Source organism: Spirillospora sp. NPDC048819 (genome assembly GCF_040650055.1).
In the GTDB taxonomy this organism is placed as follows: Bacteria; Actinomycetota; Actinomycetes; order Streptosporangiales; family Streptosporangiaceae; genus Spirillospora.
Window position 1 is genome coordinate 57,002 of record NZ_JBEZGN010000031.1, and the last position, 55,690, is coordinate 112,691.

The 55,690-nt window shown below is 71.2% G+C and carries 59 protein-coding genes (2 of these 59 cut by a window edge); 38 read left to right on the plus strand and 21 right to left on the minus strand.

The window, feature by feature from the left end:
- Positions 1–133 carry the final stretch of an NAD(P)-dependent oxidoreductase gene (locus AB0C35_RS32650; protein WP_358464683.1) on the plus strand. The gene continues 758 nt to the left of window position 1, outside the view, so 133 of the gene's 891 nt are visible here — the last part of the coding sequence; the start codon falls outside the window, past its left edge; it ends in the stop codon at positions 131–133.
- Between the two features lie 27 nt (positions 134–160).
- On the opposite strand, the gene AB0C35_RS32655 is transcribed toward AB0C35_RS32650, so the two are convergent.
- The 4 genes from AB0C35_RS32655 to AB0C35_RS32670 form a co-directional block, all read right to left on the minus strand.
- Entirely contained in the window at positions 161–547 is a 387-nt protein-coding gene (locus AB0C35_RS32655; RefSeq protein WP_358464465.1) for an ankyrin repeat domain-containing protein, read from the minus strand.
- 74 nt (positions 548–621) lie between these two features.
- Complete coding sequence (locus AB0C35_RS32660) at positions 622–2,085, minus strand: catalase (protein WP_358464467.1); 1,464 nt, start codon at positions 2,083–2,085, stop codon at positions 622–624.
- Positions 2,086–2,116: 31 nt separating this feature from the next.
- Positions 2,117–2,542 (minus strand): Fur family transcriptional regulator, encoded by a 426-nt coding sequence (locus AB0C35_RS32665; protein WP_358464468.1) that lies wholly within the window; start codon positions 2,540–2,542, stop codon positions 2,117–2,119.
- Between the two features lie 60 nt (positions 2,543–2,602).
- Positions 2,603–3,748, minus strand: a complete 1,146-nt coding sequence (locus AB0C35_RS32670; RefSeq protein ID WP_358464470.1) for a thiolase family protein — start codon at positions 3,746–3,748, stop codon at positions 2,603–2,605.
- A 357-nt stretch (positions 3,749–4,105) separates the two neighbouring features.
- Here AB0C35_RS32670 and AB0C35_RS32675 point away from each other — a divergent pair, with 357 nt between their 5' ends.
- A complete protein-coding gene (locus tag AB0C35_RS32675) occupies positions 4,106–5,584 on the plus strand; it encodes an FCD domain-containing protein (protein WP_358464472.1) in 1,479 nt (492 codons plus the stop codon).
- A gap of 15 nt (positions 5,585–5,599) precedes the next feature.
- Here the strand turns inward: AB0C35_RS32675 and AB0C35_RS32680 are convergent, their stop codons facing one another.
- Both AB0C35_RS32680 and AB0C35_RS32685 read right to left on the minus strand, forming a co-directional pair.
- A complete protein-coding gene (locus tag AB0C35_RS32680; RefSeq protein WP_358464475.1) occupies positions 5,600–6,241 on the minus strand; it encodes an enoyl-CoA hydratase-related protein in 642 nt (213 codons plus the stop codon).
- A complete protein-coding gene (locus tag AB0C35_RS32685) occupies positions 6,241–7,380 on the minus strand; it encodes an acyl-CoA dehydrogenase family protein (RefSeq protein ID WP_358464478.1) in 1,140 nt (379 codons plus the stop codon). The genes AB0C35_RS32680 and AB0C35_RS32685 overlap by 1 nt, the downstream gene beginning before the upstream one ends.
- Positions 7,381–7,854: 474 nt before the next feature.
- On the opposite strand from AB0C35_RS32685, the gene AB0C35_RS32690 reads away from it, so the two are divergent.
- The 7 genes from AB0C35_RS32690 to AB0C35_RS32720 all read left to right on the plus strand — a co-directional run bounded on the left by AB0C35_RS32690 (position 7,855) and on the right by AB0C35_RS32720 (position 15,086).
- Positions 7,855–9,012, plus strand: a complete 1,158-nt coding sequence (locus AB0C35_RS32690) for an ABC transporter substrate-binding protein (RefSeq protein ID WP_358464481.1) — start codon at positions 7,855–7,857, stop codon at positions 9,010–9,012.
- Positions 9,013–9,087: 75 nt separating this feature from the next.
- Complete coding sequence (locus AB0C35_RS32695) at positions 9,088–9,957, plus strand: branched-chain amino acid ABC transporter permease (protein ID WP_358464484.1); 870 nt, start codon at positions 9,088–9,090, stop codon at positions 9,955–9,957.
- A complete protein-coding gene (locus tag AB0C35_RS32700; RefSeq protein WP_358464487.1) occupies positions 9,950–10,960 on the plus strand; it encodes a branched-chain amino acid ABC transporter permease in 1,011 nt (336 codons plus the stop codon). The genes AB0C35_RS32695 and AB0C35_RS32700 overlap by 8 nt, the downstream gene beginning before the upstream one ends.
- Complete coding sequence (locus AB0C35_RS32705; RefSeq protein WP_358464490.1) at positions 10,957–11,730, plus strand: ABC transporter ATP-binding protein; 774 nt, start codon at positions 10,957–10,959, stop codon at positions 11,728–11,730. The genes AB0C35_RS32700 and AB0C35_RS32705 overlap by 4 nt, the downstream gene beginning before the upstream one ends.
- Complete coding sequence (locus AB0C35_RS32710; RefSeq protein ID WP_358464493.1) at positions 11,730–12,464, plus strand: ABC transporter ATP-binding protein; 735 nt, start codon at positions 11,730–11,732, stop codon at positions 12,462–12,464. The genes AB0C35_RS32705 and AB0C35_RS32710 overlap by 1 nt, the downstream gene beginning before the upstream one ends.
- Entirely contained in the window at positions 12,464–13,924 is a 1,461-nt protein-coding gene (locus AB0C35_RS32715) for an amidase (RefSeq protein ID WP_358464496.1), read from the plus strand. The genes AB0C35_RS32710 and AB0C35_RS32715 overlap by 1 nt, the downstream gene beginning before the upstream one ends.
- A complete protein-coding gene (locus AB0C35_RS32720; RefSeq protein WP_358464499.1) occupies positions 13,914–15,086 on the plus strand; it encodes an acyl-CoA dehydrogenase family protein in 1,173 nt (390 codons plus the stop codon). Before AB0C35_RS32715 ends, AB0C35_RS32720 begins: the two co-directional genes overlap by 11 nt.
- A gap of 180 nt (positions 15,087–15,266) precedes the next feature.
- On the opposite strand, the gene AB0C35_RS32725 is transcribed toward AB0C35_RS32720, so the two are convergent.
- Both AB0C35_RS32725 and AB0C35_RS32730 read right to left on the minus strand, forming a co-directional pair.
- On the minus strand, positions 15,267–15,605 hold the full coding sequence (locus AB0C35_RS32725; RefSeq protein ID WP_358464686.1) for a zinc ribbon domain-containing protein: 339 nt from the start codon (positions 15,603–15,605) through the stop codon (positions 15,267–15,269).
- Entirely contained in the window at positions 15,559–16,560 is a 1,002-nt protein-coding gene (locus tag AB0C35_RS32730) for a transposase (RefSeq protein WP_358464502.1), read from the minus strand. The genes AB0C35_RS32725 and AB0C35_RS32730 overlap by 47 nt, the downstream gene beginning before the upstream one ends.
- A gap of 28 nt (positions 16,561–16,588) precedes the next feature.
- Between AB0C35_RS32730 and AB0C35_RS32735 the strand changes: the two genes are divergently transcribed.
- Positions 16,589–16,792, plus strand: a complete 204-nt coding sequence (locus AB0C35_RS32735; protein ID WP_358464505.1) for an Arc family DNA-binding protein — start codon at positions 16,589–16,591, stop codon at positions 16,790–16,792.
- Here the strand turns inward: AB0C35_RS32735 and AB0C35_RS32740 are convergent.
- Positions 16,789–17,712: a hypothetical protein gene (locus AB0C35_RS32740; protein WP_358464508.1), complete on the minus strand. Its 924-nt coding sequence runs from the start codon at positions 17,710–17,712 to the stop codon at positions 16,789–16,791. The two genes, AB0C35_RS32735 and AB0C35_RS32740, sit on opposite strands and share 4 nt — an antisense overlap.
- Positions 17,713–18,081: 369 nt before the next feature.
- On the opposite strand from AB0C35_RS32740, the gene AB0C35_RS32745 reads away from it, so the two are divergent.
- A complete protein-coding gene (locus tag AB0C35_RS32745) occupies positions 18,082–18,840 on the plus strand; it encodes a FadR/GntR family transcriptional regulator (protein ID WP_358464511.1) in 759 nt (252 codons plus the stop codon).
- 2 nt (positions 18,841–18,842) lie between these two features.
- On the opposite strand, the gene AB0C35_RS32750 is transcribed toward AB0C35_RS32745, so the two are convergent.
- The gene (locus AB0C35_RS32750) at positions 18,843–19,631 is read right to left on the minus strand and encodes an enoyl-CoA hydratase/isomerase family protein (protein WP_358464514.1); all 789 of its coding nucleotides are present in this window, start codon (positions 19,629–19,631) and stop codon (positions 18,843–18,845) included.
- 195 nt (positions 19,632–19,826) lie between these two features.
- Between AB0C35_RS32750 and AB0C35_RS32755 the strand changes: the two genes are divergently transcribed.
- The 16 genes from AB0C35_RS32755 to AB0C35_RS32830 all read left to right on the plus strand — a co-directional run bounded on the left by AB0C35_RS32755 (position 19,827) and on the right by AB0C35_RS32830 (position 34,046).
- Positions 19,827–20,048, plus strand: a complete 222-nt coding sequence (locus AB0C35_RS32755; RefSeq protein ID WP_358464517.1) for a hypothetical protein — start codon at positions 19,827–19,829, stop codon at positions 20,046–20,048.
- A gap of 197 nt (positions 20,049–20,245) precedes the next feature.
- Positions 20,246–20,782, plus strand: a complete 537-nt coding sequence (locus AB0C35_RS32760) for a MaoC family dehydratase (protein ID WP_358464520.1) — start codon at positions 20,246–20,248, stop codon at positions 20,780–20,782.
- Positions 20,779–21,813 (plus strand): LLM class flavin-dependent oxidoreductase, encoded by a 1,035-nt coding sequence (locus AB0C35_RS32765; RefSeq protein WP_358464522.1) that lies wholly within the window; start codon positions 20,779–20,781, stop codon positions 21,811–21,813. The genes AB0C35_RS32760 and AB0C35_RS32765 overlap by 4 nt, the downstream gene beginning before the upstream one ends.
- Entirely contained in the window at positions 21,810–23,069 is a 1,260-nt protein-coding gene (locus AB0C35_RS32770; RefSeq protein ID WP_358464525.1) for a CoA transferase, read from the plus strand. Before AB0C35_RS32765 ends, AB0C35_RS32770 begins: the two co-directional genes overlap by 4 nt.
- The gene (locus AB0C35_RS32775) at positions 23,066–24,457 is read left to right on the plus strand and encodes an MmgE/PrpD family protein (protein WP_358464528.1); all 1,392 of its coding nucleotides are present in this window, start codon (positions 23,066–23,068) and stop codon (positions 24,455–24,457) included. Before AB0C35_RS32770 ends, AB0C35_RS32775 begins: the two co-directional genes overlap by 4 nt.
- Entirely contained in the window at positions 24,454–25,701 is a 1,248-nt protein-coding gene (locus tag AB0C35_RS32780) for a RidA family protein (RefSeq protein WP_358464530.1), read from the plus strand. The genes AB0C35_RS32775 and AB0C35_RS32780 overlap by 4 nt, the downstream gene beginning before the upstream one ends.
- A complete protein-coding gene (locus AB0C35_RS32785; protein WP_358464533.1) occupies positions 25,698–26,198 on the plus strand; it encodes a MaoC family dehydratase N-terminal domain-containing protein in 501 nt (166 codons plus the stop codon). Before AB0C35_RS32780 ends, AB0C35_RS32785 begins: the two co-directional genes overlap by 4 nt.
- Positions 26,195–26,650, plus strand: coding sequence for a MaoC/PaaZ C-terminal domain-containing protein (locus tag AB0C35_RS32790; protein ID WP_358464536.1), 456 nt, complete (start codon positions 26,195–26,197; stop codon positions 26,648–26,650). The genes AB0C35_RS32785 and AB0C35_RS32790 overlap by 4 nt, the downstream gene beginning before the upstream one ends.
- Positions 26,647–27,795 carry an acetyl-CoA acetyltransferase gene (locus tag AB0C35_RS32795; RefSeq protein ID WP_358464539.1) on the plus strand — a complete coding sequence of 383 codons (1,149 nt, stop codon included), beginning with the start codon at positions 26,647–26,649 and terminating at the stop codon, positions 27,793–27,795. Before AB0C35_RS32790 ends, AB0C35_RS32795 begins: the two co-directional genes overlap by 4 nt.
- Positions 27,792–28,244 carry an OB-fold domain-containing protein gene (locus tag AB0C35_RS32800; RefSeq protein ID WP_358464542.1) on the plus strand — a complete coding sequence of 151 codons (453 nt, stop codon included), beginning with the start codon at positions 27,792–27,794 and terminating at the stop codon, positions 28,242–28,244. Before AB0C35_RS32795 ends, AB0C35_RS32800 begins: the two co-directional genes overlap by 4 nt.
- Positions 28,245–29,405, plus strand: coding sequence for an acyl-CoA dehydrogenase family protein (locus AB0C35_RS32805; RefSeq protein WP_358464544.1), 1,161 nt, complete (start codon positions 28,245–28,247; stop codon positions 29,403–29,405). It abuts the gene before it with no gap.
- Positions 29,402–30,277: a CoA ester lyase gene (locus tag AB0C35_RS32810; RefSeq protein WP_358464547.1), complete on the plus strand. Its 876-nt coding sequence runs from the start codon at positions 29,402–29,404 to the stop codon at positions 30,275–30,277. The genes AB0C35_RS32805 and AB0C35_RS32810 overlap by 4 nt, the downstream gene beginning before the upstream one ends.
- A gap of 118 nt (positions 30,278–30,395) precedes the next feature.
- Positions 30,396–31,913 carry an AMP-binding protein gene (locus tag AB0C35_RS32815; protein ID WP_358464549.1) on the plus strand — a complete coding sequence of 506 codons (1,518 nt, stop codon included), beginning with the start codon at positions 30,396–30,398 and terminating at the stop codon, positions 31,911–31,913.
- A 5-nt stretch (positions 31,914–31,918) separates the two neighbouring features.
- The gene (locus AB0C35_RS32820) at positions 31,919–32,398 is read left to right on the plus strand and encodes a MaoC/PaaZ C-terminal domain-containing protein (RefSeq protein WP_358464552.1); all 480 of its coding nucleotides are present in this window, start codon (positions 31,919–31,921) and stop codon (positions 32,396–32,398) included.
- Complete coding sequence (locus tag AB0C35_RS32825; protein ID WP_358464555.1) at positions 32,395–33,150, plus strand: enoyl-CoA hydratase/isomerase family protein; 756 nt, start codon at positions 32,395–32,397, stop codon at positions 33,148–33,150. The genes AB0C35_RS32820 and AB0C35_RS32825 overlap by 4 nt, the downstream gene beginning before the upstream one ends.
- Positions 33,147–34,046 (plus strand): TIGR03564 family F420-dependent LLM class oxidoreductase, encoded by a 900-nt coding sequence (locus tag AB0C35_RS32830; protein WP_358464558.1) that lies wholly within the window; start codon positions 33,147–33,149, stop codon positions 34,044–34,046. The genes AB0C35_RS32825 and AB0C35_RS32830 overlap by 4 nt, the downstream gene beginning before the upstream one ends.
- Positions 34,047–34,115: 69 nt before the next feature.
- On the opposite strand, the gene AB0C35_RS32835 is transcribed toward AB0C35_RS32830, so the two are convergent.
- From AB0C35_RS32835 to AB0C35_RS32845, 3 genes are all read right to left on the minus strand, one after another.
- Complete coding sequence (locus AB0C35_RS32835; RefSeq protein WP_358464561.1) at positions 34,116–34,970, minus strand: phosphotransferase; 855 nt, start codon at positions 34,968–34,970, stop codon at positions 34,116–34,118.
- Between the two features lie 635 nt (positions 34,971–35,605).
- Entirely contained in the window at positions 35,606–35,794 is a 189-nt protein-coding gene (locus AB0C35_RS32840) for a DUF397 domain-containing protein (protein WP_358464564.1), read from the minus strand.
- The gene (locus tag AB0C35_RS32845) at positions 35,785–36,594 is read right to left on the minus strand and encodes a helix-turn-helix transcriptional regulator (RefSeq protein ID WP_358464567.1); all 810 of its coding nucleotides are present in this window, start codon (positions 36,592–36,594) and stop codon (positions 35,785–35,787) included. The genes AB0C35_RS32840 and AB0C35_RS32845 overlap by 10 nt, the downstream gene beginning before the upstream one ends.
- A gap of 135 nt (positions 36,595–36,729) precedes the next feature.
- Here AB0C35_RS32845 and AB0C35_RS32850 point away from each other — a divergent pair, with 135 nt between their 5' ends.
- Positions 36,730–37,134, plus strand: coding sequence for an ATP-binding protein (locus AB0C35_RS32850; protein WP_358464570.1), 405 nt, complete (start codon positions 36,730–36,732; stop codon positions 37,132–37,134).
- Between the two features lie 54 nt (positions 37,135–37,188).
- Here AB0C35_RS32850 and AB0C35_RS32855 read toward each other — a convergent pair whose 3' ends face one another.
- The gene (locus AB0C35_RS32855) at positions 37,189–38,607 is read right to left on the minus strand and encodes an FAD-dependent oxidoreductase (protein WP_358464573.1); all 1,419 of its coding nucleotides are present in this window, start codon (positions 38,605–38,607) and stop codon (positions 37,189–37,191) included.
- A gap of 238 nt (positions 38,608–38,845) precedes the next feature.
- On the opposite strand from AB0C35_RS32855, the gene AB0C35_RS32860 reads away from it, so the two are divergent.
- Positions 38,846–40,027, plus strand: a complete 1,182-nt coding sequence (locus tag AB0C35_RS32860) for a hypothetical protein (protein ID WP_358464576.1) — start codon at positions 38,846–38,848, stop codon at positions 40,025–40,027.
- Between the two features lie 102 nt (positions 40,028–40,129).
- Here the strand turns inward: AB0C35_RS32860 and AB0C35_RS32865 are convergent, their stop codons facing one another.
- Positions 40,130–41,122, minus strand: a complete 993-nt coding sequence (locus AB0C35_RS32865) for a helix-turn-helix domain-containing protein (RefSeq protein WP_358464579.1) — start codon at positions 41,120–41,122, stop codon at positions 40,130–40,132.
- A gap of 140 nt (positions 41,123–41,262) precedes the next feature.
- On the opposite strand from AB0C35_RS32865, the gene AB0C35_RS32870 reads away from it, so the two are divergent.
- Positions 41,263–42,249 (plus strand): esterase family protein, encoded by a 987-nt coding sequence (locus AB0C35_RS32870; protein WP_358464582.1) that lies wholly within the window; start codon positions 41,263–41,265, stop codon positions 42,247–42,249.
- Between the two features lie 64 nt (positions 42,250–42,313).
- Here AB0C35_RS32870 and AB0C35_RS32875 read toward each other — a convergent pair whose 3' ends face one another.
- Together AB0C35_RS32875 and AB0C35_RS32880 are read right to left on the minus strand one after the other, a co-directional pair.
- Positions 42,314–42,916 (minus strand): isochorismatase family cysteine hydrolase, encoded by a 603-nt coding sequence (locus tag AB0C35_RS32875; protein WP_358464585.1) that lies wholly within the window; start codon positions 42,914–42,916, stop codon positions 42,314–42,316.
- 16 nt (positions 42,917–42,932) lie between these two features.
- Entirely contained in the window at positions 42,933–44,096 is a 1,164-nt protein-coding gene (locus AB0C35_RS32880; RefSeq protein ID WP_358464588.1) for an acyl-CoA dehydrogenase family protein, read from the minus strand.
- Between the two features lie 181 nt (positions 44,097–44,277).
- Here AB0C35_RS32880 and AB0C35_RS32885 point away from each other — a divergent pair, with 181 nt between their 5' ends.
- The 8 genes from AB0C35_RS32885 (at position 44,278) to AB0C35_RS32920 (ending at position 51,760) form a co-directional block, all read left to right on the plus strand.
- On the plus strand, positions 44,278–45,114 hold the full coding sequence (locus AB0C35_RS32885) for a hypothetical protein (RefSeq protein WP_358464591.1): 837 nt from the start codon (positions 44,278–44,280) through the stop codon (positions 45,112–45,114).
- Positions 45,111–45,926: an alpha/beta hydrolase gene (locus AB0C35_RS32890; RefSeq protein WP_358464594.1), complete on the plus strand. Its 816-nt coding sequence runs from the start codon at positions 45,111–45,113 to the stop codon at positions 45,924–45,926. The genes AB0C35_RS32885 and AB0C35_RS32890 overlap by 4 nt, the downstream gene beginning before the upstream one ends.
- Complete coding sequence (locus AB0C35_RS32895; RefSeq protein WP_358464597.1) at positions 45,923–46,708, plus strand: enoyl-CoA hydratase/isomerase family protein; 786 nt, start codon at positions 45,923–45,925, stop codon at positions 46,706–46,708. The genes AB0C35_RS32890 and AB0C35_RS32895 overlap by 4 nt, the downstream gene beginning before the upstream one ends.
- Positions 46,705–47,136 (plus strand): hypothetical protein, encoded by a 432-nt coding sequence (locus tag AB0C35_RS32900; protein ID WP_358464600.1) that lies wholly within the window; start codon positions 46,705–46,707, stop codon positions 47,134–47,136. The genes AB0C35_RS32895 and AB0C35_RS32900 overlap by 4 nt, the downstream gene beginning before the upstream one ends.
- 168 nt (positions 47,137–47,304) lie before the next feature.
- Positions 47,305–48,342: a nitrilase-related carbon-nitrogen hydrolase gene (locus AB0C35_RS32905; protein ID WP_358464603.1), complete on the plus strand. Its 1,038-nt coding sequence runs from the start codon at positions 47,305–47,307 to the stop codon at positions 48,340–48,342.
- Positions 48,343–48,396: 54 nt separating this feature from the next.
- Positions 48,397–48,849, plus strand: a complete 453-nt coding sequence (locus tag AB0C35_RS32910; RefSeq protein ID WP_358464606.1) for a DUF3598 family protein — start codon at positions 48,397–48,399, stop codon at positions 48,847–48,849.
- A 143-nt stretch (positions 48,850–48,992) separates the two neighbouring features.
- The gene (locus tag AB0C35_RS32915; RefSeq protein WP_358464609.1) at positions 48,993–50,486 is read left to right on the plus strand and encodes an AMP-binding protein; all 1,494 of its coding nucleotides are present in this window, start codon (positions 48,993–48,995) and stop codon (positions 50,484–50,486) included.
- A 35-nt stretch (positions 50,487–50,521) separates the two neighbouring features.
- Positions 50,522–51,760: a DUF4437 domain-containing protein gene (locus AB0C35_RS32920; protein ID WP_358464612.1), complete on the plus strand. Its 1,239-nt coding sequence runs from the start codon at positions 50,522–50,524 to the stop codon at positions 51,758–51,760.
- 156 nt (positions 51,761–51,916) lie between these two features.
- Here AB0C35_RS32920 and AB0C35_RS32925 read toward each other — a convergent pair whose 3' ends face one another.
- The 4 genes in view from AB0C35_RS32925 to AB0C35_RS32940 are tightly spaced (each overlapping or abutting the next) and all read right to left on the minus strand, a layout consistent with a single transcriptional unit that may run on beyond the window.
- Complete coding sequence (locus tag AB0C35_RS32925) at positions 51,917–52,648, minus strand: ABC transporter ATP-binding protein (protein ID WP_358464615.1); 732 nt, start codon at positions 52,646–52,648, stop codon at positions 51,917–51,919.
- Positions 52,645–54,474 (minus strand): branched-chain amino acid ABC transporter ATP-binding protein/permease, encoded by a 1,830-nt coding sequence (locus tag AB0C35_RS32930; RefSeq protein WP_358464618.1) that lies wholly within the window; start codon positions 54,472–54,474, stop codon positions 52,645–52,647. The genes AB0C35_RS32925 and AB0C35_RS32930 overlap by 4 nt, the downstream gene beginning before the upstream one ends.
- On the minus strand, positions 54,474–55,343 hold the full coding sequence (locus AB0C35_RS32935) for a branched-chain amino acid ABC transporter permease (RefSeq protein ID WP_358464621.1): 870 nt from the start codon (positions 55,341–55,343) through the stop codon (positions 54,474–54,476). The genes AB0C35_RS32930 and AB0C35_RS32935 overlap by 1 nt, the downstream gene beginning before the upstream one ends.
- Positions 55,340–55,690 carry the 3' end of an ABC transporter substrate-binding protein gene (locus AB0C35_RS32940; RefSeq protein WP_358464624.1) on the minus strand. The gene runs 840 nt beyond the window's last position, so the window shows 351 of its 1,191 coding nt (coding positions 841–1,191); the start codon falls outside the window, past its right edge — the gene reads right to left on this strand; it ends in the stop codon at positions 55,340–55,342. The genes AB0C35_RS32935 and AB0C35_RS32940 overlap by 4 nt, the downstream gene beginning before the upstream one ends.

Genomic DNA, 55,690 nt, shown 5'->3' on the forward strand with positions numbered 1-55,690 from the left:
CGCGGTCGCCTCACCGCTGCTGGACGTCTGCCACGCGCTCTACGGCGAAACGGTGGCGCTCGGGCACGGCCAGTCCGACATGGCGGCGGTGGTCCACGCGATCGAGAACCGGACGGGTGACGGCCGCGGGTGAGGGCTGAACTTCCTCTGCCGGAGGACGTCAGTCGGTCAGCAGGTGCTGCCGGCCGAACATGGCGGCGGTGTCCCGTGCGCTCGGGGTGCCCGCGTCGAGGTCCGCGCCGGCCTCGCGGAGGAGGGCCACGACGTCGTCGGCGCCCTTGAACATGGCACCGGCGATGGGGGACTGGTCGCGCGCGTTGCGCAGATCCGGGTTCGCGCCGCGGTCGAGGAGGGCGCGCACCGTCTCGGCGTGCCCGTGGTAGGCGGCGAGCATGAGCAGGGTGTTCGCGTTCGGGTCGGCCACGTCGACCGGGAGGCCGTGGTCGACGAACTCGGCCAGTTGCTCGGTGTCGCCTTCCCGGGCGAGGTCCATGGCGATCTCCATTATGCGCTCGGTCTGCTCGGGCGTCAGTCTGGCGTCGCTCATGAGTAACTCTTCCTGATCGCGTGAACCCCGCCCCCGGCGTGACCGTGCGTCACGCCGGGGGCGGGGTACGGGGCTCAGAGGTTGCCGGCCGCCAGCGCCTCGATCGCCTTGCGGACGCCCTCGCCGTAGGCGGGGTCGGCCTGGGTGCAGTTGGCGATGTGCCGCTCGACGGTCGCCTGCGAAGCGCCGTCGATCGCGCGGGCGGTGTTCTCGAAGAGCACCTGCTGCTGCTCGGGGCTCATGTTGCGGAACAGGATGCCGGGCTGCTCGAAGTAGTTGTCGTCGTCCTCGCGGAAGTTGAACCGGTCGGCGACGGCGCCCACGGCCTGGCTCGGCTCGCGGTAGGAGGGCTGCTCCTGCCAGCGGCCGTAGGAGTTCGGCTCGATGCCCGGGGTGGCGCCCTGGTTGCCGTCGACGCGCATGGCGCCGTCGCGGTGGTAGGAGTTCACCGGGTTCTTCGGCGCGTTGACCGGGATCTGGTGGTGGTTCACGCCGAGGCGGTACCGCTGGGCGTCACCGTAGGAGAACAGCCGGCCCTGCAGCATCTTGTCGGGCGAGAAACCGATGCCCGGAACCACGTTGGCGGGGGTGAAGGCGGCCTGCTCCACGTCCGCGAAGTAGTTGTCGGGGTTGCGGTTCAGCTCCCACTCGCCGACCTCGATCAGCGGGTAGTCCTTCTTCGACCAGACCTTGGTGAGGTCGAAGGGGTGGTACCGGTAGGTCTCGGCGTCGGCCTCCGGCATGATCTGGACGCACAGCTTCCACTTCGGGAAGTCGCCGTTCTCGATCGACTCGAAGAGGTCGCGCTGGTGGGACTCGCGGTCCTTGCCGATCAGCGCCTCGGCCTCGGCGTCGGTGAGGTTCTTGATGCCCTGCTGGGTGCGGTGGTGGAACTTCACCCAGAACCGCTCGCCCTCGGCGTTGACGAAGCTGTAGGTGTGCGAGCCGAAGCCGTGCATGTGGCGGAGCGACGCGGGGATGCCGCGGTCCGACATGACGATCGTGACCTGGTGCAGCGCCTCGGGGAGGTTCGTCCAGAAGTCCCAGTTGTTCTCGGCGTCGCGCATGTTGGTGCGCGGGTCGCGCTTCACGGCGTGGTTGAGGTCGGGGAACTTCAGCGGGTCGCGGAAGAAGAACACCGGGGTGTTGTTGCCGACGAGGTCCCAGTTGCCCTCGTCGGTGTAGAACTTCAGCGCGAAGCCGCGGATGTCGCGCTCGGCGTCGGCCGCGCCGCGCTCGCCGGCGACGGTGGAGAAGCGGGCGAACATCTCGGTCTTCTTGCCGACCTCGGAGAAGATCTTCGCGGTCGTGTACTGGGTAATGTCGTTGGTCACCGTGAACGTGCCGAACGCGCCCGAGCCCTTGGCGTGCATCCGCCGCTCGGGGATGACCTCGCGGTCGAAGTGCGCGAGCTTCTCCAGGAACCACACGTCCTGCAGGAGCATCGGGCCGCGGGGACCGGCGGTCACCGAGTTCTGGTTGTCGGGGACCGGTGCGCCGGCGACCGTGGTCAGTGGCTTCTGGTTGTTCTCAGGCAAAGCTCGCTCCTTGGTGAGTTGCTCGTCGGGCTCATTCGTCGCGTGCCAGGCAGTCGGGACAGGTCCCCCAGTAGGTCACCTCGGCCTCGTCGAGAACGAATCCGCGCGGGTCTTCGGCGTCGAGGCAGGGCGCCTCGCCCACCGCGCACTTGACGTCCGCGATGGCGCCGCAGGTGCGGCACACAAGGTGGTGGTGGTTGTCACCGACACGGGTCTCGAACCGGGCGGGCGAGCCGGCCGGTTCGATGCGGCGGACCAGGCCCGCGTCGGTGAGCGCGTGCAGGACGCCGTACACCGCCTGTGTGGACACCGAACCGAGTTCGCGGCGGACGGCCGTCGCGATGGTGTCGGTGTCCGCGTGGGGGTTCTCCGCGACCATCGTCAGCACGGCTACCCTCGGACGGGTCACCCTGAGTGAGGCTCCCCGCAGGAGGGCTGTGGCGTCGATGGTCGGCATGACCCAGACCATAGCGGCTTTTCTGGAATCATTCAATTAAACGAGTGGTACGTCCAACCGTCAGCTCAGCAGTTCGATGATGGTGGCGTTCGCCGTGCCGCCGCCCTCGCACATCGTCTGCAGCCCGTAGCGGAGGTTCCGGCGCCGCATCTGGGCGAGCATCCGCGTCATGAGGATGGCGCCGGACGCGCCGAGCGGGTGGCCGACCGCGATGGCGCCGCCGAGGGGGTTGAGCCGCTCGGGGTCGGCGCCGGTCTCGGCGAGCCAGGCGAGCGGCACCGGCGCGAACGCCTCGTTGACCTCGAAGACGCCGATGTCGCCGACCGACAGCCCGGTCCGGCGCAGCACCTTCTCCGTCGCCGGGATCGGCCCGGTGAGCATCACGACGGGGTCGGCGCCGCTCACCGCCCCCGCGTGGTAGCGCGCGATCGGGGTCAGCCCCAGCTCCCGGGCCCGTTCCGGGGTGGTGATGAGCAGCGCCGCCGCGCCGTCGGAGATCTGCGAGGCGTTGCCGGCGTGGATCACGCCGTCGGGCTTGAAGGGCGTCTTGAGGCCGGCCAGGGTCTCGGGCGTCGTCTGCCTCCGCAGCCCCTCGTCCGCGGTGAACTTCTCGCCGCCGACGTCGACGGGCACGATGTGGTCGTCGAAGACGCCCTCGTCGATCGCCGCGGCGGCCTTGGCGTGCGAGTCGGAGGCGAACGCGTCGAGCCGCCCCCGGTCGAACCCCCACCGCTCCGCGATCAGCTCGGCGCCGACGCCCTGGTTGAACTCGAAGCCGTCGTAGCGCTCCAGGACCGCCGGGCCGTAAGGCTGCCCGGTGCCCCGCGCCGAGCCGAGCGGCACGCGGCTCATGGTCTCCACGCCACCGGCGACGACCAGGTCGTACTGCCCGGCCATGACGGCGTGCGCGGCGGAGTCCACGGCCTGCTGGCTTGACCCGCACGCCCGGTTGATCGTCACCCCCGGGACGTGCTCGGGCCATCCGGCGGCGAGCACCGCGAACCTGCCGATGTTGCTCGACTGGTCGCCGAGCTGGGTCACGCAGCCCCAGACGACGTCGTCCACGGTGGCGGGATCGACTCCGGTGCGCTGGACGAGCGCGTCGAGCACCCGCGCGGACAGGTCGGCCGCGTGCACCCCGGCCAGTGATCCGTTCCGTTTACCGATGGGGGTGCGCACTGCATCGACGATGACGGCGTCTCTCACGGGCGTGTCCTCTCACTCAGTCCGCAGGTCCACCCAGGTGGCGGCCCGCCTTGACGATTGTCATCCCGTCGCCGGCGGGCACTTCGAGCCGGGGGTCCCGCACGGCCCGACCGCCCGGGCCGCCCCGGCCGTCGGTGCGTTCTCGACTTCAGGACGATTAATAGTGATGATCTGAATCTCACCGCGGGGCCGACATCGGATGGCCAGGGGGTCAGTGTACAGGGCAGATCACCGCGAACCCCTAATGCGTATACTCTTTTGGCTGTCGGACGATGCGGTAGGGCCCGATGCAATCGCCTCTCTCGTTGGGAGAGGTACTTCGGCGCGGGTGTATGGCGAACTCAAGGAGGCTGGCGCATGGCGATGGCCACGGGGCTCGAGTCCGCCGGCGACGAGATGGGTGCGGAACGGCAGGACGCGCCGGTCGGCAAGCTCGCCACCAAGGTCGCGCGCAACATCGAGACCGAGGTGATGCGGCTCGGCTGGCCGGTGGGGCGCTCCCTGGGCTCGGAGGCCGACCTCCGCGAACGCTTCGGGGTGAGCCGCTCGGTCCTGCGCGAGGCCGTCCGGCTCGTCGAGCACCACCAGGTCGCCCGGATGCGCCGCGGGCCCAACGGGGGACTGTTCGTCTGCGCCCCCGACGCCGGACCGGCCACCCGCGCGCTGGTGATCTACCTGGAGTACATCGGAACCGGCGTCGACGACCTGCTCCAGGCCCGGCTCCTCCTCGAACCCATGGCCGCCGGGCTCGCCGCCGAGCGCCTCACCGAGGACGGCATCGCCACCCTGCGCGCGATCTTGCAGGCCGAGGCCGACCACCAGGACGAGCGCGGCATCTCCCTGCAGGATCCTTTTCACCCGGAACTGGGGCGGCTCTCCGGCAACCCCGTCCTGCACCTGTTCATCGACGTGCTCACCCGGCTCACCGCCCGGTACGCGCGCACGTCCCGCCGGATCCCCAAGGCGCAGGTCCAGACCGCGAAGCAGGCCTCCCACCAGGCCCACCGCGCCACCGTCGACGCCGTCATCGCCGGGGACGGCGCCCGCGCCCAGACCAACCTCACCGCCCACCTCGAGGCGATCGCCGCCTGGATCCGGGAGCACCGGGTCCGCCAGGCCGCGCACATCAGCGGCAGCGTGATCGAACCCGAGCAGGTCGAAGGCCCCCGGGCCAAACTCGCCGAGGTCGTCGCCGCCCGGATCCACGACGACATCTCCGCCCGCGGCCGGCAGGTCGGGTCGGTCCTCGGCTCGGAGACCGCCCTCATCGCGCGCTACCGGATCAGCCGGGCCGCGCTGCGCGAAGCCGTCCGGATCCTGGAGTACCACTCCGTCGCCCGCATGCGCCGCGGACCCGGCGGCGGGCTCATCGTCACCGAACCCGAGCCGCAGGCCAGCATCGACACCATGGCCCTGTTCCTGAAGTACCAGGACGTCACGGCCGAAGATTTCCATCTCGCGCGCAACGCCATCGAGCTGGGCATCGTCAACGAGGTCGTCCAGCGGCAGCCGGGGGACGACGTCGCCGAACGTCTCAACGCCGTCATCCAGTTGCCCGCCGAAGGCCCCCGCATGGGTCTGGCGGACGAATTCCACAAGGAACTCGCCGCCATCGCCGGCAACCCCATCCTCGCCCTGTTCCTCAACATCAGCACCGAGCTCTTCCGCCGCCACGCCACGGCGCAGAACCTCACGTTCCCCCAGGACCCCGCTGCTTTGACCGAGGTCCAGAACGTCCATCAGCGGATCCTGGACGCGGTCCTCAGCGGTGACGCAGAGTTGGCCCAGCACCGCATGCGCCGTCACCTCCAGGCACTCACCCACTGGTGGCACTGAGGTGCGCCGGCCTGGTCAGGAGTTGCGGGCTTGGAAGGCCGTCACTTCGGCTTCGTAGGCGGTGGCGGCCTGTTCCCGTTCTCCCCAGCTCCGGCGGGCCAGCGCGACCAGACCGGGGGGTTTACTCAGGACGGTCTCGGCCGCGTTCGCCGCGACCGCGGGGAGGTCGTCCGGGGGGCAGATGACGGCGGTGCCCAGAAGCGCGGCGGGGATTCGCTCGGAGGTCAGGAGGGCGCGGCTCGCCAGCGCGGGTGGGAGGAGTCGGCTGAGGATGGCATGGCCCACGGTCACGCCGACGTCGAGTTCGGGGAGTTTCAGCCAGGCGTCCGATGCGATGACCGGGATGTCGGCGGCGGCGAGGAGGAGGGCTCCGGCGCCGATCGCCGGGCCCTGCGCCGCCACGACCACGGGGGCCGGGCAGCGCAGGACGGCGGTCAGGGCGGCGGCGCCGGTGGTGAGGCTTTCGCCGTCGGCGGGTTCGCCGCGGTCGTGTCCAGCGCTGAAGACGTGGCCGGTCGCGTCGATCAGGAGGCACTCGTCCGGCCCCATGGCGGCGCAGACGGCGGTGAGGCGCCGGTAGGTCGCCGAGTCGAGGGCGTTGACCGGTGGGCGCGACAGGGTCGCCCTGACCAGCGCGCCCTCGCGTTGGACACGCATCAGTAGGACCTGGGCAGGGACAGGCGCTTGTGCGCGACGTGGTTCAGCAGCATTTCGGAGCTGACCGGCGCGATCCGGAAGAGGCGGACGAGGCCGTGGAGGGTGGCGAGGCCGTATTCGCGGGACATGCCGTTGCCGCCGAGGGTCTGCATGGCGGCGTCGAGCGCCGAGGAGGCGGCTTCGGAGGCGGTGAGCTTCGCCATGGCCGCTTCCACGCCGCCGGGTTCGCCGCGGTCGAACGCGCGGGCGGCGGAGGCGGTGAGGAGGCGGGAGGCCGCCAGGGCCGTCTCGGCTCGGGCCAGAGGGTGGGAGACGGCCTGGTGCGCGCCGATCGGAACGTTCCAGACGATGCGTTCGCGGGCGTAGGCGGCGGCGATGTCGATCGCGTACCTGGCGATGCCGTTCAGCAGGGCCGCGCTGATGATGCGTTCGGGATTGAGGCCCGCGTACAGGACGGCCATTCCGGCGTCGGCGCCGACTACCGCGGAGTCGTCCAGGCGGACATCGTCGTAGAAGACGCTGTACTGACGCTCGGGAGACAGGATCTCGACCTCGATGGGGCTCTTGGTGAGGCCGGGGGCGTCGGTGGGGACGATGAAGACCTTCAGTTCGTCATCGGCGCGGGCGACGGTGAGGAGTGCGTCGGCGTTGTCGACGTGGGAGACGTAGTACTTCTGGCCTGACAGGACCCACGTGTCGCCGTCCCGGCGGGCGCGCATGCGGATGTTGTGGGTGTTGGATCCCGCGTCGGGTTCGGTGATGGCGAAGCCGAGTATCCGGGAGCCGTCGGCCAGGCCCGGCAGCCATTCGGCCTTCTGGGCGGGGGAGCCGAAGCCGTCGAGCATGGTGGCGCAGACGGCGGGTGAGAGTGCGATGAGCATGAGCGGGACGCCGGCTTCGGCGACCGCCTCGGCCGCGACGGCGAGGGCCTCGACGCCCGCGCCGGCTCCGCCGTGCTCCTCGGAGATGCCGGCTCCGAGGGCGCCGATCCCGCCCAGGGCACGCCACAGCTCGCGCGCGTTGTCCCCGGTGGCGGACGAGCGCACGTAGTACTCGTGCCCGAAATCGCGGCAGGTCCGCAGGACGGTTTCGCGCAGCTCGTCCAGCTCCGCCGACGGGGTCTCGGGTGTCGGGCGCACACTGGCCTCCCTGTTGGTAAGTCTGACCTGTTCGACAGCCCCGCCCGATTTGGGCTTTCATAGGGCATCATGGTGCATGAGTGTAAAAGACTGAGGTTTACACTCTAGGAGACGGCGGGGCTCGGGTCGAGCCCACCGGACGCACCGGCCGGGCCAACCCGGCCCGGTGCGGCGGACCCGGCGGATGAGCATCTCCCGCGACCCGGCGAGATGCCCTCCGTACAGGGGTTTCCCCGGCGTGAACCACACGCCGTGATCCCTGTGCCGCAAGCGGAAGGGGGCGTCGCGACACCTGCGCGGCGACCCTCCGCGAGGCGGTCCGAACGATCTTCCTCGGGGGCGGACCAGCGAGAACGCCACCGGCCGGGACTTGTCCTCACCCGACTACATCCTGCAAACTCTGACGTATTCACTCCCCGGGTTTCGAGGGGGTGCCTTGCATCGCCCGACCAAGGCGATCAATGAGGAGACACCATGAGAGCAGCCATGCGTGGCCACGCGGTCATCGCGGTCCTCACCGCTTTGGCCGTGTCCGTGACGGCCTGCGGGTCGTCCGGTTCGGATACATCTGATGCATCCGGCGACACCTACACCATCGGCGTCCTGAACTCGACCACCGGCGCCCTCGGCGCGGTCGGGCAGCAGGAGGCCCGGGGAATGCAGCTGGCCGTCGAGGAGATCAACGCGGCCGGCGGCGTCAAGGGCCGCAAGCTCAAGCTGGAGGAGGTGGACGACCAGGGCTCGGTGAACCTGACCACCGCCGGGTTCAAGAAGCTCGCCACCGACACCAAGGTGCCCATCGTGATCGGGCCCGGCATCTCCGCGAACGCCAAGGCCGTGGCCCCGCTCGCCGACCAGTACGGCGTCACGCAGATCCTGCTGGTCGCGCAGCCCGAGGTCGCCAACGGCACCAAGCACGTCTTCGAGGTGCCGCTGCCGGGCAAGGCCAACTCCGAGGCCATGGTCGAGTACGCCAAGTCCAAGGACGCCAAGACCGCGGCGATCATCTACGCGAACAACCCGTACGGGCAGGCCGGCAACACCGACATCTCGAACGCCGCCAAGGCGGGCGGGATCTCCATCGTCAACTCCGAGGGCTTCGACCCCGGCAAGTTCGACTTCACCGCGCAGGCGGGCAAGGCGGCCGCCAAGAACCCGGACGCGATCTTCCTGTACGGCGCCGGCGGCTCCAGCGACGCGCTCCTGCTGAAGAACGTGGGCGCGACGGGCTTCGACGGCGAGATCATCGGCGACCTGGCCTACTCCGCCGACTTCGTGCCGAAGACCGCGGGCCCCGCGGCCAACAAGATCGTCTCGCTGACGGCGGTCAACTACGGGGACCCCGACCCGGAGACCAAGAAGTTCCTCGACGCGTACAAGGCGAAGTTCGGCCATGACGCGACGGTGCTGGGCGCGTACGCGTACGTGGCCGTGAAGCTCGCCGCCGCGGCCATCGAGAAGGCCGGCGCCTACAAGGGCGAGGACATCTCCAAGGCGATCGAGTCGCTCAACTACGAAAGCATCGTCGGCAAGCTCGCCTACACCTCCGAGTGGCGCGGCGGACCCAACGCCGACGCGTTCAAGCCGGTCACCTTCAAGGACGGCCAGTACGCGATCCCGGGACAGGACTGATCTCGTCAAGCAGCAGATGACGGCGGCCGGGCCGGGCACCGGCCCGGCCGCCGTCCTCCCAGAAGGAACCCGCACGTGCGCATCATCGACCTTCTAGTCTCCGGTCTGACGCTCGGCGCCATCTACGCCCTCGTCGCGCTGGGCTTCCACCTCGTCTTCAAGATGACGGGGGTCATCGACTTCGCCCAGGGCGACAAGGTGATCATCGGCGGCCTGATCGGCCTCACCCTGGTCAACCAGGGGCTGTCCACGATCCTGCTGGTCGCGCTGATCGTGCTGATCGCGGGGCTCCTTCTCGGCATCGCCTATGACGCGATCGTGATCCTGCCGACGCAGGGCAACGGCCCCATCGCCGCGATCGCGGCGACCGTCGGGATCATGCTGGTGTTCGCCAACGGCGGCCAGATCATCTGGGGCCCGGACGGCAAGCCGTTCCCGCCCGTGCGCGCCGGCGCGATCGAGATCGGCGAAATGCGGATCGGCTACCAGGACCTGCTGGTCTGGGCGGTGGTCGTCGCCGTCGGGATCGGGCTCGCGATGCTGCTGGGACGGTCCCGTACCGGCCGCGGCATGGTGGCCGCGGCGACCGACCCGCTCGCCGCCACGGCGGTCGGCATCAACGTCTCGCGGATGCGGGCCATCGCGTTCGCGCTGGCGTTCGGGCTGGCCGCGCTCGCCGGCGTGCTGGTCGCCCCGATCACCCTCGCGGGCGGCGCGCTCGGCACGGCGCTGACGCTGAAGGGCTTCACCGGGGCGGTGCTCGGCGGCCTCGCCAGCACGCGCGGCGTCCTGGTGGGCGCGGTGCTGCTCGGCGTGTTCGAGAGCGAGCTGGCGGCGGTGATCCCGAACAGCTACGTCGACCCGATCGTGCTGATCGCACTGATCATCATCCTGCTAGTGATGCCGAACGGCCTGTTCGGACTGAGGAGGCAGCGCCTTGCCTGACAGAGCATTCGCCCTCCGGGCCGGGCGGCACCTGGGTCCCACCCTCGCGGCGGCCGTCATCCTGATCGGCTTCGCCTTCGTGTTCCCGGGCGCGACCGACCTGGCCCTCGGCGTGAACATCGGCGTCGCGGCCATCGCGGCGGTCGGCCTGACCCTGGCCATCGGCGGCGCGGGGCAGCTCGCGCTCGGCCAGGCCGGGTTCATGGCCATCGGCGCCTACGGCACCGCCTACCTGATGCTCGACCGGGAGATCCCGTTCCTGCCCGCGCTCGTCCTCGGCGTCGTCCTGTCGCTGGTCATCGGTGTGCTGGTCGGCTATATCGCGCTGCGGCTGCGCGGCCACTACCTCGCGATGGCGACGCTCGCGGTCGGGACCGGCATCCACGCGTTCCTGATGCTGCCGGGCCCGCTCGGCGGCGCCAACGGGTACGCGCCGATCCCGTTCCCGGAGATCTTCGGGTACCGGCTGATCGACCCGCGCGACCAGTATCTGCTCGTCGCGGTCACGCTGGTCCTGGTGCTGCTCGGGTCGCGGTGGCTGCTGTCGGCCCGGATGGGCCGGGAACTGGCGGCGCTCCGGGACGACGAGGTCGCCGCCCGGTCGGTCGGGGTGAACATCACCGCCCGCAAGGTGCAGGTGTTCGCGATCTCCGCCGCGATCGGCGCGGTGGCGGGCGGCGTCAACGCCCCGCTGCAGACGGCCATCGACCCGTCGCTGTTCTCCACGGCGATCTCGATCCAGCTGTTCGTCATGGTGATCCTCGGCGGTCTCGGCAACATCTACGGCGCGGTGCTCGGCGCGGCGCTGGTCACCTGGCTGATCTCGGTGGTGCCCGGCGGCGGCTCGTGGGCGCTGACCGTGCTCGGAATCGTCGTCGTCGCGTTCATGGCGCTGGTGCCGGACGGGCTCGCGGGGCTGTTCAGGCTGGGCCGCGCGCTGCTGGCCCGGGTGTCACGGGGCGGGCCGGGAACGGGCACCACGGTCACGGAGGGATCGAAGTGAGGACACCGGGAACGGCCGAGGCGCGCGGCATCACGCGGCGCTTCGGCGGGCTGACGGCCGTCTCGGACGTGAGCTTCTCCGCCGCCAAGGGCGAGATCCACGGGATCATCGGCCCGAACGGCGCGGGCAAGACGACGCTGCTGAACGTCCTGAGCGGTCTGCAGCGCCCGTCGAGCGGGTCGGTGCTGATCGGCGGCGAGGACGTGACCCGCTGGCCGAGCCACCGGCTGGTGAAGCGGGCGCGGCTGGTGCGGACGTTCCAGACCGTCCGGTTGTTCTCCAGCATGTCGGTCCGGGAGAACATGGTGACCGCGGCGCGGACGACGACCGGCCCGGCGCAGGCCAGGGAGCGGGTCGAGACCGTTCTCGACCGGCTGTCGCTCGGCGGGCTCGCCGACGAGCCGGCCGCGGCGCTGTCGTACGGGCTGCAGCGCCGGGTCGAGCTGGCGCGGGTGATGGTGGCCGACCCGGCGGTCGTCCTGCTGGACGAGCCCGCCGCCGGCCTCAGCCCGCAGGAGCGCAACGACCTCGCGGACATGCTGCGGGAGATGCGCGACGCGGGCGTCACCGTGATCCTCGTCGAGCACCACATGGACCTCGTGCACGCCGTCTGCGAGTCCTGCACGGTGCTCGACTTCGGGAAGGTCATCGCGCGCGGCACGCCGGCGGAGGTCACCGAGGACCCGGCGGTCCTGGAGGCGTATCTGGGCGGCCGGCACCACCGGGCGTCCGAGGTCGAGGCCCCCGTTCCCACGGACGAGGAGGAGTGATGGCGCAGTCGCAGGAGCGTGACAGGCCGCTGCTGGAAGCGCGCGGCGTCGTCTACCGGTACGGGGCGATCAGCGCGCTGCGGGGCGTTGACCTGCATGTGGACCGGGGTGAGGCGGTCTGCGTTATCGGGCCGAACGGCGCGGGCAAGACGACCCTGGCGCGGATCGCGGGCGGTCTCTACCGTCCGGCCGAGGGCGAGCTGCTGGTGAACGGCGAGCCGATGTCCAAGCGCCCGCACGAGGCCGTCACGCGCGGCATCGGCAGCGTCTTGGAGGGACGGCACCTCTTCGTGGAGCAGACCGTCCGGACGAACCTGGAGCTCGGCTGCTACCACGGGAAGGTGCCGAAGGCGGTCGTCGGGGAGAGGCTGGAGAAGGTCATGGACCTGTTCCCCATTCTGCGCAAGCGCGCCGACCAGCAGACCTCGACGATGTCCGGCGGGGAGCAGCAGATGGTGGCGGTGGGCCGCGCGCTGATGGCCGAGCCGGAGATCCTGATCCTGGACGAGCCGTCCATGGGCCTGTCCCCCAAGATCACCGGTGAGGTGTTCGACGCGCTGGCGGCGCTGCGCGAGGGCGGGCTGTCGATCCTGCTCATCGAGCAGAACGCGCCGCTGGCCTTCGAGCTCGCCGACCGGGGCTACCTGCTGCGGCAGGGGGCGGTCGTGGTCGAGGGCAGCATCGAGGAACTGACCAACGACGACGTCGTCCGTTCCGCATATCTGGGGGCGTGATGGGTTCGGGGACGGGGGCTCCCCTCTCGGGCGGCCCCCTTCACGCCGATCTGGAGCGGCTCTACCGCATCCGGTTGGACGAGGCGGGCCTGCCGGGCGCGCTCTTCCAGGGCGACCCACCGGCCGACACCGCGTCGCCCGTCCCGGCCGGGCCGCCCAGCCACGAGTATGAGCCGGGCGATGCGGTCGAGCGGGCACTGGAGCGGATCGCCGCCACCGACGGCGAGATCCGCGCTTGGGCGCTCGTGGACGCCGAAGGCGCCCGCGCCCAGGCCGAACAGGGCGCCGGGCGCGGTCCGCTGCACGGCCTCCCGGTCGGGGTGAAGGATCTCATCGACGTGGCCGGGCTGCCGACCGGCGGCGGTTCCCGGCAGCTCTCCGGCCCCGGGCGGGAACGCGTCCCGGCGGCCGACGCGGGTTGCGTGACGCGGCTCCGGGAGGCGGGGGCCGTGATCGTCGGCAAGACGACCACGCACGAGTACGCGTTCGGCGGCACGACGCCGCCGACCCGCAACCCGCACGACACGGCGCGGATCCCGGGCGGTTCGTCCGGCGGGTCGGCGGCGGCCGTCGCCGCCGGGCACGTGCGGCTCGCCCTCGGCAGCGACACCGCGGGCTCGGTGCGGATCCCGTCCGCCTACTGCGGGACGGCCGGGTTCGTCCCGTCGCCGGGGCGGCTGCCGGGCGACGGCGTGCTGCCGCTCGCGTGGTCGCTGGACCGGGTCGGGCTGATCGCCGCGACGGCCGGGGACATCGCGGCGTCGGCGTCCGCCCTCGGGATCATCTCCCCGGCGGGCGGCGCGGCCCGTCCGGCCGGGTTCGAGGGCCTGCGGATCGGGGTGCCGGCGGGCACGCTGGACGAGCCCATCGACGCCGACGTCGGCGCGGCGGCCGAGGAGGCGTTCGCGACCGTCCGCGACATGGGCGGCGAGATCGTGGACGTCGAGATCCCGCACGGCTGGGCCGCCGCCGCCGCGGGCATGACGATCATCCTCGCGGAATGCCTGGACTACCACCGGGAGCGGCGCGGGGCCGGTGCGGAGGAGCTTTTCGGCGCGGACGTGCACGCCATGCTCGACCTCGCGGGCGAGGTTCCCGCCGGCGCGTACGTGCGGGCGCAGCGGGTGCGGAACGTGCTGCGCGGTGAGGCGCTCGCGGCGCTGTCCGGCGTCGACCTGCTCATGATGCCCACGATGCCGTGCGTCGCGCCCCGCGTGGACGCCGTCGCCGACGGGATGGTCCCGGTCGGTGGAACGGAGGTGACGATGGCCGCCGCGCACCTGCGGTACAACGTCCTGGCGAACCTGGCCGCGCTCCCCTGCGGGACGCAGCCGCTCGGCACCGACCGCGACGGGCTCCCGATCGGCCTGCAGTGGGTCGCCGCGCCCGGCCGCGACGCCACGCTGATCAGCGCCATGACGACCTTCGCGCCCCGCGCGCCCCGGGCCCATGGCCGCTAGCAACCGTGTCATCGACTCCCTCCGGCTCGATGACACGTTCCTGGACGAGGAGCACCGGGCCCTGCGGGACGTCCTGCGCCGGTTCGTGCGGGACTACGTCGTCCCGCGCGCACCCGCGTGGGAGTCGGAGCTGCGGGTCCCGGACGAGGCGTTCGCCGAGCTGGGCAGGCTGGGCTTCCTCGGCCTTTCGTTCCCCGCCGAGCACGGCGGGGGCGGCGCGGGGACGCGCGGCGCGGTCGTCCTGAACGAGGAACTCGGGCGTTCCACGTTCGGCGGCGTGGCCAGCTCGGTCACGGTGCACACCGACTTCTCCGCGCTTCACCTGTCCCGCGCGGGCGACGACGAGCAGCGGCGCCGGTTCCTCCCGGACGTCCTGTCCGGCCGGAAGATCAGCGCGCTCGCCGTGACCGAGCCGGACGCCAGCTCGGACCTGACCCGCCTCGCCGTCCGCGCACGCCGCGACGGGGACTCCTACGTCCTCGACGGCCGCAAGACGTTCATCACGAACGCGAACATCGCCGGCCTGTTCTTCGTCGTCGCCCGGACGGGCGAGCCTGGACGGCACGGGCTGTCGCTGTTCGTCGTGGAGCGCGGTACGCCCGGCCTGTCCAACGGGCGGACGTTCGAGAAGACGGGCTGGCGGTCGTCCGACACCGGTGAGCTGGTGTTCGACGGGTGCCGCGTGCCCGCGCGCAACCGCCTGGGCGAGGAGGGGGAGGGGTTCCGCTGGATGATGCGGGGCCTCGACCACGAGCGGATCGGCCTCGCCGCGCAGGCCGTCGGCCTGGGGGAGGCCGCGCTCGCGGAGACCGCCGCCTGGCTGCACGCCCGGCCCGCCTACGGCAGGACGCTCTGGGACCTGCAAGCGCTCCGGCACGAGATGGCCCGGTTCACCGCACGCCTCGCGTCCGCCAAGACGCTGCTCTACCACACGGCCGCGCTCGCGGACGCCGGTGAGGATCCGCGGACGCACGCGGCGGTGCTGAAGTCGTCGATTCCGGAGATCGTCAACGAGCTGGCGTACAAGTGCGTCCAGTTCAACGGCGGCAACGGGTTCGTCGCGGGGTCGGCGGTCGAGCGCATCGCCCGGGACGCCCGCTTCCTCGCCATCGGCGGCGGGTCGACCGAGGTCATGCTCGACGAGATAGCGCGCCTCCTGTGACTTCCTCATCGACGTGGCCGGACTGCCGACCGGCGGCGGTTCCCGGCAGCTCTCCGGCCCCGGGCCGGGAGCGCGTCCCGGCGTCCGTCGCCGCAGGGCACGTGCCGACCCTCAGCGCTGCCAGAATTGACATCCTCCCCCTCTTGAGAGAGGGGGATTCCAACCCGTGCGGGTTGAGGTTCACGGACACTCGGCCGCTTGCGCGGTGTTGCCCCTCCGGCACCGGCTGAACGCCGGGGGCGGGGAATTCCGCCCTGTCCTGCCGCGATACTGATCAATGCGGTGGTGCCCAAACGCGGTGTTGCCCGCAGCGATGTTGACGGCTGCGTTGGTGTCGGCGTTGCAACTGAACCCGCAGGACACGCAGACGAACTCGGCTTGGCTCTTGCGCGAGTTCTTCTCGATCCATCCGCAGGCGCTGCACCGCAGACTCGTGTAGGGGGCGGGAACGTCTTCGATCCGGCCGGGCGCCTTATGCCCGGTGCGCCGGCGGAGCAGGCCCCAGCCCTGGGCGAGGATCGCCCTGTTGAGCCCGGCCTTCTGCCGGACGCGGCGGCCGGGCTGCTCGACCGTCCCCCCGCGCGGAGGCGGTCATGTTGGCGATGTGCAGTTTCTCGAACCGGATCACATCGAAGGACCGGGCGAGCATCGAGCTGGTCTTCTCGCACCAGTCCTTGCGGAGGTCGGCCTCACGGGCCTTGAGACCGGCGGCCTTGGCGTACTCGGCTCTCTTGCGCTCGCTGCCCCTGGGCGCGCGGGCGGCGCGACGCTGGTGTTTGCGGATCCGCGCCCGCTCCCTGCCGGTGAGTTGCGGGCAGTTCAGCCTGCGGCCGTCCGACAGGGCGGCTGTGATCTTCACACCCCGGTCGATGCCGATGACCTCACCCCTGCCCGGCCCATCGATCGGATCCGGGATCACCGCGAACGCGATGTGCCATTGCCCATTGCGGAAAGTGACACGGAACGTCTTGGCGTCGGGGAGGCAGCGGCGGGTGAGGCGGAACCTTACCCAGCCGCAGCCGGGCACTTTGACCCGCGCCCACCGCCGGTTCAGCTTCTCCACCCTCACATGCCGGTGCTGAACCTGCTTGCCCTTGGCGTTGAGCAACGGCTCACCGCCGGGGGCAAAGGCCGGGACGCGGTCGGTGCCGATGACCCGGAATCCCTCATGCCGGTACTTCTTGCGCCAGGTCGGCTCACCGAACCCGGAGTTGAAGAACGCCTGCTTGGCGTTGGCGAAGTCCTTCAGTGCCTGCTGCTGCACGTCGGCGTTCCCGGCCCGCAACCACTCGTTGGCAGTGCGGGCCTCGGTGAGCTGGCGGCACTGCTCGGCGAACCCCGGCACGGACCCGCGTCCCGGACGCCAGTGCCGGTGCTGCTCGACCGCCAGGTTCCACACATACCGGGCGTGCGCGCAGTGCAGCAGCATCTGCTGTTCCTGCTCACCCGTCGGATACATGCGGAACCTTGCCATGGCCCCATTCTAGGGCCACCCTACAAGCGTGATCAAGTTCAACTTCCGGCTACCCGAAGATCTCTACGACAGGGCCAAGGCCGCCGCGCAAGCCGACGACCGCTCCCTGAACTCGTGGCTGGTGTCGCTCGTACGACACGCCGTTGAGCAGGGTGCGACCCCGGATCACCTTGACGGCGACCCGGCAACCCCTGACCCGCCACGCGGGAGTCGGCATTCCACCAGGCCCTAGAGACCGGGGGAACGCTGCCAGAACTGGAAGCAGGCGCCGTAGCGGGAACGCAGGCCCAACTGAGGACCTTCGGCGGTCTCGATGACACCCGTGGAAGGGCCGTGATCGCCACTGGCAAACCCGGCGGCGAGGGCTTCGAGATCGTTCATCGCACAGCCCGCGACGGCCCTCGGGTAGGCGTGCGGCGGCCGGGGTTCGGCGGGAGTGATGTGCTGGACGAACTCCAGGCGGGCATTCCGGGACGTCGGGCCCCGGGCGATGACGGCGTCGAAGCCCTCACCGGAGGCTAGTCCGAGCAGCCGCTCCACCGCGGGGCCATCGAAGCGATCCGAGAAGTAGACGCGGCCGCCGAGGACGTCCTCCACGAACGCCCGCGCGCCGGGGAGGTCGCCGGTGGCGAACACGATGGCGTTGACCTCGCTGACGTCGACCTCGGGCCGTTCGCCGAGGACGCACCGCGTCCGGCCTTCGCGGTACTGGACGAACGCGTGCCGCAGCCCCGAGACGGTCTGGTCGAGCATGCGCTCCCTGACCGGGTACTCGGTGCCCGGGAGGAGGTAGTCGACGGGGTCGGCGACGAACGTCCACCCGCGCTCGGCGATCATGTCCTCGGTGGCGGCGGGGTCGCGCAGGTAGAAGTCGAGCGCGTAGGGCCCGGGACGGTCGGGGCGGCCGGCGGCGTCGGGGCGCGGAAGGCCGGGCACGGCGACGAGCCGGATCCATCCGCCCTTGCTTCCGTGCTTGCCGAGCAGGACGGAGGACGTGGGAGGCCGCGGCAGGTCCCACAGGCCCGCCCAGGTCTCGGGGTCCTCGACGGGTCCCTCCTCGACGATCTCGAAGCCCATCGCGTCCACGTAAAGGCCGAGCAGAGGTTCGGTGTCGGCCACCGGCAGGACCACGATGTCGATACCATCGAACATTTCCCGACCCCCATCGCCCGCCGCGGCCCCTCACCGTCCCGGCCGCGCTAAAGTCTGACATATTGCCTTGGATCCACCAAGTCTACGGGGCCGCGTCGCGAAGAGCGATGCCCGCCGCCATCACCGGGCCTCCGGCGCAGGTTCACGACGGTGTCCGAGGTTTACTCCAGTCCACCTGGACAAGCCTCTGGTGCCGGTGGGCGACACATCCCTGGCCCGGGCGTCACCATCCCGCGCGCCACCCGGGGGCATGATGTCTGATGTATACTCGATCCTGCTGTGAGTCCCGATGGCGCGGAGTTCCCGACTCAAGAACCAGCACCTCACAAGCCCCGGCGGTACCAGAGGCCCTACCAGGGGGACGGCTACGTGTCCAGCACCAATGACAACACCTCCGGCGGCCGCTCCGGTACCGGGGCGGCGACCGCCCTGCCGGTCAGCCGGCTGCGCCCCGCCTACCAGCAGGTCGCCGACCAGCTGCGGGAGCTGATCCTCGACGGGTCGCTCGCGCCGGGCGACCGCCTCCCGCCGGAGGGCGAGATCGGCGGCAACTTCGGCGTGAGCCGCAGCACGGTCCGCGAGGCGCTGCGCGTGCTGGCCTCCCAGGGCCTGGTCAAGACGGTTCGCGGCACCACCGGCGGCACGTTCGTCTCGCACATCGAACCCGATCAGATCAGCGACTTCCTGGAGGCCGGGATCGGGCTGATGTCGGGTTCGGCGGCGCTGCCGCTGGCGGCCATCCTCGAAGCCCGCGAGATGCTGGAGGTGCCCGCGATCGCCGTCGCCGCCGAGCGCCGCCAGCAGAAGCACCTCGACGCGCTGCACGCAGCCATAGAGCGCGAGCAGCGCTCCCGCGGCCGGAGCATGAAGTTCCAGGAGCACCGGCACTTCCACGGGATCATCATGGAGGCGACCGGGAACGGGCTGCTCACCATGATGACGCAGCCGGTCTTCCACGTCCTGCGGAGCCGGTTCCTGAGCGCCGACGAGCCCACCGAGTTCTGGGCGCAGGTCGACGAACAGCACGAGCGGATCATCACCCTGCTCGAAGCGCGCGACGGCGAGGCGGCCAGCGCGGCCATGCGCGACCATTTGCACTACATCCGCCCCGCCTACCACGAAAGCTGAGGTCAGGCCCAGGTGGGCGGACGGTTCTCGCGGTAGGCGCGGAAGCCCTCCTGGCCGTCGGAGTCCGGCGGGGTGACGTAGGCGACGAACTCCTCGATCTCGGGGACGACCGCCTCCGCCAGGGGAAGTCCTTCGACCGCGGCCAACTGCCGCTTCATCGCGGCCATGCAGGCGCGTGACTTGCCGCTGAGCCCGGCGGCGAGTTCGTCCACGGCGGCGTCGAGGTCGCCGGCGGGCACGGCCTTCAGCGCGATGCCGAGGTCGACCGCCTCGGCGGCGCTGATCCACCGGCCGGTGAGGAAGATCTCCCTGGCCCGCTGGCGGCCGACGATCCGGGGCAGCCGCGCCGTGGAGCCGCCCGCGGGGATGACGCCGAACTCGGCGTGCGCGTCGGCGATCCGCGCCGTGTCGGCGATCAGCACCAGGTCGCAGGCGAGCAGCAGCTCGAACCCGCCGGCGCGGGCCAGCCCGTTGACGGAGGCGATCACCGGCATCGGCAGCCGCTCCAGCCGCAGGGTGAGCGCCGCGAGCCGCTTGGCGATCCGCTCCCACACGGCCGGGTCGGCGAACGCCTCGTCCAGCAGGGCGAGGTCGAGGCCCACGGTGAACGCGCGGCCCGTCCCGCCGATGACCAGGACGCGCGTCCCGGGGTCGGCCTCGGCCGCGCCGATCGCGGCCTCCAGCTCGTCGAGCACCCGCTCGGTCAGGCTGTTCATCGACTCCGGGCGGGTGAAGGTGATGCGCGCCACCCGGCCCCGCACCTCATAGGTCATGGTCTCCGGCGTCGGCACGGGCCCGCCCCTCCCGGACGGCGCCACGACCGTCCTTGCCATATATCTGATGTATCGACTCTGCCGAGTATCCGCAGCGTACGACCGCTCGTCAACTTCAACTTAAGCCCACTGCAGGGATGACAGGGACGTGCAACTGAGCTAAAAATCGGACATATCCAATACGGATCCGATCGAGAACAGGCAGGTGACACCGTGACCGACGCAGGCGAGGTACGGGCGGCGGCACGGCCGGTACCGGACGTGCCGCGTACGGCTTTCGCGGGGGGCTCGGCGCTCGGCGTGTCCGCGGTCCCGCTCGGGGTGGACGAGTCCGGGCGGTCCGGCAGCGTCCGGGACGTGTACGAGCTGCATGATCTGCGGCCCGGTGCGATCGGCAACGCCGCGTTGGCGGCACTTCAGCCGGCGAACCGTTGACCGAAAAACCTCTGATGTTTCGAGATACGGACGGCTCCCCCGAACCCGCAGAGACGGGCCCAAACGAACGAAACTGCAGGTACAGCCCGTAGTCTGGGTTAACCCGGAAGGTCACCCGGCTTGGACATCGGACCCGGGCTTACCCTAGAATCGATACGTCTGACTTTAACGTACCAGTGCGATGCGAGAGGACGGCCATGACGCTCAAGGACGGGTGGAAGGGACGGTTCTACGAGGACTTCCAGGTGGGCGACGTCTACCGGCATCCCCTCGGGCGCACGGTCACCGAGAGCGACAACACGTGGTTCACGCTGCTGACGATGAACACGAACCAGATGCACTTCAACGGCGAGTACGCGGCGAAGTCCGAGTTCGGCAGGCCGCTGGTCGTGTCCACCCTGACCGTGGCGATCGCGGTCGGGCAGAGCGTCATCGACACCACCCAGAACGCCTTCGCCAACCTCGGCTGGGAGGACATCCAGATGTCCAACCCCGTCTTCGCCGGCGACACCCTGTACAGCGAGTCGCTCGTGCTGGACAAGCGCGAGTCGTCGAGCCGCCCGCACGCCGGCATCGTCACCATCCGCACCCGCACCCTCAACCAGGACGGCGACGAGGTCTGCACGTTCCGCCGCACCTTCTACGTGTACAAGCGGGGCGCCGAGCCGCTGAACGACCTGTTCCCCGAGGGCAAGACGCCGCTGACCCTCGAAGCGGAGGAGGAGCGCGCATGAGGATCACCTTCGCTCCCTGGGGCGAGACGCTCGCGGAGCTGACCGACGCCGCACGCCGCGCCGAGGCGGCCGGCGCGGAGGCCATCTGGGTGCCCGAACTGCACCGCAGCGCCACCGTCGCCGCCGCCGCGATCGCGGCCGCGACCGAGCGGGCCCAGATCGGCACCGGCATCGCGCTCGCGTTCACCCGCAGCCCGATGATCACCGCGCTGGAGGCGCTCGACCTGGACGACATGTCCGGCGGCCGGTTCGTCCTCGGCCTCGGCAGCGGCGTCCAGCGGCTCAACGAGGACTGGCACAACGTGCCGTTCGGCAAGCCCGTCCGGCACATGCGGGAGGCCGTCCGCAACATCCGCGCCTTCTGGGAGACCTGCACCACCGGCGACCCGATCGACCTGCCGGGCGACGAGGAGCCGATGCGCATCCGCGGCTACCAGCGTCCCTTCGCCGTGCAGCGGACCGACATCCCCGTCTACATCGCCGCGATGGGCCCCGCCATGACCCGCCTCGCCGGAACGATCGGCGACGGCTGGATCAGCCACGAGCTGTGCTCACCGCGCTACCTGGCCGAGCAGGTCATGCCGGAGCTGGAGACCGGGATCGGCCGCACGGAGGGCAAGCGGCGCGAGGACGTCGACGTCGTCGTCTCCGCGTGCTGCTCGGTGTCCGACGACCGCGCCACCGCGCTGCGCCGCGTGTCCGGGCTCGTCGGCTTCTACGCCAGCGTCCGCACCTACGCCGATTTCTTCGCCTTCCACGGGCTGGCGGAGCAGCAGCAGGCCGTCATCGGCGCGTTCCGCAACGGCACCGGCGCCGAGCACCTCGCCGAGACGGTCTCCACCGAGATGATCGACGCGCTCACGATGGCGGGAGGACGCGACGAGGTCGCCGAGCGCATCGCCGGGTACGAGGGCCTCGCCGACTCGGTGAAGCTCAGCCCCCCGACCCACGGCCTCAGCGCCGCCGAGACCCGCGCGGCCCAGGACGAACTCCTGGCGCTGCTGCCCGACCTCACTGGGAGCGCCTCGTGAAACCTCTGGAAGACGTCCGCATCATCGCCGTCGAGCAGTACGGCGCCGGCCCGTTCGGCAGCCTGCACCTCGCGGACCTGGGCGCCCAGGTGATCAAGATCGAGGAGCCCCGGTCGGGCGGCGACGTCGGACGCTACGTCCCCCCGTACGGCGAGGGCGAGGACTCGCTGTTCTTCGAGACGTTCAACCGCAACAAGCGCAGCCTGTCCCTCGACCTGTCGACGGACGCGGGCCGCCGGGTCTTCGAGGACCTGGTGAAGGTGTCCGACGTCGTGTACTCCAACCTGCGCGGCGACGTCCCGAAGAAGATCGGCATCACCTACGACGACCTGAAGCACCTGAACCCGGCCATCGTGTGCTGCTCGCTCACCGGGTTCGGCATGACGGGGCCGCGCAGCAAGGAGCCGGGCTACGACTACGTCCTGCAGGGCCTCGCCGGATGGATGGACCTGACCGGCGAGCCGGACGGCCCGCCCACCAAGTCGGGGCTGTCGATGGTCGACTACTCCGGCGGGTTCGTCGCCGCGATCTCGCTGCTGGCCGGGCTGCACGCGGCGCGCCGCGACGGCGTCGGCATGGACTGCGACGTCAGCCTGTACGACACCGCGATCGGGCTGCTGACCTACCCGGCGACGTGGCACCTGAACGCCGGGTTCACGCCGGTGCGCACGCGCCACTCGGCGCACCCGTCGCTGGTGCCGTTCCAGGCGTTCGAGGCCAGCGACGGCTGGTTCATCGTCGGCTGCGCGAAGGAGAAGTTCTGGACGCGGCTCGCCTCCGTCGTGGGCCACCCCGAGTGGGCCGAGCCCGAGTCCGGCTTCGGGTCGTTCGCCGACCGGGGGCGCAACAAGGACACGCTGATCCCCCTCCTGGAGGACATCTTCCGGCGGCGCACCGTCGCCGAATGGCTGGAGGAGCTGTACGCCGCGTCGATCCCCTGCGGCCCCATCAACGACGTCGAGCAGGCCATGCAGGAGGAGCACACCAAGGCGCGCGGGCTGCGGGTGACGACCGAGCACCCGCGGTTCGGGACGGTGGAGCAGCTCGCCTCGCCCGTCCGGGTCGGCTCCGAGCCGCCCGAGTACCGCCGGGCGCCGCTGCGCAACGAGGACTTCGACCTGGTGATACGCGAGATCGCCGGGTATGACGACGCCACGGTGGCGGAGCTGAAGGCCGGCGGCGCGTTCGGCGACACCGCGGCGTCCGCCGAGACCACCGAGACCACCGAGACGGAGCCGGAGGCGGCGTCGCGATGATCGCACGGGAGCTTGCCGCCTGGGCGCTCGGCCTCGCCGAGGTGCCCGGGCCGGTGGGCGCCGCCGCGACCCGGCACTTGCTGGACGGGTTCGGCACCGCGCTCGGCGCCGTCCGGACGGGGGCGGCGCTGCCCGCGACCGAGGTGGCGCGCGGCCTCGGCGGCCCGCCCGAGGCGGCCGTGCTCGGCACCGGCGAGCTGCTGTCCGCGCCCGCCGCGGCCCTCGCGAACGGCACGCTGGTGCACGCTCTCGACTTCGACGACACGCACGCGGGCGGGCTGGTGCACGCGACCGCGGTCGTGCTGCCCGCCGCGTTCGCCGTCGGCCAGCAGACCGGCGCGTCCGGGCGGGAGATCCTGACGGCGGCGGTCGCCGGATACGAGACGGCCTGCCGGATCGCCGCGGCCGCGCCGCACGGCTTCCACGCGCGCGGCCTGCACGCGACGATGGTCGCCGGGGTGTTCTCGTCCGCCCTGGTCAGCGCGCGGCTCCTCGGGCTGGACGCCGACCGGGCCGCGAACGCGCTCGGCATCGCGGGCAGCCAGGCGGGCGGCCTGCTCGCCTTCCTCGGCACCGGGGCGTCGACGAAGCAGCTCCATCCGGGGTTCGCGTCGCAGTCCGGGATCATCGCGGCGCGGCTCGCGGCGGCGGGCGCGACCGGGCCGGACACCGTCTTCGACGGCCCGCACGGCGTGTTCGACACCCTCTCCGCGCACCCCGCCGACGCCGCGTCCATCGTGGACGGGCTGGGGGAGCGCTGGGAGACCACCCGGATCGGGATCAAGCCGTACGCGGCGTGCCAGCTCTCGCACGCCACGATCGGCGCGGTCCTGGACGCGATGGAGCGCGAGCGGTTCGGCCCGGACGACGTCGTGAGCGTCCACGCCCGGGTCCACCCGGACTCGGCGCCGGTCGTCTGCGACACCGCGCGCGACCTGACCCGTCCCGCGAGCCCGTACGCGGCGAAGTTCTCGCTGCCGTGGACGGTCGCGGCGCTGATCGCCGACGGCGGGCTGACCCTGGAGACCTTCGAGGCGGACTCGATCGCCAGGCCCGAGGTGACCCGGCTCGCGGCCCGCGTCCGCTGGGACGTCGCCGGCGTTCCCGGCGTCGCCGCCGCCGACGCGTCCGGCCAGGTCACGATCACGCTCGCCGGCGGCCGGGAGGTCACCGGGTCGGTGCCGCGCAGCGAGGGCGGCGGCGACCGTCCGCTCGGCCGCGCGTCGCTGCTCGCCAAGTTCCAGGGCAACGCCGGCGTCCCGGCGGCGGAGGCGGAGGAGTTCGCGGGCGTCGTCGAGACGCTCGGCGGGCAGCCGGACGCCGCCGCCGTCATGGGGGCCGCCGCGCGGCTCGCCCAGCTCACCTACAGTGCGCAGGAGAAGGAATGACACTGCAAGCGATCAAGCCCGCCGAGTTCCCGTGGTTCCCCTACGAGGGGTTCACGTTCTGCCTCGGCCTGTCCGAGGACGGCGGCGCGTGGTCGTCCGGGCACACCTCCGCCGCGCACGACGCGGCGGTCGGGAAGATGACGGTCTCGGGGACGATGGCCGAGCAGGCCCGCACCGCCTACGCGAAGGTCATGACGATCATCGAGGCGGCCGGGTACGGCCCCGGTGACGTCGTGCACGTGACGGAGAACGTCACGATCGCCGGGCTGGCCGACTACGAGGCCGCCGCGGCGGTCCGCAAGGAGGTCTTCGGCGCGCACGAGCCGACGGTGACGACCGTGGTCGTGGAGCGGCTCGTCCGGTCCGCCGCGCTGCTGGAGATCGAGATGCACGCCGTGCGGGGCGGCGGCGCGGAGCTGCTCGCGGCCAGCGAGCGGCGCGAGGCCGGGACGTGGGTGCCCTCGCCGGTCCGCGAAGGTTACGACGGCACCGTGCACCTGCCGACCATGATCCCGGTGGACGCGTCGGGCGGCATCGTCTCCCCCGGCGACTTCGCCGGCCAGTACGCGTACTGCCTCGACCAGGCCGACGTGCTGCTCCGCAAGGCCGGCCTGTCGCTCGACAACGCGGTCACGACCTACGACTACTCGACGCCGGAGACCCGGGAGGTGTACCGCAAGACCCACCGCATCCGGAAGGAGCGGCTCGGCGGCGCGGGCGTGTACCCGGGCGCGGGCGGCATCCTGATGAGCCGGCTGCACCACCCCGAGGCGCTCGTCGCGATCGACGTCACGGCGTCGCGGCACCCGCTGGAGCTGGTCAACCCGGGCTGGTCCCGGTACGACACGTTGACCTACGCGCCGGGCGTCCGGGCGGGCCGGACGCTGTTCATGTCGGGGTTCGCGGCGCTCGACATGAAGACGCAGGAGGCGCTGCACCCGGGCGACATCGGCGCGCAGGCCGAGGTCACCTACGGCTCGATCCTGCACCTGCTGGACTACGCGGGCCTCGGCCCGGCGGACCTTCTGTCGACCATCGAGTTCTGCGTCGAGTCGGCGCTGCGGGACTACCGCGCGGTCGCGCCCGTCCGGGAGCGGCTGCTGTCGCCGCCGTGGCCCGCGTCGACCGGCGCGATCTGCAAGGCGCTGCTGCGTCCGGAGTTCCTGCTCGAGGTGTTCCCGACCGCCCTCTACCCGGAGGGCGCCCCGACCACGAGGACGCCGACCACGGGGGCTGCGTCATGACGCTGCTCACCGACGACATCCGCGCGCTCGTCGGCCGGACGAAGGTCTACACCGCGCCCGAGCCGATGGGCGCCGCCGCCGGCCGGTACTTCGGCCTCGCGATCGGCGACCACAACCCGCTGTACTCCGATCCCGAGTACGCGCGGGCGCAGGGCCTCGCGGACGTGACCGCGCCGCCGACGCTGATCTGCGAGACGAACCAGTACGCGAACCTGCCGGTCGGGCCGGACGGCGACTCGGGCCACAACTGGGGCATCGAGATCCCCGGGACGCGGCGGGTGCGCGGCGGCAACCGCTACGTCTTCCACCGCCGCATCCTGCCGTCCGACATCGTCACCGCCACCTGGGAGATCACCGACGTGGCCGGCAAGACGAACCGGGCGGGCGCGGAGATGCTGATCATCACGTCGCGGGCGACGTACACGCAGCAGGACGGCGAGACGCTCGCGGAGAACGAGGAGACCGTCATTTTCGTTTCGCTGGGGGCGGGGGCATGACCGCGGCACAGGCAGTGCACAAGGCGGGGGACGTCGTACCGCCGCTGGAGCGCCGGATCGGGTTCCCCGACATGATCGCCTACGCCGGCGCCACCTGGGACTGGTACCGGCTCCACTACGACATCGAGTTCGTGAAGGCGTCGAAGCTGCCCGGCGTGGTCGTCGACGGCCAGGTGTTCGGCGCGCTGCTGGTCGAGCAGATCCAGGACTGGCTCGGGCCGAAGTGCTTCGTCCGCACGCTGGAGTTCAGCTTCAAGGCGCTGGTGTTCGCCGACGAGACCGTCCGGTGCGAGGGAACGGTCACCGAGGCGGGCGACGGCTTCGTGGACCTCGACCTGCGGGTGGTCGTCGTCGGCGACGGCGGCGAAGCCGACCGCGTCGCGGTCGCGCCCGCCCGCGCCCACGTCCTGCTGGGCGCCGCCGACGGCCCCGGCGCGGAGGGGGCGCCATGAGCACGGGTGTCGCGATCGCCGGCGCCGCCGAGTGCGACCTCGGGGTGACGAACCTGTCGATTCTCGGGCTTCAGGCGCAGGCGGTCTCGCGGGCGCTGGACGACGCGGGCCTCAGCCTGCGCGACGTCGACGGCATCGCCACGACCGGGGTGGCGCGGTTCTCGGCGACGCAGCTCGCCGACTACTTCGGGCTTGAGCCCCGCTGGACGGACTCGACCTACGCGGGCGGTTCCGCGTTCGAGATGTTCGTCGCCCGCGCCGCGCAGGCCATCCAGGCCGGGCAGGCCGAGACGATCGTCATCAGTTTCGCGTCCAACCAGCGGTCGGCCCGGTCCCGCTCGCTCGGCGGCGTGGTCGAGGACCACACGCCCGAAGCGCAGTTCGAGACGCCGTACGGCCCGCTGTACCCGCTGTCGTACTACGGGATGGCGGCGCAGCGGTACCTGCACGCCTACGGAAAATCGAGCGAGCAGCTCGCCGAGATCGCCGTGGCCGCGCGGGAATGGGCGCTGCTGAACCCCGCCGCGTTCCGCTACGGCAAGGGGCCGCTCACCGCCGCCGACGTGACCGGCTCCGCGATGATCTCCAGCCCGCTCACGGCGCTGGACTGCTGCCTGGTCACCGACGGCGGCGGCGCGATCGTCCTGACGTCCCTCGAACGGGCCCGCGACCTGCGCCGCACGCCCGTCGAGGTGCTCGGGTACGGGGAGCGGACGACGAACGCGTCGATGACCGCCGTGCCCGACCTGACCGTCACGGGCGCGGCCGGCTCCGGCGCCGACGCGTTCGCCCGCGCCGGCGTCGCCCCGGCCGACATCGACGTCGTGCAGGTGTACGACTCGTTCACGATCACGGTCGCGCTGACGCTGGAGGGGCTCGGCTTCTGCGGGCGCGGCGAGGCCCTCGACTGGATCGCCGGCGGCCGGATCAGGCCCGGCGGCGACTTCCCGCTCAACACCTCGGGCGGCGGCCTGTCCTACTGCCACCCGGGCCAGTTCGGGATTCTGCTGCTCGTCGAGGCGGTGCGGCAGCTGCGCGGCGACGCCGGAGACCGGCAGGTCCCGGACGCACGGCTCGCCGTCGCGCACGGCACGGGCGGAATCCTCTCGACGCACGCCACGGTGGTCCTGGGGGTGGACCGATGACCGATGCCTTCGAACCCGACGTCCCGGCGCCCGACGAGGTCACGGCCCCCTGGTGGGACGCGACCCGGGAGCACCGCCTCGTCCTCCAGACCTGTGCGCGCTGCGTCCGGGAGAAGCGGCCCGCCGCCCAGCATCCGCCGCGCGCGCTCTGCGTCCGCTGCGGGTCGGACGAGCTGGACTGGGTCAGGTCCGGCGGCGCCGGCGTCGTCGACTCCTTCACGGTCGTGCACCGCGCCCCGCGCCCGGACCTCGCGGTCCCCTACGTCATCGCGCGCGTGCGCCTGGCCGAAGGGGTCGTCCTCCTCACCCGTCTCCAGGGGCGGGAACCGGACGGCTGGCACATCGACGACAAGGTCCAGGTCACCTGGATCGATCTTGACGACGGGCGGGCGCTCCCCGTGTTCGTCCCGGACGCGCCGCCGTCCCCTGAGACCGAGAAAGGCAGTTAAGTGGATTTCCAGCTGAACGAGGACCAGCGCGAGTTCCGCGCCGTCCTGCGCGACTTCGTGGACAACGAGATCATCCCGGTGGCGCGCGACTGGGAGCAGTCCGGCCGCTACCCCACCGAGATCGTCAAGGGCATGCGGGACATGGGGCTGTTCGGTATCACCGTCCCGGAGGAGTACGGCGGCCTCGACCTCGACCCCGTCTCGTTCGCGCTCGTCTTCGAGGAGATCGCCCGCGGCTGGATGGGCATCGCCGGCATCCTCGGCAGCCACTCCCTCGCCTGCCGCATGATCGCGATGCGCGGCACCGAGGAGCAGAAGAGCAAGTACCTGCCGGGCCTCGCGTCCGGTGAGCGCCGCACCGGCATCGGCCTCACCGAGCCGGACGCGGGCACCGACCTCCAGGGCATCCGCACCACGGCCCGGCTGGACGGCGACCACTACGTCGTCAACGGGTCCAAGATGTGGATCACCAACGCCCGGCACGCGGACCCGCTGCCGGTGCTGGTGAAGACCGACCCGTCCGCGTCCCCGGCGCACAAGGGCATGAGCATCCTGCTCGTGGACGCCGGCACCGAGGGCTACCAGATCACCAAGGACATCCCGAAGCTCGGCTACAAGGGCACCGAGTCGTGCGAGATCGTCCTGGACAACGTCCGGGTGCCGAAGGAGAACCTGCTCGGCGGCGTCGAGGGCAAGGGCATGCAGCACGCGCTGTCCGCGCTGGAGTGGGGCCGGGTCAACATCGCCGCGCGGTCGGTCGGCATCGCGCAGCGCGCCCACGACGAGGCGCTCGCCTACGCGGGACAGCGCAAGGCGTTCGGCCAGACCATCGGCGAGTTCCAGGCCGTCCAGCTTCAGCTCGCCACCGTCGCCACGCAGCTCCAGGCGGCGCGGCTGATGGCGTACTTCGCGGCGGACGCGGTCCGGCGGGGCCGCGCCGACGGGCAGACCGGGATGGCGAAGATCTTCTGCTCGGAGGTCGCCCTCCAGGCCTCGATCGAGGCCATGAAGGTGCACGGCGGCTACGGCTACTCCACCGAGTACGAGGTCGAGCGGCTGTACCGCGACGCGATCCTGATGAGCATCGGGGAGGGCACGAACGACGTCCTGCGGACGGTCGTGGCCAAGTCGCTGCTGCGCGGCGAAACGGTCGTCCGGTGACCACCGGGCGGCTGCCGCGCAGCTACCTGTACGTCCCGGGGAACGCCCCGGACAAGCTCGGCAAGGCGCTGGCGCGCGGCGCCGACGCCCTGATCGTCGACCTTGAGGACGCCGTCCCGCCGAGCGGCAAGGACGCGGCGCGGCGCGCGGTCGCCGGCTGGCTGCGCTCCGGCCTGGAGACGGGCGGCGCCGAGCTGTGGGTCCGCGTCAACGGCGGCGGGACGGGGGAGGATGACGTCCGGGCTCTTGCCGGGATCCCCGCGCTGACCGGCCTCGTCCTCGCCAAGTCCGAGGACGCCGCGCACGTCGCGGCGGCCGCCGGGCTGCTGGCCGCCCTCGGCGACGTGACGACCCTGCTGATGCCGCTGCTGGAGACCGCGGGGGCGATCCTGGACGTGCGGGACATCGCCCGCGCGCCCAGGGTCCACCGGCTCCAGATCGGCGAGGTCGACCTCGCCGCCGACGCCGGCCTGGACCCGGGACCGGACGAGGCGGAGCTGGCGTTCGCCCGCGGCATGACCGTCATGGCGAGCGCCGCCGCCGGGCTCCGCCCGCCGGTCGGGCCGGTCTCGGTGATCACGTCCGACGCCGAGGCGCTGGCACGGTCCACCGACCGGGTGCGGCGGCAGGGCTTCGTGGGGCGGGCGTGCATCCATCCCGCGCAGATCCCGGTCGTCCACGAGGTGTTCACACCGTCGGCGGCGGAGCTCGCACGGGCCGAGGACGTCCTGGCGAGGTACGAGGCGGCCGCCGCGGCGGGATCGGGGGTCGTCCTGGACGCCGGTGGACGCCTGATCGACGCGGCCGTCATCCGCCTCGCGCGCCGCACCCTGGCCACCGCACAACCCGGGCCGATCATCACACCTAAATAAATCAGACGTATTAATGACATACCCTGCTATCACCAGAGGACCACGCAGGAAGAGCGCAGCCAGCTCCCGTTGATCGATAGATCTGACGACAGCCTGTGAGGAAGAGAGGCCGGCAGCCATGGCACAGATGAACATCGCCAGCGGGATCCGCGAGTTCGCGATCAGCACGCCGGGTGCCAACGCACTGATCGACGGGGACCGGCGGCTGACGTTCGCCGAACTGGACGACCGCAGCAACCGCGTCGCGAACCTGCTGGTGGACGCCGGCCTCAACGCCGGCGACCGCGTCGCCGTCCTGCTCGGCAACCAGCTGGAGTACGTGGAGGTCGCGGCGGGCGCCGCGAAGGCCGGCGTGGCGATGGTCCCCCTCAACCCGCGCGGCACCGCCGCCGAGCACGGCTCGCTGATCACCCGGTCCGGCGCGTCCGGCCTCATTGCCGACGCGGCGTTCGAGGACAACGTCCCCGACCTGGCCGAGGATCTGCCGCTCGCCCTCTCCCTCGGCAAGCAGGACTGGGGACGCCCCTACGACAAGGCCCTCGCGGGAGCGCGGGCGACCGACCCGCGCGTCCAGGTCAGCGAGATGGAACCGTTCTGCGTGCAGTACACGTCCGGGACGACCGGCCGGCCGAAGGGCGCGCTGCTCACCCACCGGTCCCGGGTCCTCACCATGTTCGGCTGCGCGGTCGACTTCGGCGTCGGCCCCGGCAAGCGCACCGCCGCCGTCGCGCCGATGGCGCTCGGCGCCGGGTTCTGCTTCGGCTTCGCGGGCCCGTTCATGGGCGGCCAGACGTCCATGCTGCGCCGCTGGGACCCCGAAGAACTCCTCCACATGATCGAACGCGACCGGCTCCAGACCATCTTCCTGGTGCCCACGCACGCGGTGCTGCTGCGGCAGTTCATGGAGCAGGCGCCGCGCAAGTGGGACCTGTCCAGCCTGGAGACCCTCTACTTCAACGCCGCCGCGCTGCCGGTGCCGCTGAAGGAATGGGTGATGGACACGTTCCCGCACGTCGGCGTGCACGAGATCTACGGCTCCACCGAGGCGGGCATCGTGACGAACCTGCGTCCCGCCGACGCGCTGCGCAAGCCGGGGTCGGTCGGTCACCCCTGGTGGATGACCCACCTGAAGCTCATCGACGACGACGGCCGGGAGGTCGGGCCGGGCGAACCGGGCGAGCTGTTCGGGCACTCCCCGTTCAACATGCTCGGCTACCTGGACGAGCCCGAGGCCACCGCCGAGGCGATCCGGCCGGACGGCTACCTGTCCTCCGGCGACATCGCCGTTCGCGACGAGGAGGGCTTCGTCACCATCGTCGACCGCAAGAAGGACATGATCATCTCGGGGGCGGCGAACATCTACCCCCGCGAGGTCGAAGGCGTCCTGTACGACTGCGACGGCGTCGCCGAAGTCGCCGTCGTCGGCCTCCCGGACGAGAAGTGGGGCGAGACCGTCGGCGCGTTCGTCGTGGCCCGCGACGGCCGCGGCGTCGACTTCGCCGCGCTGGAGGCGGCCGTCCGCGAACGCCTCGCCGGCTACAAGGTGCCGAGGGTGTGGAAGGCCGTGGACGAGCTTCCGAAGAACACCAACGGAAAGATCCTCAAGCGCGTCATCCGCGACACCTACGGGAGCTGAGCACGATGTCCGCCCTGAAGCCCGTCCTGCCGGCGGCGTTCGCCGCGGGCGCCGTCCTGCGCACCCCGGGCCGCACCCTCACCTCCGGGGACTTCGCCGCGATCATCAACGCGACGTGGGAGAACGGCCCCCTGCACACCGACGACGTGTACATGTCCGAGACCGGCTTCGGCCGCCGCATCCTGGGCGGCCCCTGCCTGATCGCCATCTCGGCCGGGCTCACCTCGCCCACCATGTACGCGAGCTGGGCCGCCGCGGGCCTCGACTGCCACGCCGCCCTCGGCATGGACGAGGTCCGCTACGAGGCCCCGGTGTTCGAGAACGACACGATCACCGTGGACATCGAGGTCGACACCCTTGAGCCGACACCGGGCGGGTCCGCGTTCGTGGGCAAGGTCCGCGACATCGTGCGCAAACAGGACGGCACGACCGTCTTGACCATGCGCCGCGGCTACCTGCTGAAGCCCATCGCGGAGAACGCGTGAAGCACGAGACCCTCGACGTCACGCGGAACGGCCCCGTCCTCCTGGTCGTCATGAACCGCCCAGAGGTGCTGAACGCCTACGACGCCCGCATGGTCCGCGAGCTGCGCGCGGTCTGGCGGTCCTTCCGAGACGACGACGACCTGCGCGTAGCGGTGCTGACCGGCGCAGGCGACCGCAGCTTCTCCACCGGCCTCGACGTGGACGACACCCTCACCACCGGCGTCGCCAGCCCGTCCCTGGACGAGGACGGCCGCGTGGCGCTCACGTCCCGCGACCTCCGCGTCCACAAACCGATCATCGTCGCCGTCAACGGGCACTGCTGCGCCGGCGGCTGGCACTTCGTCAACGACGCCGACGTCATCCTCTGCTCGGACAACGCGACGTTCTTCGACACCCACATCGACGTAGGGCTGGCCAACCCGGTGGAGGCGGTCGGACTTCTGAGCCGCCTCCCCCTCACCGAGGTCCTGCGCATGGTCACCAGCGGTCGCGCCTACCGCCTGGGCGCCGAACGCGCCCGCGAACTGGGCCTCGTCACCGAGGTGGTCCCCTTGGACGACCTGGTGCCCCGCGCCCTGGAGATCGCCCACGTGATCGCCCGGCACCGTCCCGACCTCCTGTCCAACAGCCTGGAGACCATCTGGACGGCCGTCGAAGACCAACGCGCCCGCGCGGAGGCCCTGGGCCTGGCCCTCCTCATGCGCGCGTCCAGCCGCGACCTCCTCGCCTTCCGCCCGGAGGCAGGGCCATGAAGATCGGCATCTTCGACCAGGTCGACGACATCGAGCAGACCGCCGCCGACCTCCGCGCAGCAGACCGGGACGGCATCGACAGCTACTGGCTGACCCAGGCCTTCGGAACCGACACGCTGACCGTGATCGGCGCAGTGGCCCGCGACCTGCCGAACCTGCGCGTCGGCACGGCCGTCGTCCCCGTCTACCCGCGGCACCCGATGGCCCTGGCCCAGCAGGCGCTGACCACGAACCAACTCGTGGACGGACGGCTCGCGCTCGGCATCGGCCCGTCCCACCCGTCCGTGGTCGAACCGTGCTGGGGCATGTCGTACGACCGTCCGGCCCGCTACATGCGCGAGTACCTGGAGGCCCTGACCGGCGCGCTGACCCAGCACGTCCGCTTCAAGGGCGAGGTCCTGACCGCGCGCGGCGACCTGGACATCCCCGGAGCCCCCGTCCCGTCCGTCCTGGTGGCCGCGCTCGGCCCCAGGATGCTGGAGATCACCGGCGCCCTCGCCGACGGCACGATCACCTGGATGGTCGGCCCCCGCACCCTCCGGGAACTCACGATCCCGACGATCCGGGAGGCCGCCGCGAAGGCCGGCCGCCCGGCCCCGGAGATCATCGTCGCCCTCCCGGTCTGCGTGACGGACGACGCCCCGGCCGCCCTGGCCGCCGCCGAAGCGGAACTGGAGTGGTACAGCACCCTCCCGTCCTACCGCGCGATGCTCGACCGAGAAGGCTGCGAGACCCCGGGTCAGATGGCCCTGATAGGCGACGCCGACACGGTGGCCGCCAAGATCAGCGCATTCGCCGACCTGGGCGTGACCACCTTCGCCGCCAAACTCGTCGGCACCCCCGACGAACGCACCGCCACCCACACCCTCCTCACCCACCACCGCCTGCGCTCTTGAGCGATCCCCGCCCAAGGAAGGGGTGCGGGGCGGGAAGTCACCGCGTGCGGCCTGCGGCCGGCCGTCGCGCTAGTGCTCCAGCAGCCTCCGTGCATTTTGTCGGACGTGAGGGGCGAGTCGGGCGTGGACGGGGTCGCGGTCGGCGGCTTGCAGGAGGATGGCCGCGACCGCGAGTTCGGCGAGCCGGCCCTCTGGCGTTGCCAGGATGTCGGCGAAGGCGTCGCGGACGCAGGCCGCCAGTTCTGGGACGGGAAGGGTGTAGGCGTGAAGGTCTGCGGCGTCGAATCCGTGAGGGGCGGGGCCGAAGCCCTCCCAGTCGAGGATGGTCAATTCCGGCCTGGTGAGGTTGGCCCAGTGTAGGTCGCCATGGGCGAGGGTCCAGTGGTGGACGGTGGTTTCGATGCCTGCGTCGCCGAAGTAGCGAGGGATGGTGCGGTGTATGTAGTCCTGGGTGATGACGAGCGGGCGGCCGTCCGGGGCTGATGTAGTCGCGACCGTGCTCGTAGCCCGCCGCAATCGTGACCACCAGGCATCAGGCAGGGCGATGTGTTCGGTGAGGTCCGGAGTCGGGGAGCAGACGGGCGCCGTTACGTAGGTGCTGAGTTCAGCTCGGTAGGCGTACCCTTCATGAGCCCAGTCGGCTGAATCCAGCAGCCGGGGGCGCGGGACCTCCGCCGGAAGGGCGGTAGCGGCTTCTTGAGTGCCGGTCCAGAGCTTTCCGCCCTCCTTGCCCACCGGTGCCTCCAGCACTCGGAGCCAGACGTTTCCACAGGACGTCGTGATGGGGCCGCCGATGGTCCTTCCGCTGTGGCCCCAGGTCTCTGCGGCACCGTCTGCGGACGCGCCGCCGAGCCGGATCGTTGCATTGTTGAAGGCGCTGCGCATCCGTTCGCGGGTGTCGGGGTCGTCAGGCTCGGAGAACACGGCAGATGTCCCGGAGATGCGCGGGTGGGATGGCTGGACGCTGGAAGGCGCCGAGTGCTTCATGCCAGTGTGCCGTAGTCGAGGCCGAAAGCAGGGCACCGGTGAGTCCGGGCGTGGAGGCCACTACCGCGAGCGTCGCGGCGACGTGTGAGAGGCCAGGACGGTCCGGGCCCTTTGTGTCGCGTACCGCTACCGCACCGCCCGCGCCCCCGCCATGAGAGCTCCTGCCGCCTGATCAAACGTCGTTGATGATCGGTTCAGTAGTGGTGATGAGCGCGATTTCGATGGCCAGCACGCCGAGGGCCTCCTTCTCGGGACCATAGATGCGGCGGATGTTGGCAAGTTGCTGGTCACGTGGGCTGTCGGGGTTGACGTTGGGGCGACCTCTACCCCGACGCCAAGTTCTTCGCCGCCGGTGACGTCGAGAAGATCGTGTACTGCTCAAGCACCGCAGTCGACAACTGCCGTGACCGGCTTGGCGGCGTCGCCACCGTCGTGGACGCCGGTGACCCTGTCTCCTTCAACACCGTGCTTGCCGACCTCGCCGACCGGGGTGTGCAGTGCGGCGGGCCGTCCGGGTTGGAGACGGGACGACTCGCCGCTACTCGGTGGGTCGGGGGGGTCGCCGGACGGCGTCAGTGCGTGTCGGTGGCGGACTGGACGGCCGTCCGCAGGGCCGTGCGGGTGAGCAGGAGGACGGGACCGTCCGGGTTCTTGCTGTCCCGCACCGCCACCGCACCGGCCACACCCGCCAGCTCGACGCACTCACCGCCGTTGGGCCCGCTGTGTGTGCTCTTGCGCCACTTGGCGTTTGTCAGGTCCATCTCTCCTCGATGACCTTTCGGATCAGTTCACGCGACATCTCCTGTGAGAGCGCCTGAGAACGGAGCTCGAACAAGGTTCGCGCCAGGCTGGACAGATCAGCCGGGTTGTCCGTGGTGATACCTCGGATCGATGTCTCGACGTACGCGATCTCGCTCCGATCCTCCATCGTCGCAACCACAAAGGCGCCTAAGACGCCCTCGTGCTCACCACTAGACAACACTACTTGAACCGTGACGTTGGGCGACAAACTCAGCTCCAGAAGGTGTTCGAGCTGTTCCCGCATCGTCTCGGGCGTCCCCACAGGGTTGTGGAGCACGTGCTCGTCGAGCAGAAGCGCGACGATCGGCGGCGCGGAGTCCTTGTCCGCGGTGAGGATGGCTTGGCGGCTGATGCGAGCGTCTGCGGCCTCTTGGTTGCCTCGTAGTAGCGCCAATGCATAGGCCGGGGTCTGGGCCAGCCCAGGAATCACGGAATGCTGCCAGCAGACCAGCATTGCCGCGTCGACCTCTATCTGAGGCCAGTCGAACCAGATTGGGACCGGGTGCCCATCCTTGTTCAGGTCCTCCCACAGGCTGATGAGGGAGCCGCCCGCTTCCAGGTAGTCGTCCACTGCGACAACGAATGACCGCGTGGCGCGCTTCTTCCCGTTCTCGATGCGGCTGACCTGGGGGCCGCTCACTTTCGTCAGATGAGCGATGGTCTCCTGCTTGACGTCCTTGGCCTCTCGCATCCGGCGCATCTGACGGCCGAAGGCGACGAGGGCGGGCGACTCGCGGGGGCGTTGGCGTCGCGGGGGCATGTTCCTACCTCTCGGCGGAATCTGTCGGGTTGGGAGGTTGACTTACCACTGACTGCCACCTCTCAGCGGTAGGCACATCCTAGCCCGAAAGGTGGCTCACTGTGTGCTGTACGCCACATACAGTGAGGAGATGTCATGGGCCAGGCGGCGACGGAGAACGAGATGGTGGTGAAGCGGGACCTCACGGTCGTCGCGGAGGTACGGCGGTTCGTGCGGCTGGTCGCTGGTCAGTGGGACATGGACGACTTCGTCCCATGCCTGGTGGCCAGCGAGCTGGTCACCAACGCCCTTCGGTACGCGTCCACGTCCGACGACAACGTGACCTTGCGGCTGGGCCGCACCGAGGACGGCGCGCTGTGGATGGAGGTCCAGGACGCCACCTGCGACCTGCCGCGCATCCAGGAAACCGACCCGATCAGCGAGGCGGGCCGGGGCCTTTTCATCGTCGACCAGTTCTGCCGCTGCTGGGGCGTCCGCCCACTGGCCGGCAACGTCGGCAAGGTCGTCTTCGCGGTCATCAACCCGTTGCCGATTCTGTAGTCAGGTGCCGGCATCCCGTTGGCGCGTCGTCGGTGCGGCTCAGGGGCGGGGCGGTCAAGGATGTGGTGTGGCGGTGTTGGGGCGGGCGCCGAGGGTGTCGAAGAGCAGGTTCAGGCCCTCGCCCATCGTCGGGTGGGCCAGGACGGCGTCGCGGACGCTCTGGTAGGGCAGCCCACCCATCATCGCCATCTGCACCGCGGAGATGACCTCGCCCGCGTTGTGCCCAAGCAAGGCGGCGCCCAGGATCGCGTCCGAATCGGCGTCGACCACCGCCTTCCACACGCCGGTCTGGTCGTGCAGCGTCTTGGCCCGCGGGATCGCGGAGACGGCGATCTTCGCCACGGTGACCCGGTGACCGGCGGCGCGTGCCTCGGCCTCGGTCATTCCGACCCGGGCCAGCTCCGGCGTGATGAAGACGGTGTAAGGCACCAGACGGCCGGCGGTGGAGGCGTCCGCGCCGGTCAGGTTGGCGCGCAGGACGCGGAAGTCGTGCCACGACGCGTGGGTGAACTGCGGGCTGCCGGCGACGTCACCGGCGGCCCAGACGTGCTCGGCGCTGGTGCGCAGGCGGTCGTCCACCTCCACGAAGCCGCGGCCGGTCAGCCGTACCCCGGCGGCCTCCAGGCCGAGCTCCGCGGTCACCGGTGCGCGCCCGGTGGCGACCAGCAGCTCGTCGCCTTCCAGCACGGATCCGTCCTCAAGGGTGAGGGTGACCGGCCCGTGGCCGGGTTCGCGCCGCACCGACGCGGCGCGTACCCCCGTGCGCACCTCGACGCCCTGCCCACTGAGGATCTGGGCCACCTCGCCGGCGATGTCGCCGTCCTCCCGGGGCAGTACCTGGGACGGGCCTTGGACCAGCACGACCTTGCTGCCGAAGTGGGCGAACATCGACGCGAACTCGCACCCCACGTACCCGCCGCCCAGGATCAGCAGCGTCGCCGGGAGCCGGGTGAGCCGCAGGATGGTCTCCGAGGTCCAGACCTCCGACTCGGCGACACCGGGCACGTCGGGGAGGGCCGGTGTGGTGCCGGTATTGAGCACCACGTCCTTTCCCCGGACCAACCGGAGCGCACCGTCGCCGGTCGCGATCTGCACGGTGCGAGGTGCGACGAAACGGGCGGTGCCCATGATGAAGTCCATGCCGGAGTCCTGGAACATGGTCCGGTGGGCGTCCACCATCCCGCCGACCACCGACTCCTTGTGGCGGCGCAGGGCGTCCAGAACGACCGTGGGCTCGCCGTCGAGCTCCACGCCCATGACGCCGGCGTGCCGGGCCGCCGCGATCGCGCGGGCGGAACCGACCAGGGCCTTCGTCGGAATGCACGCGACGTTGATGCAGGTGCCGCCGATCTTGTCCCGTTCCACCATCGCCACGGACCAGCCGGCCTTGGCCCGGTCCATCGCCAGTGACTTGCCGGCCTTGCCCCCGCCGACCACCAGCAGGTCCACGTCCTCGGGCTCGCCGTGCGCCATGTTGCCTCCCGTGAGTTCTTCGACGACCGTAACGCGACCGAGCCCCCTCCCCATCAGGCCCAATGCCAAGCAGGCGGACGCCGGAAGTCGTGGCATATCGCTACGCTCAGGCACCATTCGCTTCTCATCTGTCGTGCTATTGCACTAGAGTCCCGTGCCCAAGCGGGTTTCGGGCGGTCTGCCCCTCTCGTCCGCTCCCGGAACGGTTGCTCCCACGGCCACCTCGCGAGGAGGTCACATGCACGGGGACCTGGAAACCCTCTACGACGCCCACGCCCACCGTCTGTACGCGCACTGCTGGTCGCTGCTGGGCGACCGCGGTGCCGCCGACGCTCTGAGAGAAACGCTCACGAGGGCGGTGCGGCAGCCTCCGCGCGGTGAGACGGTGCTGTGGCTGCACCACCTGGCCCACACGGTCTGCGCTGAGCAAGGGGCGTTCGGCCGCCAGGGCCGTCCCGTCTTCGCTCAGGCGGCCATCGACCCGCTGCTGGACGGCATCGGCAGCCTGTCCGCCGGCCACCGCGAGGTTCTGCTGCTGTCCGCGGGCAAGTGGCTGGAGGTCCGCGACATCGCCGGCGTCCTGCGCATCTCGCCGGACAGCGTGCACGAGCTCCTCCACCAGGCGCGCACCGCGCTGGAACGTTTCGTCCTGGACGTTCTCATCCGCGGAACCGCCGATCCCGCCAAGCACATGGACGTCATCTCGGCGTTCGAAAAGGGACGGCTCCCGCACCTGCTGGCCCGCCGCGCCCCCACCTGGGCGCCCGCCCCGCTGCGCGACCGGGTGCTGGCCGCCGCCGACCGCGAGCGCGACGAGTTCGGCCCCGCATCCGCGGAGGCCGCCGCGGCGGACGGCCCGCTCGTAGTGATCGACTCCGGTCCCGAGTCCGCCGCCTCGGCACGCAAGCGCCCCAGCCGCCGCAAGGCCGTCCTCAAGGGCGTCGGAGGCGTGACCGGGGTGGCCGCCACGGTCGCGGCCGGCCTGATGATGACGTGGCCGTCCCCCGGCGGCGGCACGATGGGCGCCCTGGGGCCGCACGAGAGCACCACCCGGCCGGGGCCCGTCCCGACGAGCGGCGTCACCGAGGAGCCGGGCGCCTCGGAGAGTCCGGCCGCCGGGCGGAACGAGGCCGCCCCGGCGCCGACTCCGACGACGAAGGAGCGGGCCCCCGTCACCGAGGAGCCCTCGCTTTCGGGCGGCGGTACGGCCGGCCCGACGACGGCGCCGGAGCGCGACGCCCCGTCCACGTCCTCCCCCACCCCGCCGACCTCGCGTCAGGAGACGCCTCCGCCCACGCAGGAGTCGCCAGAGCCGCAGCCGGACAGGCGGTCGCGCACCGACGACGGCCCACTCGATCCCATCACCGACATCGTCGGACACCTCACCTCCCCGCTCCTCGGGGGGCTGGCGGGCGGCTGAGCCGAACCGGCGGCCCGTACGGCCCGCGACAGGTGCGGCACCGGGAGGCCGCGCCGTGCGGAGGCGGTCGCCGTCGGCGGTTCCGGTGCGCTTTCCGGGGAGTCACGTGTCGCCGCCCAGCAGGTGGCGCCCCCGGGCGGTCAGGCGGTGCACGACGTGGGCGCCGTCTCGTTCGCTGCCGACCAGGCCAGCGTCCCGCAGGACCTTCAGGTGGCCGCTGACCGTGGATGCGGGCATGCCGAGGCGTGAGGCGATGGCGCCGGTGGTGAACGTGACGGTCAGGGCGCCGAGCACGCGGGCGCGGCCGGTGCCGAGGAGGGCGGCGAGCGCGTCCGCGTGGCGGGAGGCGTCCCGTTGCTCCCGCGGCCGGCCGCGGATCGGGTAGACGACGACCGGTGGCAGGCCGGGGTCGGCGATGGCGATCGGCGCGGTGTGGCAGAAGTAGGACGGGACCAGCCGGACGCCCCGTCCCCTCAGGTGGAGATCGGCGTTCACCGGGTACGGCGCGGTGAGCACCGGGTCCCGCCACGCGAACGGCGCCAGTGTCTCCAGCACCGCCACCGTGCCGCCCGCGGGCCTCGCCGTCCGGTGGTCCCAGTCCGCGGCGACGGTGGCCTCGACCTCGCTCCAGTCCGGAGCGATCAGCCGGGTGTGGAGGCGCAGGACCGCGTCCGCGACCTGGTCGAGGAGGGCCCGGTCGCCCGAGGCGAGCCGCCGGGTCCATCCGGGCATCGTCCGGTACCGGGCCGCCTCGCGCAGCTCACGGGACAGCCGGGCCTCGGATGTGACCCGCAGGGTGCGCAGGGCCGCCGCCATCCCGTCCTCCGACTCGGCGGGGGTCAGGAAGTCGGGGAAGTACGCGGCGTCGGCGGGCGCCAGATCCCGTAGCAGCCGGCAGGCCGCGCGCAGTTCGCCGTCCTGCAGCCGCTTGACCGCCCGGCTCCGCCAGGGGCGCAGCCGCGCGGGAAGCCGCCGCACGGACGTGGTGAGGACGTGGAGCCCGAGGAACGCCTCCCACATCGGGTCTGCGGTCCTCGCCAGCCGCACGTGCCGAAAGTCGCGGTCGCTGAAATGGATACGCAGGACGCCGCCCATTGCAGAAGATTAACCGCGGCCGCCACCAGGGGATTTCGACCGAGCCCGAATACCTCTGTTGCCTTCCGTTCATCTTGGACTTACCGTCCAGTAGCGCGGAACCCGCTCCCGTCGGAGCAGAACCCACCCCGGAGGTTCGGTTGAGCCAGTCGCATGTTTCCCGCCGCCGTGTCCTGAAGACCGCGGGCGGCATGGCCGCCGCCCTCGCGGCCGGCGGCGCCGGCGCCCTCGCATCGGCCTCGGCGGCCCACGCCGCCGGTGACGGCTTCGGTCTGCGGATCGTCGACCGCAACGAGAACGACCCCCGCATGAAGTACTTCCGCTTCGCCACCGACGCGATCGGATGGGACCCCGGAGTCAACGTCCTGCTCCCCGACGACTACTCCAGCGGACGGCGCTACCCCGTCCTGTACCTCCTCCACGGCGGCGGCCTCGACCAGGACTTCATCACCTTCGACCGCTGGGGCATCCGTGCCCTGACCGCGGGCAAGCCCATCATCGTGGTCATGCCCGACGGCGGGCACACCGGCTGGTACAGCAACCCCGTCTCCTCCAACACCGGCCCCCGCAACTGGGAGACGTTCCACATCGCCCAGCTCCTGCCCTGGATCGACGCGAACTTCCGCACCTTCGCCGAGTACGACGGACGCGCGGTGGCCGGGTTCTCCATGGGCGGCTTCGGCGCGCTGAAGTACACGGCCAAGTACTACGGCCACTTCGCCTCCGTCAGCTCCCACTCCGGCCCCGCGAGCCTCCGCCGCGACCAGGGGCTGGTCGTGCACTGGGCCAACGTCACCTCCGCCGCCGTCGACCTCGCCGGCGGCACGGTGTACGGCGCGCCCCTGTGGGACGAGGCCAGGGTCACCGCGGACAACCCCGTCCAGCGCGTCCCCAGCTACCACAACAAGCGGATCTTCCTGGTCGCCGGAACCAGTCCCGACCCGGTGAACTGGGCCGAGTGGGTCACCGAGAGGGAGGTGCTCGCCGGTCAGCGCGAGTTCCGCGCCCGCCTCGGCGAGGCCGGCATCCCCCACGAGTGGCACGAGGAACCCGGCGGGCACGTCTTCCGCACCGAGATGTTCCGCCGCGACCTCGACGGCGTCATCGGCCGCCTCCGCAAGGCGTGACCGGGGGCCTGCGGCGTGCCGCGCTTCTTGGCTGCTGAGAAAAGAGGCGGCACGCCGCAGGAGTTCAGGCCCAGGCGCGGACGACGTCGTCGACCGTGTCGACCTGGCCGAAGATGAAGCCGATGCCGGTCAGGGCGTAGTCGTGGCGGGCCTTGTCGAATTCGGCGGTCGCGTCGCTGACCACGTGGGTGAGGTAGTCCCGCTGGCCCGCGTCGCGCGCGGTCGTCTCGACGCAGATGTTCGTGGTCACGCCGCAGAGGACCAGCGAGCGGATGCCGAGGCCGGTGAGGACCGGCTCCAAGCGGGTGCCGTAGAAGGCGCTGGGCCGGGACTTGTCGATGACGACCTCGCCCTCGGCGGGCGCCAGCTCATCGATGATCTCGGCGTCCCAGCTGCCCGCCGCGAGCGCGCCGACCTCCTTCATCGCCGGGACGATGTGGTTGGGCACCACACCCCCGTCCGTGTAGTCGGGCTGGAAGACGTACTGGGTGTAGATCACCGGGACGCCGGACGCGCGGGCCGCGTCGATCAGGGTGCGGCAGCCCGGGATCGCGGCTCGGAGCTCTTCGTGCGGCAGGCCCATCGCGGCCATGGAGCCCTTGGCCTCGGTGAAGCTGTTCTGCATGTCGATGACCAGCAGCGCGGTGTTCTCTCGTGTGATGTCCAACGGGGAACCTCCCGACTCAGTAGCTTCTCGGCAGGCCGAGCGACTCGCCGAGGATGTTGCGGATCATGTCGTTGCTCACGGGACTGAACAGCTGAAGCCGGGCGTCCCGGAAGTACATCTGCATCGCGGACTCCTCGGCGAGGCCCTGCGCCGCCATCGCGCGCATGCCGCGGTCGACGATGCGGGCCGTCGACTCGGCGGCGACGAGCTTGGCCATCGCGGTGAGCGCGGTCGACGGGCGGCCGTCCTCGATGGAGCGGACGGCGGTGCCGACCAGGGCGCGGGACGCCGACAGGTCGGCGATCGAGTCGGCGGCGGCGTGCTGGAGGGCCTGGAACCGGCCGATCGCGCCGCCGAACGCCTCGCGTTCGCGGAGGTGGGTCAGGTGGAGGTCGAGGGCGGCGCGTCCGATGCCCAGGCTGATGCCGGCGGCGAGGACGCGTTCCACGTCGAGGGTCCGGCCGAGGAGCGACATGCCGCGGCCGCGTTCGCCGACGAGGTTCTCCAGCGGGGCGGTCGCGTCGTCGAAGTAGATCTCGCAGGTGCCGGCGGCGCGCATCCCGGCGAGGTGGACGCGGCGGACGGTGACGCCCGGCCGGTCGAGCGGGACGGCGATCACGCTGAGGCCGCGGGACCGCCTGCCCTCCTCGGGCGGGTCGGTGCGGCAGAGGACGAACGCGATCTCGGCCTTGTGGGCGAGGGAGATCCAGAGCTTCTGTCCGCGCAGCACCCAGCGGCCGTCCTCGACGCGGGCGGACGTGCGGAGGTTCAGCAGGTCGGTGCCGACGTCGGGTTCGCTCATCCCGAACGAGCAGATCATCTTGCCGGACGCGATGTCCGGCAGCCAGGCGGCGGCGGTGCCGCCGTCGTCGCCCAGCATCCGCATGGCCATGCCGCAGGTGACGTAGTCGACGGCGAGGCCGGGCAGGACGCGGGCGATCTCCTCGGTGACGGCGACCGCGTCGCCCGCGGTGCCGCCGGTTCCGCCGGCCTGCTCGTCGCCGCCGAGGCCGAGGAGGCCGGCGTCGCCGAGCGCCGACCAGGCGCCGGAGGCGAACAGGCCGTCGCGGTCCACGGCGAGCGCCCGGTCCGGGGGGAGTTCCCTGGCGAGCAGCGATTCGACCAGGTCGCGCAGGTCGCCGCGCTCGGCGCTCTCCTCGAACGGCCTCGTGCTGAGCACGACCCTCCCTCCCCCGAGTCAACGATAAATCTGATGTATCGCCAACCGCATGTCAAGCGTCCGTGGTGCGGCCTTTGCCCACTACACAGGCCCGCAGGCGTGCGACTCCACGTCCATTGACAGTACCTCATCCCGCCGGGATATTCTTATGTCTGATGTATTCGGACCGAGAGGGGTGCGGGTGCCGCGCGAGGTGACGATCGTCAACGCTTCAGACGTCCCGTGGGTGAACGGCCGGGACGTGTACGACTCGATGGAGCCCGCCTTCCGGGAGAACCTCGGAGACCCCGGACGGGTCGGCGAACTGCTCTCGCGCTACTGGATGCGATCTCTCTGGCTCGACCCGGCGACATCGCGCCGCATCGACCACGTCCGCACGGAACCGGGCTACCGCGACCTGTGCGAGGCGTACCACGACAGCGTGGAGGAGGCCCTGTTCCTCCGCGGCCGGGTGAAGCTCACCGCCGAGGGGGACTTCGAGGCCGGCGACTACTTCTGGCGCCCGCCCGGCTGGGTGCACTCGGCCACCTCCGACGAGGGCTTCGAATGCCTTCTGATGATGGAGGGCGAGTCGGCCTCCGACGGCAGCGGCCGCGTCTCCCGGGTGGTGCGCCCGGACGAGGAGGCGGGGCGCCATGCGCGTTCCGGCGCGTCCGACCCGATCGGCCCGCGCGGTTACGTGCGCAGGAAGGAGGGGCGGTTCATGGTGTGGCGTGACCACGACGACGCGGAGACGCGGCTCGCCGGACCCGGTGTCCCGGGTCTGAGGTCGAAGGTGCTGAGCAGCAACGCGTCCGCGGTGGGCGTCTCGGTCCTCGTCGACGTGCCGCCCGGGTGGTCGCAGCCCGTCCCCGCCGCCGGCCACGAGCGGTTCCTGATTCTGACGGAGGGCACGGCCACGGTCGACGGCATCGTGCTGGAGCCCTGTTCGCTGATCGAGATCCCGGCCGGGGTGGACGGCCCTTCGGTCACGACCGGACCCGGTGCGCGGTTCCTGGTGAAGGTGGGTGCGTCTTGACGACCAAGGGCGGCTACGCCGACACCGACTGGGGGCAGGTCCACTACCGGATCAGCGGCGACTCCGGCCCCTGGATCGGGCTGTTCCACGAGTCGCCCCTCTCGTCCCGGGTCTACGAGGACGTCCTGTCCGCGCTCGGCCGGCATGCCCGTGCCGTCGCGTTCGACACCCCGGGCTACGGCGCCTCCGACCCGCCGCCGGGGCCCGGGTTCGAGATCCCCGACTACGCCCGGATGCTCGCGCAGGCGGCCGCCGGGATCGGGATGGAACGTCCCGTTCTCGGCGGCGTCCACAGCGGGGCGTCGATCGCGATCGCGACCGCCGTCCACCTGCCGTCCTCGGGGCTGATGCTGAGCGGTGTCCCGCTGTTCGACGAGGAGGAGCGGGCCGGGTTCCTCGCGAACTGGACGCCCGACGCGCCCATCGACGACCAGGGTTCCCAGTTCACCTGGGCGGTCGAGCGCTACCTGCGCACCTGGGGGCCGGACGTCCCGCAGGGCATGCTGCACCTGGCCGTGTCCGAGATGATGCGCGCCGCGAAGCGCTACAAGTGGGGCTACCAGGCGGCGTTCCGCTACGACCCGTCCGATGCGCTGGCGGCGGCGGACGTCCCGGTTCTTCTGCTCGACGCCGAGTTCGACCTGCTCGCCCCCAAGGACGCGCTCGCCATGGAGCTGGCGCGCGACGCGCGGCTCGTCGTCCTGCCCGGCCTGCGCGGCCAGCCGCACCTGCGCGCCCCGGACGACTTCGCCGCGGCGCTGCTGGAGTTCGTCCGAGAAGTCACCGATCCGGAAGGGGATCCACGCTCATGACCAAGGTCGACGTGAAGGTGGCCGACACGGTCATGACCATCACGCTGAACGATCCGGAGCGGATGAACAGCCTGTCGCCCGCCACCCTCGACGGCCTGGACGCCGCCCTGGACGCCGCCGAGCGGGACGACTCCCTGACCTCCCTGGTGATCACCGGGACGGGACGGGCGTTCTGCGTCGGGATGGACATCGGCTTCCTCGGCGAGTGCTTCGCCGACCCGCCCGGGGTGTTCCTGCCGTTCATCCGCCGCCTCCACGCGTTCCTCGACCGGCTGGAGGCGTTCCCGCTGCCGAGCGTCGCCGCGATCAACGGCCTCGCCCGCGCGGGCGGCTTCGAGCTGCTGCTGGCCTGCGACTTCGTCATCGCGGCCGACGAGGCGAAGGTCGGTGACACCCACAGCGACTTCGGGATCGTGCCGGGCGCCGGCGCGTCCCAGCGCGCCCCGCGCAAGATCGGCGACCAGCGCGCCCGTGCGCTGCTGCTCGCCGGCCACTGGCTCACCGGGCCCGAGATGGTCGACTGGGGCCTCGCGCTCTCCAGCGTCCCGGCGGCGGAGCTGCCGGACGAGGTGGCCCGGCTCACCGGCTCGCTCGGCAACCGCTCGCGGGCGGTCACCGCGATCATCAAGCGGCTCCTGAACGCCGCGCCGGACGTGACGCTCGCCGAGGGGCTGCGCCTGGAGCGCGAGCTGTTCACCCGCTTCCACGAGGAGGTCGCGGACGCGGACGAGGGGTACCGCGCCTACGTGGAGAAGCGCCGCCCCGTCTGGAACAGCCGATGACGGACGAAACGTTCGACGGCGAGACGGCCACGACGCCGTCGGTGGAGGTGACCCAGCCCCTCATCGACGGGCTCGTCGGCCTCGGCGGCTACACCCATCCGCTGTTCAATCCCGATGCGCGGGAATGGTCCGAGGGGGTCCGCGCGCCGATGCCGGGCCAGGGCATCCTGCTGCTGATGGGCGGCCTGGTGGAGCAGTCGGGGCTGCTCGACCGGGCGATCGCGCTGATCGAGCTGCGTGAGGTGCGGTTCCTGAAGATGCTCAAGGCCGGGGCGACGCTGCGGGTGCGGCTCACGCCCGGCGCGTCCCGGGAGACGGGGAGCGGCAAGATCGTCCAGCGGTACCGGTGGACGGCGGTGGACGGCGAGGACGACCCGGTCGTCGAGGCCGTCGCCGTCATGCTCCTGCGCCCGGACGAAGGCGAGTAGATAGGCGAGTGGACCCGGCGGGCGGGGGCCGCCTCCGGCTGAGCCCCGCGCGCAAGGCCAAGGGTAAAGGTCAGACTTTTTTGTCGCCGGACCCTTGAAACCCTTGCGCACCCGTGGGGATTCCGCTTACCGTAACGGCGTTCCGGAAAGTTCGGGAGGGGCGAGGGCATGAGTCAGACCGAGACGGCCGGGGAGACCGCCTACCGGGCGCTCGCCCTGCAGACGCGGACGCGGGCCGTCAACGGCCTGTCCCCGGCCGAGGCGCGCGAGACGATGGCCGCGTCCATCGCCCGGATCGGCGGCGAGGTCGCCGCCGCCGCGCGGTGGGTCGGCCCCGACCTCCGGCTGGTCGTGCTGCCCGAGTACGTGCTCAGCGGCTTCCCGATGGGCGAGCCCGTCGAGCGCTGGCGCGACATGGCGGCGCTCGCCCCGGACGGCCCCGAGTACGAGGCCCTCGCCGCCGTGGCAGCCCGCGAGGGGCTGTTCCTGTCCGGGAACGCCTACGAGTCCGATCCGAACTTCCCCGGCCTGTACTTCCAGGCGTCCTTCGTGATCGACCCGTCCGGTGAGGTGGTGCTGCGCTACCGCCGCCTGCACTCGCTGTACTCGCCGTCCCCGTACGACGTGTGGGACCGCTACCTGGACCTTTACGGCATGGACGCGGTGCTCCCCGTCGCCCGCACCGAGATCGGGAACCTGGCCTGCATCGCCTCGGAGGAGATCCTCTACCCCGAACTCGCCCGCGCGCTCGCGCTGCGCGGCGCCGAGGTGTTCTGCCACTCGACGTCCGAGGTCACCAGCCCCGCGCTGACCCCGAAGGAGATCGGCCGGCGCGCCCGCGCGGTCGAGAACCTGGCCTATGTCGTCTCGGCCAACAGCGGGGGGTTGCACGGCATACCCATTCCGGGCGACTCGACGTCCGGCGGATCGAAGATCGTCGACTTCGAGGGGCGGGTGCTGGTGGAGGCCGCGGGCGGGGAGAGCGTCGTCGCCTACGCGGAACTCGACCTGGCCGCGCTGCGCCGCAACCGGGCCCGTCCCGGAATGGGCAACCTGCTGTCGCGCGTCAAACCGGGCCTGTGGGCGGACGAGTACGCCCGGCACGACGTCGAGCGGCCGAACGGGCTGGACGGACGTCCGCCCGAACGGTCCTGGTTCACCCGCAGGCAGCAGGAGTCGATCGACCGCCTCACCGGCCCCGCCTGACCGGTCGTCCACAATGACCCGTCCCGCCGACACGGCCTGCACGAAGGGAACACGATGGGAACGATCCGCGATGAGATGCCGCTGCTCGCCCGGCACGTGGGCAAGTGGAAGGGCACCTACACCTACGTCGACGCCGGCGGCGCCGTCACGGACCGGCACGAGTCGCTGCTGACCTGCACCCTGCCCGAGGACGGCGACTACGACTACCACCAGGTCAACGAGTACACCTGGGCCGACGGACGCACCGAGACGCGGGTGTTCCCCGGCGTCTACCAGGGGAACGGACACTGCACGTTCGACACCGAGCGGCTGCGGGGCGAGTTCTGGGAGCTGGACGAGCGGGTGATCTACCTGAACTGGATCTACAAGGCGGAGGGGGAGGACCTGCGGCTGTTCGAGCTGATCCACCTGAGCGAGGACGGCGGCAAGCGCAACCGCGTGTGGCAGTGGATCAGGGACGGCGTCTGCTTCCAGCGCACCCTCATCAACGAGGTCAAACTCGGCTGAGGGACGGCCGGGACGGACGCAGGGTGTTATACGTCTGACTTTCTCGGCGGCAGGCATTGACTCGCCGCGCGGGGGCGCGGCAAGCTCTGGCGTAGAGCAAGATGGAACACGATTCCGATGAACGGAACAGGGAGGTGGGCGTCGTGGCACTGCTTCCCGGCGGCGCGTCGCTCTCGATGGCCGGCGGCGTCCGCGAGTTCGCCGCGTCCACGCCGAACGCCGCCGCCGTCATCGACGGCGACCGGAGCCTCACCTACCGGGCCCTGGACGAGCGGGCGAGCCGGCTGGCCCAGTTCCTCCTCGCGCGGGGGCTGAGGCCCGGTGACAGCGTCGCCGTCCGGCTCGGCAACCGGCTGGAATACCCCGAGATCATCGCGGGGGCGGCCAAGGCCGGGCTGGTGCTCGTCCCCGTCGGGACCAGGCTCACCGAGGCCGAAACGTCCTACATCCTGGAGCACTCGGGCGCCCGTGCCCATATCTCCGACACCGAACCGCCGGTCCCGGTCGACGTCGTCCTGCAGATCGACGCGACGGGCACCGCCTCCTACGAGAAGGCCCTGGAGTCGGTGCCGGCCACCGACCCCGCGGTCTCCGTCGACGAGAACGAGCCCTGCTGCCTGTACTACACGTCCGGCACGACCGGGAAGCCCAAGGGGGTCCTCAGCAGCCACCGCGCCCGGACCCTCATGTGCTACCTGTCCGCCATGGAATGGGGCCTGGGCGCCCGCCGCGTCAGCCTCGCCGTCGCGCCGATGTACCACGGCGCCGGGATGGTCTTCGACTACGCGCCCGTCGTCACCGGCGGCACCGTGGTCATGCTGCCCAAGTGGGACCCCGAGCACATGCTCGCCCTCGCCGAGAAGCACCGCGCCCAGTCGGCGTTCCTCGTCCCGACGCACGCGCAGACCCTCCGCGCGTCCGGCGCCCTCGGCCGCCATGACGCGTCCAGCCTCGACACCCTCTACTTCAACGCCGCGGCGCTGCCCGCCGTCCTGAAGGACTGGGTCATGGAGGCGTTCCCGCACGCGGGCGTCCACGAACTGTACGGCTCCACCGAGGCGGGCATCGTCACCAACTGCCGCCCCGACGACGCCGACCGCACCGGATCGGTCGGCCTGCCCTGGTACATGACCGAGGTCCGCGTCGTGGACGACGCGGGCGACCCCGTAGGGCCGGGCGAGCGCGGCGAACTGTTCAGCCGCTCCCCGTTCCTCATGAACGGCTACCTGCGCGACGACGCCGCCACCGACGGCTGCACGACCCCCGACGGCTTCCTCACCAGCGGCGACATCGTCGTCCGCGACGAGGACGGGTTCATCTACGTGGTGGACCGCAAGAAGGACATGATCATCTCCGGCGGGACCAACATCGCGCCCCGCGAGGTCGAGGACGTCATCGCGGTGTTCCCCGGCGTCGCCGACTGCGCCGTCGTCGGGCTGCCGGACGAGCAGTGGGGTGAGCGGGTCGCCGCGTACGTCGTCGCCATGCCCGGCGCGTCGATCGACGCGGACGCGCTTGAAGCGCACTGCCGCGAACGGCTGTCCGGGCCGAAGGTGCCGCGCAGCGTCGAGTTCCTGCCGGCCCTTCCCCGCAATGCCGCCGGCAAGGTCCTCAAGCGCGAACTCCGCAACGGCTGACCCCCCGCCCCCATCCAGTTGAGAGAGGTGCCCATATGCGTCCCCATGTCGAACTGATCCAGGAGAACGACTACATCTGGCACGCCGCCGAGCTGGTCGGAGGTGAGGGCCGCGCCAGCGAACGCCGGCTCTCGGTCGACGAGGAGGACGGCTCCTGCTCGCTCCGGATCGCCTTCCACACCGACTGGGGCCGCGGGCCGGGCATCCACCACGCCAACACCGAGTACTACGTGCTCGAAGGGTCGATGACCTACAACGGCAAGCAGATCGGCGAGGGCGGCTACGTGTACGCGCCCAAGGGCGTCCCCACCGAAGCCATCACGTTCAGCGAGGGCACCCGGATCCTGCACTACCGCGAGTACGGCGACGCCGGTTTCGACGCCGTCGAGAACACGAAGGCCCCCCGCTGGAAGGACGCCCGCGAGGACGTCATCGTCATGGACTCCGAGGCCATGAAGTGGGACGCGGTGCCCAACCCCGGCCCCATGCCCGGCCTGTTCATCAAGTACCTGCACGTCGACCCGCAGACCGGCTTCTACACCCGGCTCGTCCACGCCCAGGAGGGCTGGACGGACCACCGCCTCGCGCACCACCCGTGCTACGAGGAGGCGTACACCGTCCAGGGGCACATGGAGTACAACTTCGGCACCCTGGACCTCGGCACCTACTTCTTCCGCCCCGCCCGCGTGAAGCACGGACACTTCACCAGCATGGAGGGCGGCGCGACGTGGCTGCTGCGCTCCGACGGCGAGCTTTTCAACTGGTACACGCAGAGCGAATGGGTCCGCTGGGGCGGCGAGGCCATCAACTGGGGCCCCGGCGAGGGCCGGCTGCGCTGGTCGATGTCCACCCACGACATGGGCGCCGGGTCCCCCGGCCGCAGCGAGCGCGACCTGACCGACCTGCGCGCGTCCGTCAAGTACCAGCGCGAACAGGGCCAGATCGACGAGCCGTTCGTCCAGCACGGGACGGGCACCGACAAGAGCCTCCTCGCCATCGCCAAGGCCATGGACGCCGCCCGCCTCCAGGGAGGCCACGGCGACCATGACCACGAGCACGACCATGACCATGACCACGAGCACGCCCCGGTGAGCGCCGACTGGGGCGCGGACCCGGCCTCCCTCGAACACCCCGACGAGCGCACCGACGACCTCGCCTACGTCTGGGGCGCCGGCCGCAACTGGAACAAGGGCGACCCGATCCCCGCCCCGATCCTGTCCAGCCGCCCCGTCCGCAGCCGCAGCGCCGGCCGCTGGAACGGCGACGGCATGTAACACCCGCCACGGCAGAGTGCCCCGGACCTACCGGCCCGGGGCACTTTCACGTCGACTTACGGTGAACGGATCCGCGTTCCGGCGGTCAACAGCCCGACGGTGCGAGGTTTTGGCGACGGACGGGGGCCGCCCTGACATGTTCTCACCGTCACACCGTCAGGCGGCGGAGTCGCCGCCCAGGTAGAGGGATTTGACCATGGGGTCGGCTTCTACCTCGGCCGCCGTTCCGGAAAGGCCGATGCGGCCCCTTTCCAGGACATAGGCGCGGTCGGCCAGGCGGAGGGCGATGAGCGCCAGTTGTTCCACCAGCAGCACGGAAATGCCGCGTTCGGCATGCAGGCGCTTGATGTAGGAGAACAGTTCGGCGGCCTTCAGCGGGGCCAGGCCGAGGGACGGTTCGTCCAGGACGAGGAGCTTCGGGTCGCTCATCAGCGCTCGGGCGATGGCGAGCATCTGCGCCTCGCCGCCGGAGAGCGTGCCGGCGGCCTGGTCGCGGCGTTCGGCCAGGACGGGGAACAGCTCCAGCGCCTCGTCCATGAGCTTCTGGGTGCGGGCGCGGCTGCGGCGCAGGGGGAAGCCGCCGAGCTGGAGGTTCTCCAGCACCGTGTGGTCGGGGAAGATCCGCCGCCCCTCGGGGACGTGGCCGATGCCGAGGCCCACGCGACGCCACCCGGGGACGCGGGTGATGTCCCCGCCCGCGAACGACACGGCGCCGGCGGACGGTTTCAGCAGGCCCGACAGCACCTTCAGCGTCGTGCTCTTGCCTGCGCCGTTCGGGCCGAGGAGAACGACGAACTCGCCCTCGCCCACCGTCACGGCCACGTCGTCCAGGACCCGGACGCCCCCGTATCCGGCGCGTATCCCGGTCATCTCCAGCAGGGCGGTCAATTCAGGTCCTCCACCAGGTCGGGGCGGCCCAGGTAGGCGTCCAGCACCGCCGGGTCGGCGCGGACCTCGGCGGGCGGGCCGCAGGCGATCACCTTGCCGCTGTCGATGACGGTGAGCCGGTCGCAGACGTCCATGACGAAGTCCATGTTGTGCTCGATCAGCACGACGGCGAGGCCGTGGTCGCGGAACGCGCGGCACAGCCGGGCGAGCGCGTCGATCTCGGCGGGGACGAGTCCGGTGGCGGGCTCGTCCAGGATCAGCACGCGGGGCCCGGACGCGACCGCGCGCACCACCTCCAGCAGGCGTTTCTGGCCGTGCGACAGGGACCCGGCGAGCTGCGCGGCCCGTCCCGACAGGCCGGCGAACGCGAGGAGGTTGGCGGCCTCCGCGCGGGACACGGCCTCGCGGCGCCGGTACCGGGGCAGCCGCAGGATCGCCGACACCGCGCCGTACTTCTCCCGCCGGCGCATCCCTGCGAGGACGTTGTCGAGGACGCTCTGCTGCTCGAACAGATGCGGTGCCTGGAAGACGCGGGTGACGCCCTGCTCGGCGACCGCGAAGGGCCGGCCGGGGGCCGGTTCGCCGCAGATCAGGACATCTCCGGCGTCCACTTTGTGGAACCGGGTGAGGCAGGCGACGGTGGTCGACTTGCCGGAGCCGTTCGGGCCGATGATGCCGTGCACGCTGCCCGCGGCGACGGAGACGTCCACGCCGTCGACGGCCTTGACGCCGCCGAAGTGCTTGACGAGCCCGCGTCCCTGCAGCGCCGGGACGTCCGGGTCGACCGCGCCGGGCAGCACCGACGCGGGCAGCGCGCCGAACGGCTCGCGGTCCTCGCCTTCGGGGGGACGGCCGAGCCTGCTGCCGCGCCAGGTGCCGACGATCCCCTTCGGGATGAGCATCATGGCGAGGAGCAGTGTGCAGCCGAGGAAGAGCGTGGTGTAGCGGGCGTGATCCTTGATCAGTTCGACGACGATGGCGATGACCGCGACGCCGAGCACCGGGCCGGCCAGGGTGCCGATCCCGCCGAGGAACAGGCCGACGAAGAACACCAGGCCGTTGTCCAGGATCCCCACGTCCGGGTTGATGAATCCGAGCTGCAGCGCGTAGAGGCTGCCGGACAGCCCGGCGATCGCGCCGGAGAGGGTGAAGATCAGCGTCTTGGTGCGGGTCGGCCTGATGCCCATGGCCGCCGCGGTGTCGGGGCTCTCCTTGACCGCCATCACGGCGCGTCCGACGCCGCTGCGGACCACGTTGCGCTGGACGATGTAGACCAGCGCCGCCACGGCGAGCGTCACGTAGTAGAACTGGGTCTTGGTCAGCCCGCCGGGGGCGACCCCGACGATGCCGGTGACGCCGCCGGTGACCGACTCCCAGGCATTGCCGCCCTCGACCACGATGAGGTTGGCGGCGAGGGTGATCATGCCGAAGTACAGGTAGGTGGCGCGCAGGCTGACGGCGAGCACCAGGGCCGAGAAGACGGCGCCGAGCAGCATCGCCAGCGCGACCCCCGCGAACCACGGCAGCCCCTGCTTCACCGTCATGTAGGCGACGGCGTAGCCGCCCAGCAACTGCATGCCCGTGTGCATCATCGACAGCAGCCCGCCGTACCCCATCGACATGTTCAGCGAGATCGTCAGGATCGCGCTGATCGCGGCGGACGCCACGAGGCCGTTGTAGTACGAGGCGTTGTAGCTGTAGAAGTCCGTGATCGCCGGCCAGGCGAGCAGCACCGCCGCGGCGACCGCGGTCAGCGCCGCGGGCAGCCACCGCAGCGCGGCGTGCAGGACCTGGGTGCGGGCCGGCGCCTTCGCCGATGCGCTCATCAGTGCGCCTCCATGGGCTTGCCGAACAGACCGGACGGGAACGCGACCAGGATCAGCGCCAGCAACCCGAAGACGACGAAGTCGCCGGCCGTGGCGCCGGCCAGGTTGCGGACGACCGCGTCCAGCAGCCCGACGAGCAGGCCGCCCGCCAATGCGCCGCGCGGCGAGCCGACCCCGCCGATCACCGCGGCGGTGAACCCCTTGATGGTGAACACCAGCCCGGACGTCGGCCCGATGAACAGGATGGGCGCGGCCAGCGCGCCCGCGAACGCGCAGATCACCGCGGCGATCACGAAGCTGAGCAGGATGACGCGGCGGACCGGGACTCCCATGATCACGGCCGCGTCCCCGTCGTGCGAGGCGGCCCGGATGGCGCGCCCGTAGGCGGTGCGCCGCAGGAACGTGTCGTATCCGGCCATCACGGTGAGCGCGACGCCGATGGTGAGCAGCTGCTGCCAGCCGAGCCGCGCCCCGAGGACCTCCACGTGGCCGGGGGCCAGCGCCTTCGGCCGCAGGGAGTCGACGTCGAAGTAGCGGAGCGTGAACAGCGCCTGGAAGATCATCGCCGCGGCGAGGGTCGCGATGATCCAGGCGTACCGGGAGCCGGACAGCCGCACCGGCAGCATGATCATTCGTTCGCTGAGCAGGCCCATCCCCACGCCGAGGAGGAGGGTGACCAGCAGCGCCGCCGGCCACCCCCACTGCCACAGTGCCACCACCTGGTAGCTGATGGCCGCGCCGAGCACGATCGGCTCGCCCTGGGCGAAGTTCATCACCCGGGTCGGCTGGAAGACGATCGCCAGCGCGAGCGCGACCAGCGCGTACACCGATCCGGCGAACAGCCCGTCAATCCAGACCTGAGCGCTCACGACGGCATGAGCTCCGTGGTGTACCAGCCCTCGCCGTCCTTGTGCCACTGGTAGAGGTGCACCTGCTGGTAGAACTCGTGGCTGTCACCGGGCTTGATCGCGTTGCCGGACGGGGTCTTGTCCGCCGGGACGTCGAGCGCCTCGATGGCGGCCGCCACCTTGTCCGGGTCGGTGCCGCCGGCGGCCTTCACGGCCTGCTCGAAGGCGAAGACGCAGTCGGCGGCGATGGCCGTGCCCTTGGGCGACTCCGCCCCCGACTTGGGGCCGGTGTTCTTGCCGTACTTCTTCTCGATCGCCTCGGTGTGCTTGCGGTACCCGGGCTTCCACTCCGACCGGGGCTTGCGCAT

Bases quoted from the DNA above. Each gene is read 5' to 3' on its own strand.
- AB0C35_RS32715 (WP_358464496.1), top strand. From the start codon at position 12,464: ATGGGTTCGGGGACGGGGGCTCCCCTCTCGGGCGGCCCCCTTCACGCC.
- AB0C35_RS32900 (WP_358464600.1), top strand. From the start codon at position 46,705: ATGACGGACGAAACGTTCGACGGCGAGACGGCCACGACGCCGTCGGTG.
- AB0C35_RS32840 (WP_358464564.1), bottom strand. From the start codon at position 35,794: ATGGACCTGACAAACGCCAAGTGGCGCAAGAGCACACACAGCGGGCCC.
- AB0C35_RS32665 (WP_358464468.1), bottom strand. From the start codon at position 2,542: ATGCCGACCATCGACGCCACAGCCCTCCTGCGGGGAGCCTCACTCAGG.
- AB0C35_RS32760 (WP_358464520.1), top strand. From the start codon at position 20,246: ATGACGCTCAAGGACGGGTGGAAGGGACGGTTCTACGAGGACTTCCAG.
- AB0C35_RS32730 (WP_358464502.1), bottom strand. From the start codon at position 16,560: ATGGCAAGGTTCCGCATGTATCCGACGGGTGAGCAGGAACAGCAGATG.
- AB0C35_RS32720 (WP_358464499.1), top strand. From the start codon at position 13,914: ATGGCCGCTAGCAACCGTGTCATCGACTCCCTCCGGCTCGATGACACG.
- AB0C35_RS32815 (WP_358464549.1), top strand. From the start codon at position 30,396: ATGGCACAGATGAACATCGCCAGCGGGATCCGCGAGTTCGCGATCAGC.
- AB0C35_RS32790 (WP_358464536.1), top strand. From the start codon at position 26,195: ATGACCGCGGCACAGGCAGTGCACAAGGCGGGGGACGTCGTACCGCCG.
- AB0C35_RS32910 (WP_358464606.1), top strand. From the start codon at position 48,397: ATGGGAACGATCCGCGATGAGATGCCGCTGCTCGCCCGGCACGTGGGC.
- AB0C35_RS32765 (WP_358464522.1), top strand. From the start codon at position 20,779: ATGAGGATCACCTTCGCTCCCTGGGGCGAGACGCTCGCGGAGCTGACC.
- AB0C35_RS32845 (WP_358464567.1), bottom strand. From the start codon at position 36,594: ATGCCCCCGCGACGCCAACGCCCCCGCGAGTCGCCCGCCCTCGTCGCC.
- AB0C35_RS32655 (WP_358464465.1), bottom strand. From the start codon at position 547: ATGAGCGACGCCAGACTGACGCCCGAGCAGACCGAGCGCATAATGGAG.
- AB0C35_RS32775 (WP_358464528.1), top strand. From the start codon at position 23,066: ATGATCGCACGGGAGCTTGCCGCCTGGGCGCTCGGCCTCGCCGAGGTG.
- AB0C35_RS32690 (WP_358464481.1), top strand. From the start codon at position 7,855: ATGAGAGCAGCCATGCGTGGCCACGCGGTCATCGCGGTCCTCACCGCT.
- AB0C35_RS32865 (WP_358464579.1), bottom strand. From the start codon at position 41,122: ATGGGCGGCGTCCTGCGTATCCATTTCAGCGACCGCGACTTTCGGCAC.
- AB0C35_RS32710 (WP_358464493.1), top strand. From the start codon at position 11,730: ATGGCGCAGTCGCAGGAGCGTGACAGGCCGCTGCTGGAAGCGCGCGGC.
- AB0C35_RS32800 (WP_358464542.1), top strand. From the start codon at position 27,792: ATGACCGATGCCTTCGAACCCGACGTCCCGGCGCCCGACGAGGTCACG.
- AB0C35_RS32830 (WP_358464558.1), top strand. From the start codon at position 33,147: ATGAAGATCGGCATCTTCGACCAGGTCGACGACATCGAGCAGACCGCC.
- AB0C35_RS32860 (WP_358464576.1), top strand. From the start codon at position 38,846: ATGCACGGGGACCTGGAAACCCTCTACGACGCCCACGCCCACCGTCTG.
- AB0C35_RS32905 (WP_358464603.1), top strand. From the start codon at position 47,305: ATGAGTCAGACCGAGACGGCCGGGGAGACCGCCTACCGGGCGCTCGCC.
- AB0C35_RS32795 (WP_358464539.1), top strand. From the start codon at position 26,647: ATGAGCACGGGTGTCGCGATCGCCGGCGCCGCCGAGTGCGACCTCGGG.
- AB0C35_RS32895 (WP_358464597.1), top strand. From the start codon at position 45,923: ATGACCAAGGTCGACGTGAAGGTGGCCGACACGGTCATGACCATCACG.
- AB0C35_RS32780 (WP_358464530.1), top strand. From the start codon at position 24,454: ATGACACTGCAAGCGATCAAGCCCGCCGAGTTCCCGTGGTTCCCCTAC.
- AB0C35_RS32680 (WP_358464475.1), bottom strand. From the start codon at position 6,241: ATGCGTGTCCAACGCGAGGGCGCGCTGGTCAGGGCGACCCTGTCGCGC.
- AB0C35_RS32740 (WP_358464508.1), bottom strand. From the start codon at position 17,712: ATGTTCGATGGTATCGACATCGTGGTCCTGCCGGTGGCCGACACCGAA.
- AB0C35_RS32785 (WP_358464533.1), top strand. From the start codon at position 25,698: ATGACGCTGCTCACCGACGACATCCGCGCGCTCGTCGGCCGGACGAAG.
- AB0C35_RS32930 (WP_358464618.1), bottom strand. From the start codon at position 54,474: ATGAGCGCATCGGCGAAGGCGCCGGCCCGCACCCAGGTCCTGCACGCC.
- AB0C35_RS32855 (WP_358464573.1), bottom strand. From the start codon at position 38,607: ATGGCGCACGGCGAGCCCGAGGACGTGGACCTGCTGGTGGTCGGCGGG.
- AB0C35_RS32920 (WP_358464612.1), top strand. From the start codon at position 50,522: ATGCGTCCCCATGTCGAACTGATCCAGGAGAACGACTACATCTGGCAC.
- AB0C35_RS32850 (WP_358464570.1), top strand. From the start codon at position 36,730: ATGGGCCAGGCGGCGACGGAGAACGAGATGGTGGTGAAGCGGGACCTC.
- AB0C35_RS32820 (WP_358464552.1), top strand. From the start codon at position 31,919: ATGTCCGCCCTGAAGCCCGTCCTGCCGGCGGCGTTCGCCGCGGGCGCC.
- AB0C35_RS32675 (WP_358464472.1), top strand. From the start codon at position 4,106: ATGGCGATGGCCACGGGGCTCGAGTCCGCCGGCGACGAGATGGGTGCG.